Genomic DNA, 52,229 nt, shown 5'->3' with positions numbered 1-52,229 from the left:
AAGATGAGCGGCCCCGGAACCACAACCCAGGAGCCGCTCACCTATGGCTATTGACAACCAGACCTACATATCAGAGGACGTCCACGCCGTCGAGCCGCAGTTGCACAGGTCCCGAGGTGCGCTTCGCCGCACTGGCTGCTTTGACTGCCCGCATGGCCCGGGTGGCTTCGGCTGCCTGGGCGTAGGGAATGAAGAACAGCGTCCGGACGTCCGGGTCGCCGTCTTGCGCGGTTGCGCGCTGCGCTGACATGGCGAGCGAAACAGGCGCAGGGCCCGCAGTGCGCAACTGGATGTTCTTGGCCAGGCCTTCCGTGAAGTGCACGACGTCGGCCCGCTTGCCCGTGACGGACGCGATCCGTACCGCGGGCGGCAACTGAAGTTCATGCCGCAGTGCCAGTTCTCGGGAGGCGTACCCGGCCGGGTCCCAACGCAGGAGGGCACCCGTCGCGGTGGTGTCGTCGGCAGTGATGACGACGAGTCCACCTTCGCTCGCGGGGCGGACGAGCGCCGCCGCGTTGAACCAACGCCGAACGGTGTCCTCGCCAGCACGAAGATTCTCCCGGCGGAGGAGCGAATTGCCATCCAGGAGCAGCGCCGCTGCGTAGCCGCCGGAGGCGATGGGTTCAGCGCCCACGGTGGCCACCACCAGCGCACGGGCGTCGGAGACCGTGGGTTTGACCTGGTCTCCTGAAGAAGTCACGACAGCCTTGCCCGGAAAAGCCCTGCCGAGCTCTTCAGCGGTCCGGAGCACGCCGGCTGCCCCCCTGCGAAGACGGCCGCCGCCACAATTGCGGCAACGCCATTCCGGGGCCGGGGTGGAGCACCAACGGCACTGCGGCAGGGCCGATTTACCGGCGATCGCGAGGGGCCCTTGGCAACTGTTGCACCTGGCGGGCTCGCGGCAATCCTCACAGACCAAGGACGGCGCGTAGCCGGCTCTAGCCACCTGTACCAGGACAGGTCCACGTTCCAGCCCCTCCTTTGCTGCCCGCCACGCGGCGCCGGGCAGGCGTGCAATCCTGGCCAGGGGGTCCCGCTCCTGCTCGAAACTGTCCGCCGTGTTGAGAACGCGCGGCGCGCTGGCGCGGACCACCGTCCGGGAGGGTTCCACTGGCACGGCCCAGCCCCCTTCGACCAGTCGCTGGAGCTCGGTGCTGCGGCTGTGCGCGGCCATGAGGCACGCCGCAGACTCCTGTTCGGAGCGCAAAAGCAGGATTTCTCGGGTATGGGCGTAAGGAGCGCGCTGGTCGATATGGAGGTCGTCGCCGTCGTCCCAGCACACTACGAGTCCAAGGTCCTGGACTGGAGCGTACGCCGCGGACCGTGTACCGATCGCCACCTTGGCTGCGCCGCTCAGCAGCCGAAGGTAGCTCCGGTACCGCGGGGACTGACCGTCGTCGGCCGTCAGCCGCGCGATTTCCCCAACCGGCAAGACGGCGTCGAGCGCCGATTCTATTCGGTCAAGATCACGGTAGTCGGGCACAACCACAATCGCGCCCCGCCCCGAGGAACGGACTGCTGCCACAGCAGACGCCACAAGTTCGGGCCAGCCAGCGGCTCCAAAGCCCTGCACTGCGGTGAGGACGGCCCGGGGCGAGCCTCCTCCGGCCAGGTGCTGCAGGTACGGTGCGCCGTTGGTGTAGGAAGCCCAGGTTGCTTGAGCCGGGGATACGGCGCCCTCGGCAGGACTGGCAACCGCGGCTCGATCCTCCGAGAGGGACGCACCGGAAAGGAATAGCTTCTCCAGGCCTGCGACGCGCGGTGGGATGGCTGTCCGGAGAACGTCGCTCAGCGTCCCGGCGTAGCGTGCCGCGATGCTGGAGGCAAGCTCCAGCAAAGGCGGTTTCAGCACTTGGACGGGTGAAATCACCTTGAGCAGCGGACTTAATGCATGCCCTGCTTCCGACGATTCCGCACGCTCCAGCACGTAGCCGTTGAGTTCCTGGCCGCTGAAGCGCACTTTGACCCGCACGCCTGCCAACGCGGTGTCTTCGAACTCAGCCGGGACGCTGTAGTCAAAAGGCCGGTCCAAATGCGGCAGAGGCGATTCAATCAAGATCCGTGCCACGGGATTGCGTGCCGCGAGGGTTGGCCCGGCGGCGTCGCTCCCCCGAGCGGGGAAACCCTGCAACAAGGACGGCTGGCGGGCTGGCGAAGGCAACGCCATGGCAAAGGGAAGCAGCGAATCATCGCTCATGTTCTCACCTCCCTGGAGTGCCGGATGCCAGCGACGGGCTCAATGCGAGTGACGGGCTTGGCCGTGAGGACATGGCCCGCAGTTTCACTCCTGGGTCAAGCCAAGCAGATACCACCGACAATATTGCCTTGGCGGAGCAGTCCGTACCCGACACAGTCCGGATCAGGCGTTGAAATATTCCTTCAACTCGTCCACCCGGTTCAGCCGCTCCCACGTGAAATCGGGCTCGTCGCGGCCGAAGTGGCCGTGCGCTGCCGTCTTGGCGTAGATGGGACGCTTGAGGTCAAGAGCGTCGATGATGGCACGCGGACGGAGGTCAAAGATTTCCGCAATTGCTTCGCTGATCTTGGCCGGGTCAACAGTCTCGGTACCGAAGGTTTCGACGTACGTGCCGACAGGACGTGCCTGGCCGATCGCGTAGGCGATCTGGATTTCGGCGCGCTTCGCCAGCCCTGCGGCCACGACGTTCTTGGCCACCCAGCGCATTGCGTAAGCGGCCGAACGGTCCACCTTCGACGGATCCTTGCCGGAGAAAGCACCGCCGCCGTGGCGGGCCATGCCGCCATAAGTGTCAACAATGATCTTGCGGCCGGTCAGGCCGGCATCACCGACAGGACCGCCGATGACGAAGGCGCCGGCGGGGTTCAGGATGTTCGCGACGTGGGAGATATCCAGGTTGGACACTGCCAGGACAGGATCGATCACGTGCGACGCCAGATCGGCGCGCAGGCGATCGAGGTGGGTACCTTCGGCGTGCTGGCTGGAAATGACCACCGTTTCAACGGAAACCGGGCGGTCGCGGTCGTATCCGACCGTTACCTGGGTCTTGCCGTCAGGGCGCAGGTAGGCCAATTCGCCGCTCTTTCGGACTTCCGTGAGCCGCTCGGAGAGGCGGTGGGCCAGCCAAATGGGGGTTGGCATGTAGGACGGGGTTTCGTCGCTCGCGTAGCCGAACATGATGCCCTGGTCACCGGCGCCTTGGAGATCGTAGTCGTCCTCCTGGCGGCCTTCGCGGGCCTCGAGGGAGTTGAAGACGCCGCCGGCGATGTCGTTGGACTGCTGGCCGATCGAGACTGACACGCCGCAACGGGCGCCGTCGAAGCCGTTGGCGGAAGAGTCATAACCGATTCCGAGGATGGTCTCGCGGACGATCTGCGGAATTTCGACATATGCATCCGTAGTGACTTCGCCAGCCACGTGCACCAAGCCGGTGGTGGCCATGGTCTCAACAGCCACGCGGGACTCGGGGTCTGCTGCCAGAAGCGCATCAAGGATGGCGTCGCTGATCTGGTCGCAGATCTTGTCCGGGTGCCCTTCCGTAACCGACTCCGAAGTGAAGAGCCGGAGCTTGGATGGGGTTCCGTGGGATTCATGATGCAGCGGTAAAGTCACTCGACTACCTTACTCGGTTGAGGGCGGTCGGCTTCCGCCGTATGTCCCTGTGCTAAGGAATGAGCTGCTAAGGAATGAGCTGCGTCCGGGCCTAGGTGGCCGGGTGCACGCGGCTCAACTCAGTACTGATGCGGTCAATGACGGCGGCGGCGACGTCGGATTTGGAACCCGCCGCGGACTGCGGCGCCGCACCATGGCCGGAGAGAATGATCACAGAATTCTGGTCTTGGCCGAACACCCGCCCGACGCCGACCTGGTTGACCACTAAAAGATCGCAGCCTTTGCGTTTGAGCTTGGCGGTGGCGTGTTCCAGGACGTTGCCGTCTTCGTCTCCGGTCTCGGCTGCGAATCCAACGATCAACTGTGTGGTTGATCCGGCGTCGCGGCGCTGTACCAGCTCATGCAGGATGTCAGGGTTCCGCACGAGGCGCACTATGGGAGCGTCCTCGCCTTCGCCCTTCTTGATTTTGGTATCTGAAACTTCAGCGGGACGGAAATCAGCGACTGCAGCCGCCATGATCACGACGTCGGAGCCAACGGCGGCTTCCAGCGCGGCGTCGCGGAGTTCCAATGCAGATTCAACCTGGACCAGCTCAACGCCAGCGGGAGGCTGCACTTCCATGTGCGCTGCGAGGAATCTCACATTCGCGCCGGCGTCGAGGGCTGCTGCGGCAAGGGCAACGCCCTGCTTGCCGGAAGACCTGTTCCCAAGGAAACGGACCGGATCCAGGGCTTCCCTGGTGCCGCCCGCGGAAATCGTGATTGTTCGCCCGGACAGAGGTTTGGTGCCGACAAGCTGGGTGGAATGCGCAGAGACGTCCACCAAAGCGAGGGCGGCCGCGAAAATGGACTCCGGTTCGGGGAGTCTGCCCGGTCCGGAATCCGCGCCCGTCAGCCGACCCACTGCGGGTTCAAGGACGGTGATGCCGCGGCTGCGCAGAGTCTCCACATTCGCCTGGGTCGCTTGGTTCTGCCACATTTCGGTGTGCATTGCGGGAGCAAAAAGCACGGGGCCATGAGCCATGAGGAGCGTGTTGGTGAGCAGGTCCCCGGCTTGGCCGGTTGCGGCCTTGGCCAACAGGTCGGCGGTTGCCGGGGCAACCACCATGAGATCGGCCTCATGACCAAGCCGAACGTGGTTGACCTTCTCCACGTCGTCAAAGACACTGTTGCTCACGGGATTGCCCGAGAGCGCCTCCCAAGTAGCTACGCCGACGAATCGGCTGGCGGCCTCCGTGGGAATCACCGTCACGTTGTGTCCGGCTTCAGTAAAAAGCCGGAGGAGCGATGCAACCTTGTAGGCTGCGATCCCTCCCCCGACTCCGAGGACTATGCGCACGTGACCTCCGTCAACAGGCAGTCTGTTTTACTCTGCGGGCTCGATCGGGGTGGAGACCAGCAGGCCTTCATTGATCTCGCGCAGGGCGATGGAAAGCGACTTCTCGTTCAACTTCGTGTCGACCAACGGGCCAACGTACTCGAAGAGGCCCTCGTGCAACTGGGCGTAGTAGGCGTTGATCTGGCGCGCGCGCTTGGCGCCGAAAATCACCAGGCCGTACTTCGAATCGGCAGCAGCAAGCAGCGAATCGATCGGCGGGTTGATGATGCCTTCAAGGTTCGTGGACACGAAATCTCCAAATTCTAACGGGCTGACAAGTGCTAGCGCTTAGCGCTGGTGCGGGGTAAGCCCCATGAGTGAAACGAGCTCGTCCGCTGCCCGGCGTACGTCGTCATTGATGACGGTGTGGTCAAACTCCGGTTCAGCGGCAAGTTCCAGTTTAGCGGTTTCCAGCCGTCGCCGCTGTTCCTCGGGGGTTTCGGTGCCGCGTCCTACCAAGCGGCGGACCATTTCGTCCCAGCTGGGCGGAGCAAGGAAGACGAAGTTCGCGTCGGGGACAGCGGCCTTGACCTGGCGCGCGCCCTGCAAATCGATCTCCAGCAATACGGACTTGCCTTCGGCGATGGCGGCGTCGACCGTGCTGCGGAGCGTGCCGTAGCGGTTCTTGCCGTGCACGACTGCCCACTCAAGCAACTGGCCATCTTCAACAAGTGCGTCGAATTCCTCGGCGGATTTGAAGAAGTAATGGACACCGTCCGTCTCCCCCGGACGCGGCGCCCGGGTGGTGGCTGAAACTGACAGCCAGACCTCGGGGTAATTGTCGCGGATATACGTGGATACGGTTCCCTTGCCAACGGCAGTGGGGCCTGCGAGGACGGTCAGTCCCGGATTCTTGCTCACATCGTCCTTCGTGGAGATTCTATATACGCTGCATTTCTTCTTAAACGCTGTATTCGTTTAAACGCCGTATTTGTCTTCCATAAAATCTATCAGCGACCGGGACTGATGAATTCCCAGGCCCCTGAGCCTGCGTGATGCTGCGATTCCGATCTCCGCCATGATGGCCGCGGCCCGGACCGGACCGACACCCGGAACAGCCTCCAGAAGCTCGGAAACCCGCATGCGTGCGAGGGCCTCATCAGTCTGCGCCGACTTGATCAGCCGGGCGATGCTGAGTTCGCCGGTCCTGAGCTGATCCTTTGCCAAGGCCCGCCTTGCCCGGGCTCTGGCGGCCTTTTCCAAGGCATCGGAACGTTCCTCTGCAGACAGGGCTTTCAACGTCACTGACACATCCCCCTTTGGCCGGCATCGAGTGCGTAGCGGTTTGGACTGCTCCCGAAGCTACCGCGTGGCCAGTGCGGAGCGCAATGCACTGGACCTACCAAGATCTCGTCTAACCATTCAGCAAGCCGTCCCGGGTGGACTCAGTAGAAGAACGCAATCCGGCAACTGCGGGACCAGCGGCCAGGATTCCGCGGCTCGACGTCGCCAGTACCGCCGGATATGCCTCACCGAAAGTGGCACGCAGATCCGCCGGCGTGGCTCCCTGGGCTCCTAGTCCGGGAGCCAGGATGGGGCCCTGAACCGCATTGAGGTCCAAGCCAAGGTCCACCAAGGCCGTGCCGACAGTGGCACCCACCACAAGACCGACGGACCCCATGCCCACCGAACCTGGAGCGCCGGCATAGCGACGGTTCTCCTCGGCGGCCGCCTCAACGATACGTCGAGCCACCGACTCGGAACCGCCAACGTGCTGAACTGACTTGCCTTCGGGGTTGGAAGTCAGCGCAAGGACGAAAACACCCCGGCCAGACCCGGCTGCGAGGTCCAAGGCCGGCCGCAGTGACTCGAATCCGAGATATGGGCTTAGCGTGACCGAATCCGCAGCCAAGGACGAACCGTCGCGCAGCCAAGCGTCAGCATAAGCAGCCATCGTGGAGCCGATGTCTCCGCGCTTGGCATCGGCAATGCTCAAGACGCCGGCGTCGGACGCAGCCGCAAGGGTCCGTTCCAGTACGGCCATGCCCGCGGAGCCATGGCGCTCATAGAGTGCCACCTGCGGCTTCACCGCGGCAGCGAGCGTCGCCACTGCCTCCACAACAGTAAGCGAAAAACGCTCCAGCCCGGCGACGTCGTCGTTCAATCCCCAGTCCGCCAGGAGCCCCGGGTGCGGGTCAATGCCGACGCACAAAGGGCCGCGGGCGGCCATCGCGGCAGCCAGGCGGGAACCGAAGGGCTCCCGTCCCGGCTGCTGCACGGCTGCGGCAGACTCAGGCATTGACGGCCTCGGCTGCCGCGGCCTGGGAGGCTGCCAGGGCGGCGGCGTGCTCCTGCAAGCTGGTCACCGACCACTCGTAGGTGCGCAGCGCCTCGATTGCCTGCACTGCGGCGTTGAACTCGGCCACCGTGGTGATGCACGGTATGCCGATGGACGTAGCGGCCGCGCGGAGCTCGTAGCCGTCACTGCGGGCTTCGCCGCCGGAAGGCGTGTTGAAGACCATGTCGATCTCGCCCGCAATGATGAGGTCCGCGATGGTGCCTTCGCCCTCAGCGCTGCTGCCCTCCGCGACCTTGCGGACCGGGGTGGCCTGAATGCCGTTGCGGCGCAGGACATCCGCCGTGCCGCCGGTGGAGACAATCTCGAACCCGAGATCGGAGAGGCGCTTGACGCCCATGATCACCGAGCGTTTGTCGCGGTTGGCGACAGAGACGAAGATCTTGCCTTCGGTGGGCAGCGCGTTGTTGGCCGCGGCCTGGCTCTTGGCGAAAGCGGTGTCGAAGTGCTTGTCGATGCCCATGACCTCGCCCGTGGATCGCATTTCGGGGCCGAGCAGAGAGTCCACCACCTTGCCTTCAGGAGTCCGGAAGCGGCTGAAGGGCAACACGGCTTCCTTCACCGACACCGGCGCGTCGAGCGGAAGGGTTGAGCCGTCGCCCGTTTCCGGCAGCATCTTGTAGGCGCTGCGCAGCTGGTTGATGGTGACGCCGGTACCGATCAAGGCCGCAGCCTTGGCCATCTGCACGCCCGTGGCCTTGGACACGAACGGAACCGTGCGGGAAGCCCGCGGGTTGGCCTCCAACACGTAGAGCACGTCGGAAGCCAGCGCGAACTGGATGTTGATGAGGCCGCGGACTCCAACGCCTTCAGCGATGGCCCGGGTGGCCGTGCGGACGCGTTCGATCACGTTGCTGCCGAGGGTGATCGGAGGCAGGACGCACGCGGAGTCACCGGAATGGATGCCGGCTTCCTCGATGTGCTCCATGATGCCGCCGAGATACATGTCCGTGCCGTCGAAGAGCGCGTCGACGTCGATTTCGACGGCGTCCTCGAGGAAGCGGTCGATCAGCACCGGGTGGTCCGGGGTGATCTCCGTGGCGTTGGCGATGTAGCGGGAGAGGTTGGCTTCGTCGTAGACGATTTCCATGCCCCGGCCGCCAAGCACGTAGGACGGACGGACAAGGACCGGGTAGCCGATTTCGTCGGCGATCTTCTTGGCGTCCTCGAAGGAGACGGCAGTGCCGTTCTTCGGGGCGATCAGGCCGGCCCGGTCGAGCACGCGGGAGAACATGCCGCGGTGCTCAGCGAGGTCGATGGCTTCCGGCGAGGTGCCGAGGATCGGCACACCGGCGTCTGCCAGCTGCTGTGCGAGCTTGAGCGGGGTTTGGCCGCCGAGCTGGACGAATACGCCCATGACGCCACCGGTGCGTTCCTCCGCCGCGATGACTTCGAGGACGTCCTCAAGGGTCAGCGGTTCGAAGTAGAGGCGCGTGGAGACGTCGTAGTCCGTGGACACGGTTTCCGGGTTGCAGTTGACCATGACGGTCTCGTAGCCGGCCTTGCGCAGCGCCATGGAGGCGTGCACGCAGGAGTAGTCGAACTCGATGCCCTGGCCGATGCGGTTGGGGCCGGAGCCCAGGATGATGATGGAAGGCTTGGCGTGCAGGCCCACCTCGTCCTCCTCGTCGTACGAGGAGTAGTGGTACGGGGTGTAGGCGGCAAATTCGGCGGCGCAGGTGTCCACCGTCTTGTAGACCGGACGGATGCGCAAAGCCTGGCGGACGCCGCGGACAACAGCCTCCGGGTTGTGGGTCAGGGCGCCGATCTGCTCATCCGAGAAGCCGTGCCGCTTGGCGTTGCGCAGCATGTCTTCGGTCAGGGCGCCGGCCTTGCGGATCTCCAAGGAGGTCTCGTTGAGCAACTGCAGCTGGTCCAGGAACCACGGATCGATCTTGGTGGCGGCGTAGAGCTCCTCAACCGAAGCACCTCCGAGCATGGCGCGCTGGACCTGGTAGAGGCGGTCCGTCGTCGGGCGCTTGGACTTCTCGATGAGTTCCGGAATTTCCCACTCGGGCACGTGGCTGAAGTCCAGCTGCGAGCCCTTTTGCTCGAGGGAGCGAAGCGCTTTCTGCAGGGCTTCCGTGAAGTTGCGGCCCATGGCCATCGCTTCACCGACGGACTTCATGGTGGTTGTCAGCGTGTTGTCCGCGGCCGGGAACTTCTCGAACGCGAAACGCGGAACCTTGACCACGACATAGTCGAGCGTCGGCTCAAACGATGCCGGCGTCTTCTGTGTGATGTCGTTCGGGATCTCGTCCAGGGTGTAACCGAGGGAGAGCTTGGTGGCGATCTTGGCGATCGCGAAGCCCGTTGCCTTGGAGGCCAGCGCCGAGGAGCGCGAAACACGCGGGTTCATCTCGATGACGACGACGCGGCCCGTGTCCGGCTCGATCGCGAACTGGATGTTGCAGCCACCGGTGTCGACGCCGACTTCGCGGATGACGGCGATGGAGATGTCACGCAGGCGCTGGTATTCGCGGTCCGTCAAGGTCAGGGCGGGTGCCACCGTGATGGAGTCGCCGGTGTGGACGCCTACGGGATCGAAGTTCTCGATGGAGCACACAACAACGACGTTGTCGTTCTTGTCGCGCATCATCTCGAGCTCGTATTCCTTCCAGCCGAGGATGCTCTCTTCCAGGAGGACCTCGGAGGTGGGGCTGTATTGGAGGCCCTGGCCCACGATGCGGCGCAGGTCGTTCTCGTTGTACGCCAGGCCCGAGCCCAAGCCGCCCATGGTGAAGGACGGACGGACAACCATCGGGTATCCGAGGTCTTCCGCGGCTGTCAGCGCTTCATCCATGGTGTGGATGATGTGGCTGCGGGCCGACTCGGCGCCACAGCGCTCCACGACACCCTTGAACTTTTCCCGGTCCTCGCCGAGTTCGATCGCGGCAATGTTGGCACCGATGAGTTCGACGTTGTACTTCTCGAGCACGCCGTTCTTGTCCAGGGCGATGGCCGTGTTGAGGGCCGTCTGTCCACCCAGTGTGGGCAGGAGGGCGTCCGGGCGCTCCTTCGCGATGATCTTTTCGACCACCTCGGGAGTGATGGGCTCGACGTATGTGGCGTCGGCGAACTCGGGGTCGGTCATGATGGTGGCCGGGTTGGAGTTCACGAGGATGACGCGCAGGCCCTCCTCCTTCAGCACGCGCAGGGCCTGGGTGCCGGAGTAGTCGAATTCGGCTGCCTGGCCTATGACGATCGGGCCGGAACCGATAACAAGGACGCTCTTGAGATCTGTACGCTTTGGCATTACTTCGTGTCCTCGTTCTTCGCGGAGTTCGATGTCTGAGTGGCGGCGGCCTGTGCGGCGTTCCGGCCGTTCTTCGTGCTCTCCATCAGGTCGATGAAGCGGTCAAAGAGGTAGGCGGCGTCGTGCGGACCGGCCGCGGCTTCGGGGTGGTACTGGACCGAGAAGGCCGGAATGTCGAGGCAGGCGAGTCCTTCGACGACGTCGTCGTTGAGGCTTACGTGGCTGACCTCAACGCGGCCAAAGCGCTCTTCCGGAGCCAGCGTGGCGCCGTCCATGGGAGCGTCGACGGCGAAGCCGTGGTTCTGCGAGGTGATCTCCACCTTGCCCGTACGGCGGTCCATTACCGGCTGGTTGATACCGCGGTGGCCGTACTTGAGCTTGTAGGTACCGAATCCGAGCGCGCGGCCCAGGATCTGGTTGCCGAAGCAGATACCAAAGTACGGCAGCTTCTCATCGAGCACCGAGCGGAGCAGCTTCACTTGCGCGTCTGCGGTGGCGGGGTCGCCAGGGCCGTTGGACATGAAGAAGCCGTCAGGGTTGACTGCCTTGACGTCATCCAGCGTTGCGGTGGCCGGCAGGACGTGGACGCGTACGCCGCGTTCGGCGAAGCGGACCGGGGTCATCGCCTTGATGCCTAGGTCGATCGCGGCGATGCTGAATTTCGGCTCGCCGTCCCAGCCGTGGTCCGCGGGTTCGACGACGTATGCCTCGTCGATGCTCACTTCTTCGGCCAAGCGGGCGCCCTCCATGGGCGCGCTGGCGAGGACGGTGTCCAGGAGTTCCTTGTCGGTGGCCTTGGCTGCCTCGCCGGAGAAGATTCCTGCGCGCATGGTCTTGTGTTCGCGCAGGTGCCGGGTGATGGCGCGGGTGTCCACGGCCTGGATGCCGACGATGCCCTGTTCAACGAGCTCCGCGTCGAGGCTGCGCTCCGAGCGCCAGTTCGAGGGGCGTCGCGCGGCGTCGCGGACCACGTATCCGGCCACCCAGATGCGGCGGGACTCGGCGTCTTCCTTGTTCACGCCGGTGTTACCGATGTGCGGAGCCGTCTGGACCACCAGCTGGCGGGCGTAGGAGGGGTCCGTGATGGTTTCCTGGTAGCCGGTCATGCCGGTGGCGAAGACCGCCTCGCCCAGGGCCACGCCTGTGGCGCCGTAGCTGCGGCCACGGAACGTGCGGCCGTCTTCGAGGACCAGCACTGCCGCGGAGGACTCCGCTGGGTTGTTTGTGGTCACTGGGTTGGCTGTCACTGTATTGCCTGTCGCTGCGTTGGTGTCCGTCACGTTGTTACTTTCCACTATCGGCATCCGCCTGGGGGGCTGCAGAGATCAATTCTTGAAGTGCTTCGAGGAGGGGTTGCTTGTCGGCGGCGTGCCTGGTCCTGAATCCAGTATCGAGCTCACGTTCTCCGAGCATCCAGCTCAAGACCACGAGTCCGTCCTTTTCCACGAACTTTCCGGCCATGCCGCTGGCGCTGCGGCAATCGGTCACGGCTCGCGATGGAATGAACAGCGGTCCGGTTCCCTTGCGGTCAAAGAGGACTCCTTCCGGATGGACGCTGATTTCCGCGTTCCCGCGGAAGCCCAGGCCATGAACGGCGATCCGGTCAAGCCAGTCTCCCGACGTCGTCGTGGCCACGTACTGGCCATCAGCCACAATGCCTGCCGGGCTGAGTTGTTCGGGTACCTCCGGAAGCGGCCCGACGCCGGCCTGCCGCTTGAGCCTGCTGCGCCAACCCATTGCGATGAGTCCGGCGGCGACCGCGGCAAGGCCCAAGACCAGGAGCAGGGAAGCGATTTTGTCCATCAGCTGCTGCTGCCTGCGCCGGCGGTATCCGCGGCGTATCGGTAAGGCGTATTGAGCTTGCCGTCCAGTACGGTCGGGTGGCCCTTGAAGAAAGTGGCGATGACGGCGCCCGGCAACTCCCTGCCTGCAAAGGGTGAGTTCCGGCCCATGGTCGCCATCTTATGCGGATCCACTGTCCAGCGGGCGGCCGGGTCCACGAGGATCACATTGGCAGGCTCGCCGGCCTCAAGCGGGCGTCCCTGATCTGCCACCCGGCCAATGGCCGCGGGCACCGTGGACGTTACGCGGGCGAAGTCGGCCCACGTCATGAGCCCCGTCTCGATCATGGATTCCTGGACTACCGACAGGGCTGTTTCCAGGCCCGTCATGCCCATCGCTGCCTGGGCCCACTCACATTCCTTGTGTTCGCTAGGATGCGGGGCGTGGTCCGTGCCTACGACGTCGATGGTGCCGTCAGCGAGCCCGGCGCGGAGCGCCTGGACATCCGCGTCGGTACGCAGCGGCGGGTTGACCTTGTAGACGGGGTCATAGCTGCGCACCAGCTCATCGGTGAGCAACAAGTGGTGGGGCGTGACCTCAGCGGTGACGTTGATCCCACGTTCCTTGGCCCAGCGAACGATCTCCACCGAGCCGGCGGTCGATACATGGCAGACGTGCAGGCGGGAGCCGACGTGCTGGGCGAGGAGCACGTCGCGGGCGATGATGCTCTCCTCGGCGACCGCCGGCCAACCGGCAAGGCCAAGAACGGCGGAGACGGTGCCTTCGTTCATCTGGGCGCCGGCGGTAAGGCGCGGTTCCTGCGCGTGCTGGGCAACGACGCCGTCGAACGCCTTGACGTACTCCAGGGCACGGCGCATCAGCACGGGATCGTGCACGCAGAGGCCGTCGTCGGAGAAGACCCGGACCTGGGCACGGGAGTCGGCCATGGCGCCGAGTTCGGCGAGCTGTTCCCCGGCGAGTCCAACCGTGACGGCACCTACTGGACGCACATCCACCCACCCGGAGGCGCGGCCCAGGCTGTGAACCTGCTCGACGACGCCGGCGGTGTCCGCCACCGGGTTGCTGTTGGCCATGGCGTGCACAGCCGTGTAGCCGCCAAGGGCTGCGGCACGGGTTCCCGTTTCCACGGTTTCGGCGTCTTCACGACCGGGTTCGCGCAAGTGGGTGTGGATGTCGACCATGCCCGGAAGTGCCACGAGGCCGGGAGCCTCGATCACCGTGGCGCCTTCTGCGGACAGGCCGGTGCCGCGCTCAGCGATGACGCCGTCGCGGATCAACAGGTCCTCGGCGTCGCCACCGAGGATGGCCGCGCCGCGGATCAGATAGGTGCCGGTTGCTGTACCTGTTGCGGTCTCGGTCATCAGTTGCTCTCCTTGTCGGAACGGGCGGTGCCCGGTGTGGTGGCGGCTTCACGGGTGTCCCCGGAGAGCAGCAAGTACAGGGCGGCCATCCGGACCGAAACACCGTTGCGGACCTGGGCCAGCACGGTGGAGCGGGGCGAATCGGCGGCGGCGGAGGAAATTTCCAGTCCGCGGTTCATGGGGCCGGGGTGCATGATGATGGTGTCCTTGAGCCCGAGCTCGTCGAGGGCCCGGAGGCGGGCATCGTCGAAGCCCCAACGGCGCGAATACTCGCGCGTCGAAGGGAAGAAGGAAGCATTCATGCGCTCGCCCTGGACACGCAGCATCATTATCGCGTCCACGCCGGCTTCGAGTGTCTCGTCAAGGTTGTAGCTGACCTTGCACGGCCAGTGTTCGACGCCGATCGGCAGCAAGGTGGGTGGAGCCACCAGGGTCACTTCCGCACCGAGGGTGCGCAGCAGCCACACGTTGGAACGGGCGACCCGGGAGTGCAGGACGTCGCCGGCGATGGCGACGCGCATACCCGTGAGATCTGCGCCCGTGGACGCCGAGCCTTTCAGCTTGGACCAGTGGCGGCGCATTGTGAAGGCGTCCAGGAGGGCCTGGGTGGGGTGTTCGTGCGTGCCGTCTCCGGCGTTGATGACGGCAGCGTCGATCCAGTCGGTGGCAGCCAAGCGGTGCGGTGCACCGGAGGCCCAGTGGCGAATGACTACCGCGTCGGCGCCCATCGCTGCGAGGGTCTGCGCGGTGTCCTTGAGGGACTCACCCTTTGATACCGAGGAACCCTTCGCCGCGAAGTTGATGACGTCGGCGGAAAGCCGCTTAGCCGCCGCCTCGAAGGAAATACGGGTGCGGGTGGAGTCCTCGAAGAAGAGGTTGACCACCGTGCGGCCGCGTAAGGCGGGGAGCTTCTTGACTTCCCGGTCTCCCACTGCGGCCATCTCCTCGGCGGTATCCAGGATGCGGATGGCGTTCGCGGCGCTGAGGTTCTCCGTAGAGAGCAGGTGTTTCATGCGCCGGCCTCGATCACTACTTCATTGATGGGTTGACCGTCCACCGAATCGAATTCTTCCAAGTGGACCCGGACTTTTTCCGAGGAAGACGTTGGCAGGTTCTTGCCCACGTGGTCCGCGCGGATAGGCAATTCGCGATGGCCACGGTCCACGAGCACGGCGAGGCGAACGATGCGGGGCCGGCCGAGGTCGATGATGGCGTCGAGGGCTGCCCGGATGGTGCGGCCGGAGTACAGGACATCGTCGATGAGGACAACAACCTTGTTGTCGATGCCGGACAGTGGCAGCCTTGTCGGATAAGGGGGCCTGGCGGGCTGGTGGGAAAGATCGTCCCTGAACATGGTCACGTCCAATTGACCGACGATTGCCGAGGCGTTGACGGACGGATCCGCGGCGGCGATCTTCTCTGCCAGCCGCACAGCCAGCGGATAGCCGCGGCGTGGGATGCCCAAGAGAACCAGATCCCGGGAGCCCTTGTTGGCCTCGAGGATCTCGTGGGCGATACGAGTGAGCGCACGGTCGATATCCGCGTGGTTGAGGACAACCCGGGACGGCACCGGCGCAGTGACTTCAGTCATCGCTCGTCTCCCCTTTCCCCGCCTCACGGGACGGAATTAAAAAAGGAACATTTGCCCTTCAAAATTACCACAGAGATGACGGCAGTCCGACGCGCCCCGGCCCCCCGCAACGCGTTTTAGCTCACAGAAGTCAGACCTCCACCAGCCGGTATCCCGTACCCCGGACCGTGGCCAGGCGGTCCGCGCCTAGCTTCTTTCGTAAGTACAACACGTAGACGTCCACCACGTTGGACGTTCCGTCATAGTCATACCCCCAGACGCGGCTGAGCAATTGTTCCCGGGACAGTACCTGTCCGGGATGGCGCATGAAAGTCTCCGCCAACGCAAACTCGCGGGAAGACAGCTCTATTTCCTTGCCGTTCAATTTTGCATTCCGCGAGTGGAGGTCCAGTTCGAGGAGACCGCATTTCAGTATGTGATCCAACGTGCCGGGCACGGGATTGCGGAGGCGGATCCGTATCCGGGCAAGCAGTTCCTCGAATCGGAAGGGCTTGGCCAGATAGTCGTCCGCCCCGCCGTCGAGGCCCGCAACGGTGTCATGAACCGATGTCCTGGCCGTAACCATGATCACCGGAAGACGGACTTTGGTCTCGCGCAGCAATCCCAGAACGGTAAACCCGTCCAGGCGGGGCAGCCCGGCGTCGAGAATCAACAAATCAAATTGGCCCGACGTGGCGTAGTCCAAGGCCGTGATCCCGTCGGCCACCACGGAGGGTGTGTGTCCGGCGGCGCGGAGGCCCTTCTCCATGAACGTGGAGATCCGCGCTTCGTCCTCGGCTATCAAGATCCGGCTCATGATGCTGCCGCCTCGCTCATCAAGGGAATATGCAACGTAAATGTAGATCCTTGGCCTGGGGCCGAATTCACTGTGACCCGCCCCGAATGTGCCTCGGCGATTGCCGTGACAATCGCAAGCCCGAGGCCGGCCCCCGCCTCGCCCCGACCGGTCTCGACCCTGCCGAACCGCTCAAAAATCCGTTCCTGATCCCGGACCTCGATGCCTATTCCGGTATCGCGGACCCAAACGGCCAGGGTTCCGGGACCGGACGCCCCGCCTTCGCTGACCATTCCGGGTTCAACCCTGCAACCCAACGATATTGTGGCTTCATCATCGGTGTACTTGACGGCGTTTGCCGCGAGTTGGATGAGCGCTTGGGTCAGTCGCTGTGGGTCGGCATTCACCACGGCATCGCACAGTTCATCCACTTGCCATTGCCTGTTGGCGAGCACGCGGATCTTTTCCATGACCTCGTCAGTGAAACCGGCTACGTTAAGTTCTTCCCTCCTGACGAACTCCGGACGCTGCGCATTGGCCAGCAACAGAAGATCATCCACCAACCTTTGCATCCGGGAGAGTTCATCGAGCAGCAGCGCCCGCGTCTCGGCGACGTCGGACGGGTCGTCATCCGACATCAGTTCCAAGTGACCACGCAAGATGGTCAAGGGCGTGCGAAGTTCATGCCCGACGTCGTCAATGAAGCGGTGTTGTTCTTGGGCGCCCGCATCGAGCCGTTCAAGCATCAGATTAAACTTGTGAGCCAATTGGGATACGTCGTCAGCCCGCGACCGCTCGTCCACGCGCTGGCTTAAGTCGTCCTGGCTGACTACTTCGGTTGCTTCGCGCATCCGGCGCAGGGGACGGAGAAGGCGCCCAGCGAAAACGGTGCCGATCAGACCAGTCGCGAGCAACGCCCCGCCGGAAACCATCGTGTAGGTCCGGATCGAGGAAAGAATTCTCTCCTCCTGGTCTGACGTATCCCTGCCGATCAGGAAAAATGACTGACTTCCGTCAGCGCCGAGGCTCACCGGCCGGATGGTCAGCCGCATCCGGTCCCTGTCCGCGCCCAGGCTTCCGACGACGGTGCGCGCCGGATCCGCCATGTTGAGGACCGCGCCGTACAGGGACTCCGGGAGCACAGGGTCATCCGGATTGCCCTCGACTTTCCAATCCAGCTGCCCGTTGACGAATGCCGCTATCACTTCGTGCCTGCCAGGATCGATTTCGTGCGCGGCTGACCGGAACTGGGAGATAGACGGCGCGCCGGCGCCTGATGATCCGGCGCGGGCAAGTTTTTCCACATTCTGTGCTTTGTCGGAAAGACTCTGGTCAACACGGTTATTCAGTTCCGTGAAGGACACCACGAACGTCACGACTCCGGTCAGGACGAGGCTGGCAAGCATCATGAGGAGCATCATGGCCAACACAAGGAAACGGACCGACCGCACCCTCGACTGGAGGCCGATCCAAATGTTTCCGGCAGCTACCCGAAGAGTGGGACTTGACGTAGCCGCGGGGTCCGTACCGCGCCACCTCATGCCGCGCACGCGCCAAACTCGAGGCATTGGCCCACCCATTTTTCACCAACAGCGTCGATCAACACCGGCATACCGTCCTTTGGAGAAGGCGCGGGACCCGATCTGGCAAGCAGCCAGCCGCAGCACTGGCCTACCGAAGCGACGTTAGTCAAGCAAGCCTGGCGCCGCACGAGTAGTGACTACCTGTTAATTCGGCCTTCTTCGGTTGAGTCTCCGGCACGGCACGGAGGCCATGATCATCCGCGGTGAGCCGTGTTGCGGGCGTTCATGAGAAACCCCTCATGTTGGCCACATCCACTCCTCATGTCCGGTCGCGACAATAGGTATCCCACGTTCACCTAGGCCCTGGGGAAATGACTGACTACGGAGGCTCACCGTGGAACCGCTACGGATTGTCTTGTATTCGCACGACTCGCTAGGACTTGGCCACGTCCGCCGAAATCTCGCCTTGGCGCACACGCTGACCACCCACTTGCCTGCCCTCATCGGACGGGAGGTCACAGGTGTGCTGATCTCCGGCACGGCCGTCGCCCCGGGGTTTGCCGTTCCGGCGGGCTGGGACTGGGTTCTGCTGCCTGGAGTGGACAAGGGTCCGGCGGGCTACAGGCCCCGGAATTTGGCTTTGACCATGACCGAACTGGTGTCGCTGCGTGCCGCGGTGTTATCCGGCGTCTTGGCCGGCTTCAGGCCCGATCTGATCGTGGTGGATCGACACGCCACTGGAATCCACGGGGAACTCGAAAGTGCGCTCCGCGAAGCACGTTCTGCCGGGCGGGTGAGGATCGTCCTGGGATTGCGTGAAATCCTCGACGCCCCCGTCCCGGCAATGGCCGAATGGGCCCGGCTTGGAGGTCCCAGCGTGATCAAGGGCATCTTCGACGCGATTTGGATCTACGGCGATCCGTCGATACACGATCCTGTGGCGGCCGGCGAAATCCCGTTTTCACTCCGACGCCTGATTCAATTCACGGGATATCTCGCTCAAGGACGACCCACGGGATCTGCTACGACGTGCATGCGGGGGCCCTACTGTTTAACCACCGTTGGCGGCGGTTCCGACGGTCACCAATTGGCCCTTATCGCAGCGGCCACTCACCTTCCTCCGGGCTTGGGTCATCTCATCGTCACTGGCCCGCAGATGCCGGCTAAGCAGGTCCTTGATATACGTCACAAGGCTAGTCCAGGCACAAAAGTCCTCACCACGGTTGACGACCTCATCCACCACATGCGGCACGCCGCAGCCGTGATCTCGATGGGAGGGTACAACAGCGTCTGCGAAATCATGAGCACCGATGTTCCGGCCCTGATCGTCCCGCGCACTTTGGCGCGCGCCGAACAGAGGATCAGGGCGCACTCGCTAGCCCGCGCCGGGTTCGTGGACGTTCATGAGATCAGTAGCCTCACCCCGGACATTCTCCATGACTGGTTGCTCAGGAGGGCAGGGACCGCCATCGACCGGAGTGGTATCCGCTTGGACGGTTTGTCCTGCCTTCCCCGGCTTGCCGCGGCCCTTTTGGATCCGGTACCCGGGCGGATCAACCTCCGCCCGGCGAAGAAGATGAAAGCCGAGGTAGGCAATATCGCAATCTGAACCGGAAACCGCCTATGTCCTCAAGATGTATCCACGTTTCTCTGAAACGTTCATCGTCTCCGAGATTCTGGCACGGGAGGCCGCCGGAGAAAGGATCAGCATTTTTTCGTTGCGGCCACCCACGGGCCCCCGTTTCCACCCGGAACTGGCCAGGGTCCAAGCACCCGTAAGCTACATCGACCGGCCCCATAGGTCCGAGGATCTCTGGGACATTTTCCGGAGTGCCGAGAAAGCGGGGATCAGCCACGCAGTGGCCGCGGCCTTCAACGAGTTGACGTGGACGGACCCGGACGACGCGGCCCAGGCACTCCAACTCGCCATCGCGCTGCAGCAACGCAACATTGTGCATTTACACGCCCATTTCGGTTCGATTGCCGCCAATGTGGCGAGGCTTGCTTCATTGTTGACCCGGGTCCCTTACTCGTTCACCGCCCACGCGGCGGACATCTTCCGTGAATCGGACGCCGGCGAGCACCTTCGGATCAAGCTGGAACAGGCCCACCATGCAATAACGATCAGTCAATACAATCTCAGCTACTTGCGGCGCCGCTTCCCCGGGGCAACGGACCGCTTGCATCTGGTACGCAATGGCTTGGAACTGGAGAGCTTCCCTTACGAGGAACCACGTCCCGTAGGTGAGATCGTCCGGATCGCCGCGGTCGGAAGGCTCGTGGAAAAGAAAGGTTTTGAATATCTGCTGGCCGCTGCCGCAGAGCTTCTGGAACAGGGCTTCCGGCTGGATGTGAGGATTGCCGGGGACGGACAACTCGCCGACGACCTTCAACGGAGCATCGACCACCGCAATCTCCGCGCTTCGGTCCGCCTCCTGGGAGCCCAGACCCAGGATCAGGTCAGATCCCTCCTAAGATCCGCCGACGTCTTTGTAGCACCCTGCGTCATCGGCCAGGACGGGAACGTGGATGGGCTGCCCACCGTCCTCCTTGAGGCGATGGCCATCGGTGTGCCGTGCATCGGCACCGATGTGACGGGAATCCCGGAGGTCATCAGGGACCGCCACACAGGGATCCTGGTTCCCCCAGGCAATTGGCACCGGCTGGCCGAGGCCATACGCGAGATCTGTGGGCCTGGAATTGACCGTCCGGCCCTCACGCGAAACGCACGCAGGCTCATCGAACAGAACTACGATTCCAGGCAGCAAGCAGTCGAGCTTCGTGCGCTGTCCATGGCACGGAAGCAGGTTGCCTGATGCATGTGGCATACGTTTGCGCTGACGAAGGCGTGCCGGTGTTTGGCACCAAAGGATCGTCTGTCCATGTCCAGGAAATCGTGCGCGCCTGGCGCAAGAAGGGGGCGACGGTAACGCTCTACTGCACCCGGCTGGGCACCGATCGTCCAGACGATCTGGCCGATCTCGACGTCGTCGAAGTTGCCGCCGGGCGCGCCGAAGGACCCGTGCGCGAGCTCGCCCTCGAAGACGCGGCATTCGCGCTCGCCGCCAGGATCCTTCACGACGGCTGCGAATTGGTTTACGAACGCTATTCGCTATTCAGCCCGGTGGTGTCAGTGGTGGCCAGCGTCCTCGGCGTCCCGGCCGTACTCGAAGTCAATGCCCCTCTCATTGAAGAACAAGCTCGGTACCGGCAACTCTTTGACGTGGAGCGGGCCGAAAGTGCCCTTGGACGCAACGCTCGGGCGGCGGACGTCGTGGCCTGCGTTTCAGCGCCCGTGGTCCGTTGGGTCCACGGCAGGGTACCTACCGCCAGGACTGTGTTGACTCCGAACGGCGTCAACGTCGAACGAATAGCCGCCCGTACGGGCGGACGTCACCACGACGGCCACCTCACGGTTGCGTTTGTCGGGACTTTGAAACCCTGGCATGGGGTTCCCGAGCTGTTTCAGGCTGTCGCACTGGCCAACATGCGCGAGGCCCGCAGCCCGGGCGGACCGAACCGCTGGGCCGTGAAAGTCATAGGCGATGGTCCAGTCCGGACCACACTTGAAGAGTTGGCAACCTCGCTGGGCTTGGAAGCGGAGTTTACCGGGGCCGTCGCACCCGGGTCCGTGCCAGGGCTCCTTCACGAGTGCGATGTCGCCGCAGCTCCCTACCCCGTTGAGGAGCCCGGATGCGACGACTACTTTTCGCCGTTGAAAGTCTATGAATACATGGCTGCCGGAATGCCTATCGTGGCAACCTCGGTGGGACAGATCCCCTCCATTCTTGACCATGGACGCGCCGGACTGCTGGTTCCGGCCGGCGATCCCGCAGCATTCGCCGCTGCCCTCGGCGTCCTTGCCGCCGATCCTGGCTTGCGAGATCAACTGGGAACCCAGGCCCGTGAGCAGGCTGAAAGGCGTTTCAGCTGGGACGGCGTGCTCGCGCGCATCACCGCGGCGTTGCCAGCCCCGCGAAAGGTGGCATGATCATGACCACGACACCCAGGCATCGTCGTCCAAGACCTGGAATGCAGCCCGCGCGCCCCTCGCGCAACGGCAAGGCGGAATCCGGCTTGCGACGGACGTTGCGGTGCGTGCGTCCGCATCTTCACGGTCATCGGCTCCTGATGGTCGGAGGTTTCACCGCCTTGGCCGCGGACGTCCTCTTCCGCCTGATTGAACCATGGCCCGTGAAGCTGGTCATCGACGCCGTCTCCCGTTCCCTCGGCGCGACTCTGCGTAGACCGGGCCCCAGCATGGATGCCAGTCTTGAAACTCTTTTGTTGTGCGGTGGAGCGATCGTGGTCATTGCCATCGTGCGTGCCATCGCCAACTACTGGTCCGCGATATCGTTCGCCCTTGTCGGCTCAAGGATTGCCGCGGATCTTCGAGCCGAGACCTTCCGTCACGTCCAGAGCCTGTCCATGCGCCACCACACCCGTGCTTCGACCGGCGACACCGTCCAACGCCTTGTTGGAGATGTCTCCCGTCTCCAGGAAGTCGCCGTCACCGCCGGGTTGCCGCTGCTGGGCAACGTGGCCACGCTCATCTCCATGACGATCATCCTGCTATGGCTCGACCCGCCATTGGCGCTCGTCGTCTTTTTAGCGACCGGCGTCTTTGGGCTCCTTTCGCGGAAGAGCTCCGGACCCATCACTGCTGCCGCCGGCAACTCCCGAAAAGGTGAAGGAACCCTGGCCACGACGGCCGCCCAGACGCTCGGCGCGATCCGGGAAGTCCAGGCCTACGGACTTGAGGACACGATCAGCGCGGGCTTCCGGTCCAGTAACCAGGCCACGCTGGGAACAGGGGTTGCCGCGCTTAGGCTCGCCGCCAGTCTTGAGCGTCGGACCGATGTTCTGATCGGCCTGGCAACGGCAGTTGTATTGGCCGGAGGGGGTTGGCGGGCATTGGACCACTCAATAACGCCGGGAGATTTGATCGTCTTCCTCACGTATTTGAAGACAGGGATGAAACCGTTGAAGGACCTGGCCAAGCAGACGGGCAGAATTGCTCGCGCGACTGCCTCCGGCGAGAGGGTCGCGGACCTCCTCGATGCGCAAACCGATCTTCCCGAGGCGCCCAACGCCCGCGCACTGAAGAGCCGGAACCCGGACATCGCCTTCGAAAACGTCTTCGCCGGCCACGGCGAAGGCACAACGGTACTGCACGGGATCGATCTAGCGATTCCCGCCGGGGAGCACCTCGCCATCCTCGGACCATCCGGTGCTGGCAAATCCACCCTTGCCAGCCTTGTCCTTCGCATGATCGACCCGAGCACCGGCACGGTCAGGGTGGGAGGCACAGACGTCAAGGATCTGCAGATCGCGTCCGTACGCTCCCACGTGTCTATCCTGCTGCAGGACTCGGTCCTGTTCGGAACCACCGTGCGGGACAACATCCGGTTCGGTCGCCTCGACGCCACCGACGACGAAATCGAACGGGCAGCTGCCCTCGCCCAAGCCGATGGCTTCATCCGCGAGCTCCCCGATGGTTACGACACCATTCTGGGCGATGCCGCGAAGGATCTTTCCGGCGGGCAGCGCCAGCGCCTAGCGATTGCCAGGGCCATCCTCAGACAGGCACCCATCGTCATCCTGGATGAAGCGACCGCCGGACTGGACCCCGCTTCCCGCGAATCGATACTGAACGCCCTTGAAGCCCTCACCCGTGATAGGACGTCAATCACCATCACCCATGACGGGGTCGCTACAGAAAACGGATTTTATTGTGTCGTAAGGAAGAGGATTTCGGTGGTTCTGCCGCACGTTGGAGTCCGTTTTCCGCGCCCGAGGCTAACCGTTGGCGGGTTTGAGTATTCGTTGGGCTTGAGGGCGGGGCTCGCCGGTGGGTGAGACATACCGGTAGAGGGTCTGCCGGGAGACGCCGAGTTCTTTGGCGAGTTTCCCGATGTGAGTCTCGGACTGGCCCATAGCAGACATCGCGAGACGGATCTTCGCCGGCGTCATCGTGAAGGGTCGCCCGCCCTTGTGTCCCCGGGCCCGGGCTGAAGCCATGCCCGCTTTGGTGCGTTCGGAAATGAGCTCGCGTTCGAACTCGGCGAGGGCGGCAAAGATGCCGAAGACAAGCTTCCCGGCCGCAGTCGTTGTATCGACTGCGGCCCCCTGCCCGGTGAGGACCCTTAGCCCGATCCCCCTGGCTGTGAGGTCATGGACGGTGTTCACGAGGTGGTGGAGATTTCGCCCGAGTCGATCGAGTTTCCACACCAGCAGGGTGTCCCCGTCACGCATTCCCTTCAGGCACGCGGCCAATTCCGGCCGGTCGTCTTTCTTCCCCGAAGCATGATCCTCGTAGAGGTTCCCCGGCTCGACTCCCGCGGACAGGAGTGCGTCGCGTTGCAGATCGGTGCTTTGGGATCCGTCCGCTTTTGAGACCCGCATGTATCCGATCAGCATGCTTCGTTCCCCTGTCATTTATACGAACGGTTAAGTGTCACCCGGACAAGGTATTCTCCCGGGCCGATTTTTTGTCATATAACCCGTTACTTATATTAGGTCTCATCAAGGGTTCTATCGTTTGATTGTATGACAAGCGCGTGGTTGTGGCTGGGCGTTCGAAGTCGTTCATCCTGATCGGAGTCCTGTATGCCTCGTCGTTCCGTCCTCTCTGCTGCCGAACGGCTGAGTTTGCTCGCTATTCCTACTCTGGAGGCTGACCTTCACCGGTTCTACGGGCTAAGCGATGCCGATCTCGGGCTGATCCGTGAGCGCCGTGGTGACGCAAATCGGCTTGGGTTCACTGTTTTGATGGCGTATATGCGCTACCCCGGGTCGTTCTCGGAGTCGAAGAAGATCCTGCACCGCAGGTATTGACGTTCCTGGCTGATCAGATCGGTATCTCACCCGATGCATGGGAAACCTACGACCGGGGCACGGCGACCAGCCGACGGCATGTGCTTGAGCTGCAAAGGGTGCTCGGGTTCACTTCCTTTACCGTGCAGGAACAACGTCTGGGTGTTGAGGCTCTGTCCAAGTCAGCGTTGGTAAGTGATCACGGGTTCGTGCTGGCCGAGGAATTGGTGGAGTCATTGCGGCGCCGGAAGGTCTTGTTGCCGCCGCTGGCCGTGATGGAAAGGATGTGTGCCGAGGCGATCACGCGCGGCAACAGGTCCGTCTACGCGGCCCTGACAGAGGGCTTGGGAGCAGACCAGCGACGGCGTTTGGATGGCTTGCTTCGGGTGGTCCCCGGAGAGAGCGTGAGTCCTTTGGTGTGGTTGCGTGAATCGCCGGGACGTCCGAACTCAAGGCAGATGCGCGAGCACCTTGACCGTCTCCGGGCATGGCGTGATCTTGGATTGCCGGCCGATGTCCGATTCAGGGTCCACCAGAACCGCCTCCTCAAGCTTGCCAAGGAAGGCGCACACATGTCCGCAACGGACCTGGCGAAGTTCGAGCCTTCCCGCCGATACGCGACACTGGTTGCCGTAGCGGTTGAGTCCACGGCAACCGTGATCGATGAAATCGTTGATCTGCACGACCGGATCTTCACGAAAGTCTTCTCCGGCGCCCGGAACAGGCACAAGGAACAGTTCCACCAGGCAGGCAAGGAAATCAACGACAAGGTCCGCCTCCTGGGACCGCTGGGACAGCTCCTCCTTGATGCCAGGACAAACGGCACGGACCCGTTCGATGACATCGATACCGCCATGGGCTGGGACGCGTTCACCGCCAGCGTGATCGAAGCGCAGGCTCTGGCGCGTCCGAAGGACTTCGATTTCCTGGCCGGCATCGGGCAGAGCATCCACATGGTCCGCCGGTACTGGCCAGGGTTCCTGGACGAGCTGGTCTTCCACGCCGCACCATCGGCGCGCGAACTGTTTTCCGGCATCGAGTTCCTCCGGGAGCTGGCTACCAAAAGGGTGAAACTGATCCCTGATGATGCCCCGGTCGGGTTTGTTCCGAAGCGGTGGGCGCCGTTGGTGTTCACCGCGGCCGGGATCGATCCCGTGTTCTACGAACTCTGCGTGCTTTCCAGGCTCAAGGATGCGCTGCGTTCCGGCGATATCTGGGTCCACGGGTCCCGGCAATTCAAGAACTTCGATGACTACCTCCTGCCCCTGCACACCTTCCAGGAGCGCAAGAACACGGGCTTGGGGCTGCGCGCAGTGGCTGATCCTGGAACGTATCTTCAGGAACGGCTTGAGTTCCTCAATGAGCAGCTGGCGCTGGTGGACCAGATGGCTGCAGCGGATGAACTTCCGGAAGCCTCGATCACCACTCTGGGGTTGAAGACGGCACCGTTGGAGACGATCGTGCCCGAAGCGGCGAAAGCTTTGATCAACCAGGTCTCGGGCATGCTCCCACGGATCCCGATCACGAGCCTTCTTCTTGAAGTCGATTCCAAAACAGGGTTCACGAACGATTTCCCCCACCTGAAGACCGGGGCGCGGGCGAAGGACAAAACACTGCTGCTGACCGCGATCCTGGCGGACGGAATCAACCTGGGGCTGACGAAGATGGCCGAAGCGTGCAGCACGGCAACGTACTCGAAAATGCTCCGTACCCAGTCCATGCACATCCGCGATGAAACCTACGCCGCGGCCCTGTCCACACTGGTCAACGCCCAATACCAGCACCCGTTCGCCCGGCACTGGGGTGATGGCAGCACCTCCTCATCGGACGGCCAACGGTTCCGGACCAGTTCCAAAGCCGAAGCGACCGGGCACGTGAACCCGAAATACGGTGCCTCGCCAGGGAAGCTGATCTACACGCACATCAACGACCAATACGCCCCCTACCACGCGAAACTCGTCAACGTCGGCGTCAGAGACGCGACCTACGTCCTCGACGGGCTCCTCCACCACGAATCAGACCTGAAGATCCTCGAGCACTACACCGACACGGCCGGGTTCACCGATCACGTCTTCGCCCTGACCGCCCTGCTGGGCTTCCGGTTCGCGCCCCGGATCCGGGACCTGGACACCACCCGCATCTACACCCCGGACAAAACCAAGTACAACAGCTTGGAACCCATCATCGGTGGCACTATCGACGTCGAGCATCTCAAGGCGCACTGGGATGAGATCCTGCGTCTGGCCGCATCCATCAAACACGGCACGGTCACCGCGTCCTTGATGCTGCGCAAGCTCGGTGCCTACCCACGCCAAAACGGTCTCGCGAAAGCGCTCCGCGAATACGGCCGCCTCGAACGGACCCTGTTCATCCTGGAATGGGCACAAAACCCTGGCCTGCGCCAACGCGTCACCGCCGGGTTGAACAAGGGCGAGGCCCGCAACGCCCTTGCCCGTGCCGTGTTCTTCAACCGCCTCGGTGAAATCCGGGACCGGTCCTTCGAACAGCAAAACTACCGGGCTTCCGGCTTGACGCTGCTCACCGCCGCCATCGTGTACTGGAACACCATCTACCTTGACCACGCGACCAGTTCGTTGACCGGAGCCGACAGACCAGATCCCGGGCTGCTACGCCACCTCTCGCCCCTGGGCTGGGAACACCTCAACCTCACCGGCAACTACAGCTGGCGCGACACCACAAAACCCGGGAAACTCAGGACTCTGCGTCACCCGGGGCAGCTGACCATACCGCCTCCCACCATGTCCCAGCAGCGCCTTACGACAGAATAAAATCCGTTTTCTGCAGCGCCCCCAAAAAGGCAGGGCGGGGGGTAGGCGAGATCTCACCTAACCCCGCAAATCAACGGCCCGGCTGCTGGTTCTAGAGCCAGAGGCTGGTCACGTCGGTGAGGCCGCGCTCAAGGAGGCCCATCTGTGAAAGGTCGAAGCCAGCTTCACCTAACCGGCCGTGAGTCCGAGTGTCTATTTGCCGCGTTGGCAAGTACTGGCTTGGTTGAATCTGAGAGTACTGGCTTGGGATCGTGTGGGTAAATCAGGTATGGGCTACTCGTGACGCTACGTCCGGTTGGTCTTACTCTCAAATGCACCGGGCACAGCAGAGACAAGCGTGGTCGGGTTGCGGGCGCACAATTGTGTCTCCATCTGCCCTTTATTGGTTGCAGCTATAGCGGGTTGAATGGGAGGCCCGAAATTTCATGAAGTGGCGAGGTTACGCACGAAGCGGCGAGCTCTGGCAGTTATTTGGTCACCCCTGCCCACCGGGGCTGTGAATGGCGAAACTGGCGTGTCCTCACTCGAAAATAGGAAGTAGGGCGTCTCATGAAGGTTCGATGGTCGGTTGCTGTTCTGGTGTCCTTCGTGGCGGCCATGCTCGGTTCTGTCGCTTTTCCCGGAATGGCTAGTGCTGCCACGAGCAGTCCGTTCACGTTTCTGGAGACTCCATTCACCCAGAACCTCTTCGCAAGTGGGAGCACGGCTGGCCTGTTCGGTGGCGTAGCGTTCGCTCCGAATGGGGATGTGTGGGCCGATGATTGCGTCTTCAGCGGCGGTTCGCTGCATCGCTTCTCTCAGACCTCGACCTACCAGCAAGACGGCGCAACCCTCGCAAGCGAGACAACCGTTGCCTCCGGTGCTGGGTGTGGCCTGACGAATAACCCGGACGGCTTCTTGTACTCCAACACCTCCAACGGAGTTGTCCAGATCAATGCGACAACCGGCGCAGCAACAGGACTGGTGTTCGGACAACCAGGCAATGCACTTGGCATCACAACCGATCCTCAAACCCACGATCTCGTATACGTAGGAGGCATTAGCCCGAACTATGGCGCGATCTTTACCGCGGCACCCGGGGGTGCCTCCCACATCTTCTCGGGCGCGACGGTAGGCAGCTTCATCGATGGCATCGCTTTCGACCCGAGCGGCAACTACCTGTTCCTTTCGAACCGGAGCAACAACACCGTCACCATCCTCAACCGTAATGGAAGCCTTGTCCAATCATCTCCGACCATCTCAGGCGTTCCTGATGGGATCTCTTTCCACTCAACAACGCCGCCCTTCGTTGTGACCAACAACAACGACGGGACGATGACCCGCCTGGACTTCCCAAATGGCGACTTCACCCAGACGCCTACTCTTTCGACTTTCGCCAGCGGCGGCTATCGAGGCGACCTCACTCAAGTAGGTCCCGATGGCTGCATTTATGTCACCCAACAGGGAACCAACTTTCCCGATGGGACCATGTCCGGGGCCAACAGCATCGTCAAGATATGTCCAGGATTCGCACCGCCATCCGGTGTTGGTTCAGGGGGCGCACCCCGGTTCGCTGCCATCGGAGACAGCTACATGTCAGGCGAAGGAACCTACAGCAAGAACGATCCGTTATCGATCGACTACTACGGCGGCGAGCAGGGCGGCGCTGCCCATCCCCAATCCACTATCAACCCCGCCTGGTTCAACCCTGACAGCGCAAGCGCCTCGGACAGGTGCCATCGTTCGCCTGGTGCCTTTGCACCACTTGCCCTGGTTCAAGAACAGGACTTCGTGGCCTGCAGCGGGGCGACCATCTCCCAAATCGAAAATGGAAGAAGCGACGACCACGAGAAATCCCAGCTCTTGGCACTCAACGCCCAGGACACGGTGGTAATGGTGAGCGCCGGAGGCGACGACCTCGGATTCTCCACCGTCTTGGGCAGTTGCGTGGATGGACCGGGTGTCCACGCCTTTCTCGGCACCAACGTCGGACCTGGGATAGGTGCCCATCAAGAGAGTGATAAAGGCTGTAAGAAAGCTGTCCAGAACGCGATCGACAAGATACCGACGATGCAGAAGAACCTTTCCCGCTTGTTGGGCGAGATCCGGTCCGCCGCACCCAACGCGCAGATCGTGCAGATAGGCTATCCGCGCCTCTTCCCCGCAGGAGGGACGGGCTCCACCTGCAGCGGCCTCAACAAACCACGGCAGAATTGGCTTAACACGGCCGCGGACGCTGCCGACTCGGCCATCGCCGCCACCGACGCGTCCGTAAACGTCAGTTTCCTCGACACCCGGCCGACATTCGCAGACCACGAGCTCTGCAGCGATTCCCCGTACATTAACGACGCGCAGTACCTAAACCCGATAGGTCCGGTCGGCCCGAACAACTGCCCCGCCGACTACACTTCAAGATCCTTCCCGAACGTATGTGCCCAGTCATTCCACCCCAACACAGCCGGGTACGAGGCGGAAAGCGTACTCGTCATCGGCTGGCTGTTAAGCCATTAGCTGAATGCGGTCGGCTTGATGGCTGGATGACTTTTGCCAGGCGACCGGTCGTGAGTCAGGCGGCGAAGGAGGACGAGATGAGGTAAGGGATTGAGCCCGGACCATGACCCCCAAGGTAGAAATCTTGGGGGGGGAATTGGCAGGGGATTTGGTGGCTCCACGGAAATTCAGCCCAGCAGCGCAATTCTTCACCCGCGGCACCCACCATAGAACACCTTCGAAATGCGAATACCCTCCCCTGCAGGCGACTCCCCAATTGTGGACAAGCTCGGCCCGCACCTCGGGATGAAGACCATGGCCCTGGAAGATCACGCCCCCCTTGCCGTCAACAATGTGGGTTGGGTACTTTACCCGGCTCACAGGCCAGCCTCCTGGTCAAAGTTGTAAAAGCAGTGATTCAAATAGAGCTAAAGTCTGGGCTCTGCATCCCCTGCCCTGCGGCTTCAAGGGCTGCTGCCTTGGTCCGGGCGCGAGTCTCGCGATGGTGGTCTTGTCGTAGTGCAGGTGGCAACTGTTGCACATTGCTTTCAGGTTCTCGTCACCGCAATCTTCCGGAAGATGGTTCAGGTGCGCCGTCGTGAGGATCACCCGGGAGCCCGTTCCGTGGGCCGCCTGCAGGTGGCGATTAGAGCAGCGACCCTCGTGCGTTCCTCGACCGCATTCGCCCTCGCATTCGCGGGTACCGCATCCCGGTCGTAATATCTGAAGTCTTTTTTGAGAGGCCTACCGGACCTTCGAGTTCGCATTATCTGAAGTTGTCGCCGCACTGGGCTTCAGATACTGATGCTTATCTGAAGCCTCCACGGCCCACGTATCGCTGGAACCGCACTGGCCGTGGCAGCTTTCAGGCGTACTTGGGTCCGACCCGCAGGAGGTCGGCCACGCCTGGGTGACGGGGATGGCTGCCATGCGGTGGACGATTGCCGGGTCGAACATGACGGTGCCGTGCCCGGGGGCTGCCAGATGGTCCAGGCCAGCCCGGAAGGTGAACGGCGCAATGACCCCGTCGACGTCGAACAGGATCGCCGATTCGGTGTCCCAACCTGCCAATCACATCCACGCCCGAAGAGATCGACCCGCGCGGGCGACCTCAGTCTCAACCGACCCCGAAGACCCGTAGCCAGCGATCACGACCACACGCTTAATTAGCGCCAACCGCTGTACCGATGGCCCAAGGCCGTCTCCCGGCAGACCCTCTACCGGTATGTCTCACCCACCGGCGAGCCCCGCCCTCAAGCCCAACGAATACTCAAACCCGCCAACGGTTAGCCTCGGGCGCGGAAAACGGACTCCAACGTGCGGCAGAACCACCGAAATCCTCTTCCTTACGACACAATAAAATCCGTTTTCTGTAGCGACCCCATGACGCGCACTCGGCGCGCAACTGCGACCGGATCATCTGGCTCGAGGACGGTCGCATCATCGAAGAAGGCCAGCCGGCCGATCTGCTGAAGGACCCGGCGAGCCGTTTCGCAACATGGGTTGAACAGCAACGAAACACGCGGCCGGAAAAGTTGGAGGTGACGGCATGAGCATGACAGCGCTAAATCGGCCAAGCGCCGACCAATCCCTCGCACTGCGTGACAGCGCCCTTCCTTGCCTGGCTGATCTGCTCGACAACCAACGGCTGTCAGAGTTGCTGGGAGAGCCGGCACGGATCACCAGGGTCCGATACAAGCCGGGGACGTCCGTGCTCGCCGCCTTCCGCCTTACCCGCAACGGCCACCCCGACTACGGCTGGGCGATGACCCGGACCGCGGCCGGCAATTCCAAACTCCGGCGGCGGGAAAGCTATTCCAGCACGCACGGCGGCGATATCCGGCTCCTGCAGCCGGACGGTGGAAAACCGAACGCACTTGTCGCCGTCGGCGGGTTCGAAGACGACTGGGCACTCACCGGAAACCTGCTCTGGCTCCGCGACCACGGCCTGGAACGGCTTGGGGCCTTCCCCCGAACCGCAGGCAGGCTGGTGGGCGGTGCGGCAAGCATAGTTCGATACAAGCCCGAACGGCGCCTGGTCCTCATAGATCACTCCCCCGCTGGCTCCATCGTCATCAAAGCCGCCGCCGAGTCATTCAACTACGCAAGGCAGCAGCATTTCTGGCAATGGCTGCACCGGCACGGGGTGCCCGTACTTCCGTTGCTCGGAGACGCAGGGTGTGCAGATCACGGCATCAGCGCCAGCCCCTTCTGGGGCGCCGGGGATCTCGATGCAATCGACGCCGCCGATGGGGCCCGCCACGCGGGCGAAGCCCTGGCCAGGCTCCACAACGCCCCGGGATACGCGGGCAGCCACCCCGCCGATTCGCACCCAAGCCTCCTCGGTCAGCTCACGGCCACCAAGTCGATGATCACCGCGCTCCTGCCCATACTCGAAGAACCCGCCATGAAACTCGCTGCCAGGCTCAGCTATCAGCTCGGAGCTCAAACAAGCCACCGACACCACACCCTGCTTCACGGCGATTTCTCTCCGGACCAGGTCCTCGTCGCCGATCAGGACGTCCGGATCATCGATTTTGACCGGGCTCACTCCGGCGTGCCGGAAGCGGAGACCGGTTCGTTCGCCTCCGTCGAAGAAATCAATACCCGGGCGCCGGGTTCACAGACGGCGGGCGGTCCGAAAACGGCGCACCTCATCGAAGGATACCTCCAGGCCGGCGGCAGGTTCTCCCGGGCAAATATCAACGCGTGGGCGGCATTCAGGCTGTTCACCGGCAGCGTCGATCCGTTCCGGGACCGAGCCGCTGACGCGGCGTGGCAGATCGACCGGGCATTGGAGTTGACCAAATGAATTGGCAGCTTCCCGTCCCGACGGACGCAGTGGACGATTCCGGTACGCCTTGGCACACCGTCCGGGCCTGGCCGGATAAAGCCCCTGGAGACTATCTCCTTGAAGTCCTGACGCCGGGACGCAAGGGCGTCAGAGCCGCCCACGTGCGGCGCGGCCACTTTGAACTGGTGCCCCGGGACGATCCTGGACTGCCGGCTTTGCTGGTGGAGGCTAGCCGAGGGGAAGTCATCTCCCATCGACCCCACAAGCGGGCGGTCATCCGGGCCAAGGGGCGATACATCAAGGTACTCCGGCCCGGCCGGGCCGTCGTGTCGGCCGAACGGTGTGAACAAATGGGTCCCCTTCTGCTCACTGATAGTTTCATCGCGCCCAGGATGATCCACAGTTCCGCGGACGTGCTGGTTTTCGGTTCAATCCCCGGACGGACCCTCCGCGAACTTGGCGAGGACCCCAAGGTCAACGACGAAACGTTCGCGGGCATATGGGCGCAATGGTCGCGGGCATGGGTCGAGCAAATCGTCGGGCTGCATGGTGGGGCGAGGCATGACCTCATTGCCGCCTTGCCGCTCCATCCGCCGGAGAAGGAAACGTCCGATCTCTGGATGTGGGTGAACCGCTGGGTGCATCACAACCAAAACTCCCCTGAGACCTGGCCCGAACGTGACGTTCTACTCGCCAGGGCCAATCAGGTGACCGAAGACCTCCTGCGGCCAACACCGGATCCGTTGGTCTGGGCACATGGAGACCTTCACGACAAGCAAGTCATCTACACCGACGAAGAGTCCCCGCTCGGATTGCTGGACTTCGACGCAGCGGCCCAGGCTGAGGCGGCCCGTGATCTGGCCAATCTTGACGTCCACCTGAAGCTTCGGCTCCAACTGCACTTGCTGACTCGTGAACGCTACCTGGTAGCTCACACACAGGTACTGGCCTCCTCGAAAGACCTCCACGTGAGTCCAGCCCGGTTTCACGCCTATGCGCAGGCCACTCGCATCCGGCTAGCCTGCCTTTACTCCTTCCGCCCGGGGCTTGGATCCGTGGCGTCCGGACTTCTCGAAGCGCAGGCAGCGCAAAGGCCGTTCTCCGAATTCAACACCCCGGGCAGTTCCGGGGCGGCACCGGAGCAGGCCCGGGAGCTGATCATATGAACTGGCACCCTCCCGTGCCGGCCCGGGTCAGCGACGGCGCAGGCGTTACGTGGCAGGTCCGCCGGGCATGGCCCGGATCCGTGGCAGGAGAGTTCGTCCTCGAAATACGGGACCCAGTTGGGCCCGGGGTACGGGCCGCCCACTTCCGGCAGGGGAATTTCGATCCTGTGCCCCGCGATGATCCGCTGATTCCATCCCTCGCGCGGGAAGCGGCGAAGGGCACTGTCATCGTCCACCGTGCCCACAAGCGTGCCGTCATCCACACCGCCAACCAGTACGTCAAAGTATTCAGGCTCGGCCGGGCTGTGGATGCGGCGAGCAAGCATCGCATCGCAGCCTCCCTTCTGGCCTGCAGCTCTTTCACCGCCCCCCGCGTCCTCGGGGCCGGGCCCGATGTCATGGTCTTCAGCAGCCTTGGCGGACGCCCTTACTACGAACTCGGACAGGACCACGCCACGGTCACCGACGCATCTTTTGATGCCACCTGGTCGCAATGGTCACAGGCCTGGGCCACAACCGCATCCATCGCCAAAAGCGCCGACTTCCGGGACAGCCTCGACAGCCTGCCGGCCCACCCGCCAGTGACAGAGGTGGCCAATCTCCAGCGCTGGATCAATCATTGGGTACGGCACAGCCAGGGGGTCCCGGAAGCCGCCACGACACGATCTGCCTTGCTTGCTCGCGCGGAGGCGGCCATCAACAGGCTCAACGGCTCCCCGGCCGATCCACTCGGATGGGCGCATGGTGACCTGCATGACAAACAGATATTCGGGGCCGACGGAACCGGCGGCCCGGGGCTCTTGGACTTCGACGAAAACTGCCGGGCCGAGGCCGCCCTGGATCTCGCGAACCTCGACGTCCACGTGGAACTGCGGCTCCGACAAAAGCTCCTGACAACGCGCCGGTATGTCATCGCCCACCGCCGCATTGTGACCACGGCAGAGAGACTGCGCGTCAGCCCGGAACGATTCGCCGCTTACGCGGCGTGCACCAGGCTTCGTCTCGCGTGCCTGTATTCCTTCCGCCCTCCCTGGGGAACCGAGGCCACGAAATACCTGAGCGAACCGACCACGCTGGAAAGAGCGCCCTAGGACGGGGACGCCTCAGCCAGCTTCACTGCCACCACACCGAATCAGACCTCAAGCCGCAGACACGAAGGAAAGACTTATGGAAACCATCGGCACCCAACCGAAGGCTGGCGTTCTCGTGCCGCCGACGCGGGCCTCGAACCTTACCGTGTCCGTCATCGGCACCGGCTATCTGGGTGCAACCCACGCAGTCTACATGGCCATCCTTGGCCATGACGTCATCGGCATAGACGTGGACGAGGGCAAGATCGACGCTCTCTCCCGAGGTCTGCTACCGTTCTTCGAACCCGGGCTGCGCGAACTCCTCTGCCAGGCCTTGGCAACTGGACGGCTGAAGTTCAGCACCGATTTCTCCGCGGCGGGGCCAGCTGATCTTCATTTCATCTGTGTCGGCACACCACAGGCGCCTGACTCAGACGCCGCTGATCTGCACTTCGTGCACGCCGCTGTTCGCCGGCTTGCCCAACATCTGCACCGCAGGTGCTTGATCGTCGGGAAGTCCACTGTGCCCATCGGCACGGCGGCGCGACTGGCGTCCCTGGTACGTTCGTTGTCGCCCGGAGGAAGCGCGGTGGAACTCGCTTGGAACCCGGAATTCCTGCGGGAGGGGCACGCCGTCGAAGACACGCTCAGACCCAACCGCCTTGTCTTCGGAACTGCCAGTGACTGGGCCCTCGCGCAGCTGTCCAAATGCTACCTGCCGCTGATTGAAGCCGGCACTCCCGTGGTTGCCACCGACCTGGCAACCGCCGAACTCGTCAAAGCCGCTGCGAATTCATTTCTCGCCACAAAAATCTCCTACATCAACGCAATGGCGGAAATCTGCGAGGCCACCGGCGCCGACGTCAATCATCTGGCGGACGCGCTTGCCTACGACACCCGGATCGGCGGGCAGTTCCTCAAGCCCGGATTGGGTTTCGGCGGAGGGTGCCTGCCCAAGGACATCAGGGCTTTCGCCTACCGGGCGCGTGAATTGGGCGTGGGACAGGCCGTGAGCTTCTTGCACGAAGTGGACCACATCAATCGACGCCGCAGGCAGCGGACCGTCGACCTCATATCCGATCTCGCTTACGGAAACCTCGACGACGTCAAAGTCACCGTGCTCGGCGCGGCGTTCAAACCGGACTCCGACGACATCCGGGACGCCCCTGCCCTGGACGTCGCACGGATGCTCTACGCGGCCGGCGCCAAGGTCACTGTCTTCGACCCCCAGGCAATGGACAACGCCCGGAAGAAGTACCCCGAACTAAGCTACGCAGCCGGCCTCGAAGAAGCGGTGACCGGCGCGGAGGTCGTGGCGCTCCTCACCGAATGGGCGATCTTCCAAGAAGCCGACCCTGTCAGGCTCGGCCAACTCGTCGCTCGGCGAAATATCGTCGATGGAAGGCACGTCCTTGACCCAAGTGCCTACCGGGCGGCCGGCTGGGACTACCGTGCGCTGGGCGTCCCTTCTCCCTTGAACTCCCTTACCCTCCTGCCGGCCACAATCCCCGGCCTCGTCGATGACACCGCATCAGTTCAATAGATCGTCCATGACAGGTGCGCCCTTGTCGTTATCGGTCAACGGCGCGAGTCCCCAGGAAGCTTCGATTGTGCGCAAGAGGGAGTAGTGGCTATACGGGGCCCCGGACTGGTAGCCCTTCTTTGCGGCCGGTCCAGCGAAAATCGTCCCCACGGCGTTGCTTTCGTCGCTGCCCTCATCCCACGTGATCACCAAGAGGGACTTCTGCGTCACGAATGCGGGTGAAGCAAGGATCTGGGGAACCTGCTGCGCAAGCCACGCATCGCCGGTCTCCACCGGGCAGTCGTGCATGTCATTGCATAGATTCGGACTGATGAAGACATAGTTCGGAAGGGTGGAAGCGGAGGCCAGATCTGCGTTGAACCGCGTGAAGGGCACCACGTGCGACCCGCAATTATTCCTGTCGCCGGTTACGCCTGGGTAGTACATGAAAGGATTGTGCCTCACTGCGTATTTGCCCGAGTTACTGGCCACACAAGGGGCCGGCATGCCCTCGGCGTACATCTTCCAGCTCCGGCCCGATTGCTCAATCCGGTCAACGATGCTGGGGACTGCCGCCGTACAGTTAACACCCGGACTGCAGTCGTCCGTTATTCCGGCGGTGGTGCCACTCGTGAGGGCAAGGTAATTGGGCAGGCTCGGATGGGTGAGGGCCTGATAGTTGTTGGCCAGGGCCGATTCGGCGGCAAGCTTGTTGATGTACGGAGCGGCAGCCTTGCCGAGGACGTCCGCGGCGGGTTTGTTCTCCTCAACAATAATGACGACGTGATCGAAACCACCGGCGCCGGGAGCGACGGTGCCGGTCGATTGCGAGGGAACTGGCCCTAACGGCGAGACTGATCGACCGACGTCGGGAACTGACGGCGAGACTGAGTCCGAACCCGAGGGGCCGGCTGAGGGACCTTGGGGCTGGCATCCGGTCGTCAGCACCAGCGTGAGAAGACCAACGACCACAAGACGGTGCCTGCTCTTGGCTCGCATCCCCTGATGATATGCGCGGTGTGCGGATCCGGCTATACCCGAGATACCGGTTCGATCGATGTCGCTGGGCGTGCCCCGACCCGAATCCTTCCAAATGGTTACCCGATTGGAGGGGACCGGAACGGATCTGCGCAGCGTCGGCCATTCCGAATCGGCGCGAAGCGGGATCAGCCCGGCCTGGGCTTCAAAGGCGCAGCGACCGGTGAATACAGCGGTTCCGACATTCAGATCGCCGGCGGCGTCATCTGGAAGAAGATCTACAACGACACGCTCTGTAAGTCGGGGACAACAGGTGAGCAGCCGAAAGTCGACCAGTACTGAGAATCCGGAGCATCGTGAATCTCCCTGGCCCGGCAATACAAAACCCCGGCTGGAATCCCAGCCAGGGTTTTGGCGACTACTTACGTCCCTGCCTAGGCGAGCAGGGAAGGCTTCAGCTTCTGCAAACGTCCCAGGAGGCCATTGATGAACGCAGGCGATTCATCGGTGGACATGACCTTGGCCAGGGCCACTGCCTCGCTGACCGCCACGCCGTCCGGGACGTCGTCGTTGTAGAGGAGTTCCCAGGCGCCGATACGCAGAATGATGCGGTCAACCGCGGGCATGCGCTCAAGGGTCCAGCCCTGGGCGTAGGTCTGAAGGAATTCGTCGATGGTCGGCTGCATGGCAACCACGCCCTCGACGATGTCGGTCGTGTACGGGTTGACTACGAGGTCAGTCATTTCCCGGCGGGCCTTCAAGACCTCGAAAGCGGAGGCGGAACGCTGCTCTGCCTCGAACAGTACTTCGAGGGCCCTGTTACGGGCCTTACCACGAGCACTCACTAGTCGTTGACCCGGCCCAGGTAGCTGCCGTCGCGGGTGTCGACCTTGACCTTGGTGTTGTTCTCAACGAACAGGGGCACCTGGATCTCATAGCCGGTTTCGAGGGTGGCTGGCTTGGTTCCAGCGGAGGAGCGGTCGCCCTGTAGGCCCGGCTCGGTGTAGGTGATTTCGAGGACGACGCTCGGCGGCAGCTCGATGTAGAGCGGGGTGCCCTCGTGGATGGCGATGTTGACCATCTGGTTTTCCAACATGAAGTTGGTGGCGTCGCCTACCGTAGCACCGGACACCGTGATCTGGTCGAAGTCCTGGGTGTCCATGAACACGAAGTCCGCGCCGTCCTGGTACAGGTACTGGTAGTCGCGGCGGTCAACGGTGGCGGTTTCGATCTTGAGGCCGGCGTTGAAGGTCTTGTCCACCACCTTGCCAGACATGACGTTGCGCATCTTGGTGCGCACGAACGCGCCGCCCTTGCCCGGCTTGACGTGCTGGAACTCAATGATGTTCCAGAGCTGGCCCTCGAGCTTCAGCACGGTACCGTTCTTGATGTCATTTGTGGTTGCCACTAGTATCCTCTGGTTTCTCTCACTGGTTCTAGCTACGCCTTCTGGCTTCCAGCCGACTATGCCAAGCAGGCATGCCTTGACGGCCGCCAGCGCGTATTTATCAAAAATCCAAAGACCATTCTACCGGCAAATTGCGCCGCGCCTGCCGCGCCCGCTGTTCAACAGGCGAACGGGTCCAGGAGGCGCCCCCGTTCAGGAGGCAAGCTCGAGGACGTTACGGGCACGCTGCAAGGCGACAGCGGAGGAGTAAATCAGGGAAGCATCGGCTGCCAAGGCAACGCGCAGGTCCAGGTCCTTGGTGAACGATTCCGCTGCGGCAACGGGATTTCCGGCCACAAAATAGGCCCTCCCCAAATATTGGTGGACGATCGGTTCCTTGGTTGTTCCCTGGACTTCTCCGAGCAATTGGCGGAAGAGCTCCACAGCGCGGTCGAAGCGGTTGGTGGCACGGTGCAGTTCAGCCTCGAAGATCCTGAGTTTGAAGGACTCGGGATCCTTGTAGCGGGCCTCGGCCAGCAGCTCGGCGGCCGCGCCGGGGTGGCCTTCGAGCATGAGCGCCATGATGCGGTCAGCAGGATCGGTGGACTCAGCCAACGCGGACTGCAGGGCTTCCTCGTTGACGATGTGCGGCAGGAGCGTGTCCGGGTTGGTGCGCACTCCAGGGAACCCGCCGGTAGGCCAATCACTGACGCTGCTGAACGTTTCAGTCGTCATGATGCAATCTCCTGGTAGGCGGCGAAAAGCAGCGAGGTGTCGGGGACGTCGAGGATTCCGGGCTTCGCGACGCCGTCGAGCACCACAAACCGCAAGAGGTCGCCGCGGGACTTCTTGTCGCGGCGCATGCCATCAAGCAGGCCCTGCCAGCGGTCCCGGCGATAGGTGACGGGCAGCCCGAGTCCCTCAAGGATCGTGCGGTGCCGGTCGGCGTCGACGTCGGAAAGCCGGCCGACGCTGCGGGAGAGCTCGGCGGCGAACATCATGCCGACGGAAACTGCCGCGCCATGACGCCACGAGTAGCGTTCCACGAGTTCGATCGCGTGGCCCAGGGTGTGGCCGTAGTTGAGGATCTCGCGCAGGCCGGATTCCTTCAGGTCTTCGGAAACCACTTTCGCTTTGACCGCGATGGCACGCTCGATGAGCTCGCGGAGCACCGCCGAGCCCGGGTCTGTGACTTCCTCAGGCTTGTTTTCGACAAGGTCCAGGATGGCGGGATCTGCAATGAAGCCACACTTGATGACCTCGGCCATTCCGGAAATCAGCTCGTTCTTCGGCAGCGTCTGGAGCGTGTCCAGGTCAGCCAGGACGGCAGCGGGCGGGTGGAAGGACCCCACCAAGTTCTTGCCCTCCGCTGTGTTGATGCCGGTCTTGCCGCCCACAGACGCGTCCACCATGCCGAGGAGGCTCGTGGGCATGTGGATGACCTTGACGCCGCGCAACCAAGTTGCCGCGACAAATCCGGCGAGGTCGGTGACAGCGCCGCCGCCCACCGCAACGATCGCGTCGGAACGGGTGAAGTCGTTCTGGCCAAGTACCTGCCAGCAGAAGGCCGCAACCTGGATGTGCTTGCCCTCTTCGGCGTCGGGGATCTCAGCCGTGACGGCGGTGAATCCCGCCGCCTCGAGCTCCGCGCGCACCGTGTCGCCCGTAAGTCGCAGGGCGCGCGGGTGAACCACGAGCACACGCTTCACGCGCTCCCCCAGCTTCGCGGGAAGGGTCTCCAAGAGGCCGCGTCCGACGACGACGTCGTAGTTTTCGTTCGCGGACTGGCCGGTGACCTTGATGACAGTTGCTTCGTTGCTCACTTTTGCACTTCCTCTTTCAAGGCCGCGTATTCACGCAGTCTTTCCTCCACGTGGAGGGCGATTTCCGCCACGGTTCCAGACCGCACATCGACGGTGACGTTTGCCAATCGTTCGTAGACGGGACGCCTGGCGGCAAACAGGGCTTCCCAACGCGCCATGGCGTCTCCCGCCAGGAGCGGCCGGCCAGTGTTGCGGGCGATGCGCTCGGCGACCGTCTCCGCATCGCATTCGAGATAGACCACAGTGCAATCGCCCAGGAGCTGTTGGGTGCCGGAATCCAGCACGGCGCCGCCTCCAAGTGAAACAATCCCGCCGCTGATGTTCGCGGCTTCGACAGCACGCGCGACGGTCCTGGCCTCGATCTCCCGGAAGGCATGCTCTCCGCGACCGGCGAAAATATCCGCGATGGTCCCGTGGTGCTCAACAATGACGACGTCCGTGTCCACAAACGGCACGCCCAATTGCTGGGCGAGCTGGTGGCCAATGACTGACTTGCCGACGGCCATCGGTCCCACCAAAGCAATCGCAGGCCCGTGACCGGCGCCCGAGGTACCGCGGACCACTAGTGGCCGACCGAGTCCAGGTTTGCCGGAATGCTGTCCAGGTAACCCCGAAGGTTTCGTGCGGTTTCAGCGACCGAGTCACCGCCGAACTTCTCAGCGACAGCTTCGGCCAGAACCAGGGCGACCATGGCCTCGGCGACAACACCTGCAGCCGGGACGGCACAGACATCGGAGCGCTGATGGTGGGCCTTGGCGGCTTCGCCGGTGCTGACGTCAATGGTCTTCAGTGCGCGGGGGACGGTAGCGATGGGCTTCATGGCGGCGCGGACTCGCAGGACTTCGCCGATGCTCATGCCGCCTTCAATGCCACCTGCCCGGTTGGTCTTCCGCACGATGCGGCCGGCCTCGTCCTTGACGATTTCGTCATGCGCAGCGGAGCCCCGGCGGGCAGCCGTGAGGAAGCCATCGCCGACTTCAACGCCCTTGATGGCCTGGATGCCCATCAGGGCCGCAGCCAGGCGGGAGTCGAGGCGACGGTCCCAATGCACGTAGCTGCCGAGTCCCGGCGGAAGGCCGTAGGCCAGAACCTCGACAACACCGCCGAGAGTCTCGCCTTCCTTATGTGCTGCGTCGACCTCGGCCACCATGGCGTCCGAGGTCTCACGGTCGAAACAACGCAAGGGGTCGGCGTCGAGGGCCAGGACATCGGACGGCACAGGCAACGGCCGACCCTCCGGAACAGTGACGCTCGCGATGGAAACCGTGTGGCTGACGAGTTCGATGCCGAGCTGCTTCAGGAATTGGGAAGCGACTGTGCCAAGGGCAACGCGGGTGGCGGTTTCCCGGGCGCTGGCGCGTTCAAGGACAGGGCGCGCTTCGGGGAAGCCGTACTTCTGCATGCCCGTGAAGTCTGCGTGGCCGGGCCGGGGACGGGTCAGGGGTGCATTGCGGGCTTGGTCGGCAAGAAGGGCGGGATCCACCGGGTCTGCAGACATGATCTGCTCCCATTTGGGCCATTCGGTATTGCCGATCTGGATGGCGACGGGTCCGCCCTGCGTGACGCCGTGCCTGACGCCGCCGAGGATGTTCACTTCGTCCTGCTCGAACTTCATCCGGGCACCCCGACCATAGCCGAGGCGGCGGCGCGCCAAGGCGTCGCGGATTTCCCCGCTGGTGAGTTCCACACCGGCGGGGACGCCTTCAACAATTCCGAGCAATGCCGGGCCATGGGATTCACCGGCAGTCAACCAACGCAACATATAACCAATCCTGCCATGTAAGGCCCCTAGTAGACCCGCCGGGGCAGCCCGACTGAGTCGCACATCACATCTATGACATCGGCGGTGACGTCGGCGCCGGAAAACAAGCGGATTTGCCCCACAGCTTGGTAGAGCAGCATTTCCAGCCCGGGTACCACGACGCCACCGCGTGAATGCCATACTTCGGCAATCCGGCTGGGCCATGGATCGTAGGCGACATCGAGCAGCACGCCCCAGACGCCGTCAGGAAGCTTGCCGGGGAGCCCGTCAAGCTGCGTGGCAATGCTGTCCGCCGCCCGCGGCGGAAGTGTGGAAATCACCAGGTCGGCTCCGGCCATGCCTTCAGCCGCCTCGGCCATCGGCCGGAGTTGAACGGCGAGTCCGACGGCGGCAGCGGAGGCTTTCGCTTCGACTGCCCGTCCGGCGTCGCGCACGTAGACGTCAACGTGTGTTGAACCCAGTTCGTGGAGCGCCGCGATGGCCGCGGCGGACGTTCCGCCACCGCCAAGAATCGCGGAATTCGGCCGCTCCCTGACCCCGGCATTCTTGACGGCGTCAACGATGCCGGCCACATCCGTGTTGTGGCCAATCCGCCGCACACCGTGCTCGGTGGCTTCAAACGCGACCGTGTTGATGACGCCCAAGTGCGCACCGGCCCCACGGACCTCGTCGACTTCGTCCACCATGGCCGTCTTGAGGGGCATGGTCACGGACAAGCCGCACCAATTGTCCTTGGCTTCAAGGGCCGCCATGAAGGCCGGCAGCCGCTCAACGGTCACGTCGATGGCTGAGTAGTCGATATCGAGCCCAAGCTTCGCATAGGCCGCGCGGTGGAGTGCTGGTGACTTCGAGTGGCCGATGGGGTGCCCCAGGACGGCGGCACGTCTACTCACACGCACCGTCCCGCGTTGGCGGCACACCATGCGTTGTACTGCTCAACGTACTTGCTGTGTTCCGCCAACGTGCTGGAGAACTTCGTCTCCTTGGTATCGAGGTTGATCGTCACCCAATAGAGGTAATTGTTGGCTGTTGGCTTCGCAGCAGCGTCGATCGCCGTCTTGCCGGGCGAGCCGATCGGGCCAACCGGCAGGCCCACGTTGGCATAGGTGTTGTACGGGTTGCTCTTGTCGGCCTTCTGGGCATCGGTCAAATGGAAGGTCTTGGTACCGAGGCCGTAGGTGACGGTTGCGTCCGACTGGATGAGCCCATTCGTCTCCGTATTGCCTGGCTTGAGCCTGTTGTAGATGGCACCCGCCACGTTTCCGTAGTCGGCCTGGCCACCTTCAGCCTGCACAATGCTGGCGACAGTGATGGCCTGGTACTGCTTAGTCGGATCCGTGACGCCCTGCGCCTTGAGCTCATCGGTGGTCCCAGTGACGAGCTTCTGGAGGATGTCCTTGGCTGGGGTCCCAAGTGGGAAACGGTACTCCCCCGGTGCCAGGAACCCTTCCAGGTTCTTTGCGGGGGCCGGGACGCCGAACTGCGCAGGCGAGTCGCTGAGGGCCTTCAACTCGGACACAGGGATACCTGACCCCTTGGAGATCGCATCGAGCGACTCCCCGATTCGAAGTCCCGCACTCAGCGCGAAGTACATCACCTTGGAGGCGTCCTTGTTAAGGAGGACATTCACGGCATCGGAGTTCTTCATTTCGGTGCGGAACGTGAAATCGCCCGGTGAGAGTTCACCCCCGGCCGCCGTGAATGCGGCCAGGAACGTGTCTGCGTTGGCAATGACGTGCTGGTTCTGGAGGCTGGTGGCGACCAGTTTGGGGCCGGATCCCGGGGCAACCGTGACGGTGACGGAACCTGTGCCCGGGCCGGGGTAGTCACTGACCTTGTCCATGCCGAGCAACGGCTTCAGGAACTGGGCTCCGACCGCAACAGCGGCGACGAACACCGTGAGGGTCAGCAGGAGTGCGAGGAGGCGACGACGGCGCCGGACTTTCTTCGACGGAACCTTTGCCACCGGAGTCGCTGCCGGGATGAGTTCATGTGCATCGTGCTCGTCATGGACTTCGTAGTCGAAGTGGGGATCGTGGTGCTCATAACCTTCGTCATGTGGATGCACTTCGTGGAACTCGTCGCCGTGTGCGGCGTCGTAGATCGGAACGGCGTCGTAGTTCTCGGCATCGTGAGGAACCGCGGAGTCAGGGTGCACAGCGATAGGGTGCACGGTGTCAAGGTGCGCGGTGTCCTGGTGAGGGACGCCAGGGAGCACAGCATCTTCGTGGACGGCGTCTTGGAGCTCTGCGTCTTCAGGTGAAGCCTCGTGTTGTTGCACGTTTTCCTCCGGTTGAACCACATCGGACTGCGGAGGAAAGTCCCCGGACGGCCCGGCTTCGCCGCGAATGCCGTCATCGTGGAGTTCCGGGGCGTGGGACGGCGTTTCAGGGGCCGCCGGCGCGTAGTGCGGAACATACGCGGCCTGAGGCTGCGGTACGGCGGCAGGTTCAAAGTGGACAGGCACCGGCGGTGGCAACACCTCCTGGTTCTGAGTCTCCAGGAACCGTTCCCTGGCGCGGATTTCACGACGAGTCAGCGGCCGGGTGCGGCCTTCTGATGCGTCGTTGGAGGGGTCGTTGTTGACCGGGCTCACAGTTGTCTTCCCCTCGTTGGAGAGTGTGGATCAATGCCGGAGGCCGGCAGCGGCGCATTGGCACCGTCAATGTGTTGGGGTGGCGCCGGCGCTTGCACGCGCCTGCCCACATCTGCACCTCTGGTTTTTTGCATGTCGATCGCGTGCTGCAGAATTCCGGCAGCGGCAACCTGATCCACTACTTTACGATGATCCTTGCTGCTCATGCCAGCCTCACGGAGATTGCGGTGGGCCGTCACGGTACTGAGCCGCTCGTCCACCATGTTGACCGGAACGTCGAGTCCACTGCGCAGCAAGTGGGCTGTGAGCAACTCCGCGTAGTCGTTGGCCATAATCGCGGATGCGTGTTCCTCGCCCTTCATCGTGCGCGGTAGCCCGACGAAGATCTGGACTACACCGAGCTCCGCGACCTGCCGGACGATCACACCGATGTCGGAATTCTTCTTGGCGTCCCGGCTCACCGTCTTGAACGGCGTGGCCAGGATCCCGTCCGGATCGCAGATCGCAACTCCCACACGGACGGTGCCGACGTCTACCCCCAGTTTGATTCCCCGGGGGTAGTCGTCGTTGTTCGCAATGGCCTCCAAGATCAGTGCTTGGCGATCGCGTCCACAACGGCCGCTAGGGCCGGTGCGATCTTCGCGGCGTCTGTTCCTCCGCCTTGGGCGACATCGTCCTTGCCGCCGCCACCGCCGCCGAGGATTCCTGCTGCCACCCGGACCAGGGCGCCTGCCTTCACGCCCGCGTCACGGGCGGCTTCGTTTGTGGCCACGATGATGACGGGACGGTCGTTGCTGACACCTGCCACAGCCACGGTGGAAGCGTCGGAGCCGAGCCGGTTGCGCAGATCCATGGCGAGGCTGCGGAGGTCGTCCGCTCCCCCGACCTGGCCCGCGTCGTGCGCCACTACCCGGACGCCTCCGGCGTCCTGTGCCGTGGCAACGAGGTTGGCCGCGGCCGCGGTCAGCTGCTCCTTGCGGAGGCGGTCGAGTTCCTTTTCGGTGGCCCTGAGCTTGGCCAAGGTGCTGGAGATCCTGTCTGCCAGCTGGCCCGAAGGCACCTTGAGCATCTCGGTGAGCTCAGTGACCAAGGCGCGCTCGGCAGCGAGGTGCCGGAAGGCGTCAAGGCCGACGAAGGCCTCCACGCGGCGGTTTCCCGAACCGACGGACTGTTCGCCGAGCAGCGACAGGCTGCCGATGAGGGAGGTGTTGGCCACATGGGTGCCACCGCAAAGCTCACGGGACCACGCGCCGTCGATCTCCACGACGCGGACTTCGCTGCCGTAGTTCTCGCCGAAAAGGGCCATGGCGCCGAGGGTCTTCGCCTCCGCGAGGCCCATGACCTTGGTGTCCACGTGGAAGTTGTTGCGGATGGCGATGTTCGAGACCTCTTCGATTTCGGACTTCGTGGCCGCGCTCAATCCCTCGCCCCAGGCGAAGTCGAAGCGCAGGTATCCGGCTTTGTTAAAGGAGCCACGCTGGGTGGCTTCCGGGCCGAGGATTTGATGCAGGGCAGCGTGCACGATGTGCGTGCCCGTGTGGGCCTGCTCCGCTGCATGGCGGCGTTCGCGGTCGACGGCGGCGCGCACCAAGGCGTCCGAGGCGATCTCGCCTTCGCGGACGATCGCCTTGTGGACGCTCAGGCCCTTCACGGGGCGCTGGACGTCGAGGACCTCGACGACGAAGCCGTCGCCGGTGATGAGGCCCTTGTCGGCGGACTGGCCGCCGGCTTCGGCGTAGAACGGCGTCTCGTTGAGCACGAGCTCGATCTCGTCGCCCGTGGAAGCATGGGCGACACGCCGTCCGGCGCTGACGATGCCGCGGACACGGGCTTCGCCTTCCAACTCGGTGTAGCCGGTAAAGACGGTCTCCCCTTCGGCCAAGAGCTCCTGGAAGGCTGAGACATCGGCGTGTCCACCCTTCTTGGCCTTGGCATCTGCCTGGGCGCGCTGGCGCTGTTCCAGCATGAGGCTACGGAATTCGGCTTCGTCAACCTTCAATCCGGCTTCCTCAGCCATTTCGAGTGTGAGATCGATCGGGAACCCGTAGGTGTCGTGCAGGGCGAAGGCATCTTCGCCGGACAGCGGCTTGCCGGCAGCCTTGGAGAGCACCACGGCTTCTTCGAGGCGGGCGGTTCCGGAGGCGATGGTGCGCAGGAAGGCTTTTTCTTCGGCATAGGCGATGCGGCTGATGCGGTCGAAGTCGGTCTCCACCACCGGGTAGACGCCCTTCATGGCGTCGCGGGATGCCGGAAGCAATTGCGGGAGGCAAGCCTCTTCGACTCCGAGGAGGCGCATGGCACGGACGGCCCGGCGGATGAGCCGACGCAAGACGTAGCCGCGCCCTTCGTTGGACGGCGACACGCCGTCGGAGATCAGCATGAGGGCCGAACGGATGTGGTCGGCAACAACGCGCATCCGGACATCGTCCGTGTGGTGCGGGTCGTCAGCGGACTCGGCAGAGGTGTATTCCTTGCCGGACAGCGCCGCGGCCCGGTCGATGACCGGACGGACCTGGTCCGTCTCGTACATGTTCTCGACGCCTTGCAGGATCATCGCGAGGCGCTCCATGCCGAGGCCGGTGTCGATGTTCTTCTTGGGGAGCTCGCCAGCGATGTCGAAGTCCACTTTCGAGCGGACATTCTCGATCTGGTACTGCATGAAAACGAGGTTCCAGATTTCGACATAGCGGTTTTCGTCCGCGATGGGACCGCCTTCGACGCCGTAGGCCGGGCCGCGGTCGTAGTAGATTTCCGAGCACGGACCAGCGGGACCAGGCTGCCCGGTGGACCAGTAGTTGTCAGCCTTCCCCATCCTCTGGATGCGTGAGGCAGGGATGCCGGTGTTCTTGAGCCAGAGATCCTGGGCTTCGTCGTCTTCCTCGTAGACGGTCACCCAGAGACGCTCTACGTCGAGCCCGTAGCCGCCGTCGTCGACGCTCTTGGTGAGCAGTTCGAAAGCGAACTTGATGGCGTCTTCCTTGAAGTAGTCCCCGAAGGAGAAGTTTCCGCACATCTGGAAGAACGTGCCGTGGCGGGCGGTCTTGCCCACTTCCTCGATGTCACCGGTACGGATGCACTTCTGGACGCTCGTGGCGCGGTCGAAGGGCGGCTCCTCACGGGCGGTCAGGTAAGGAATGAAGGGAACCATGCCGGCCACAGTGAAGAGCAGGGAAGGGTCGCTGGATACGAGCGACGCTGAGGGGACGGCGGTATGACCCTTGCTGACAAAAAAGTCCACCCAGCGTTTGGTGATCTCCTGCGACTTCATTAGCTGATTACTTACCCTTCTCAATTCACTGCACATGAGTTTGTGCGCGGCCCTGGCAGTTGCCATTGCCGCAGCTTCTAATTCTGCCTTGTTGACGGCCGCTTGGGCGAACCGCGGTGGCTATCGGGTGACGGCGTCGGGCTCGTTGATGCCGAGCGCGGACCGGAGGTCGGCTTCCCGCTCATTCATTCCGGCGCGCACTGCGTCGGCGAAGTCATACACGCCATCAGCCAGCCGGGCTACGGCGCGGTTCAGGCCGTCGGGACCGATATTGGCCTTCGCTTCGGTGATCTTGCGGAAGGCAATGATTCCGATTGCCACGCCGATCCCCATCCAGACGATTCTTTTCACTGTTTTCCTGACGTACGAGGGTCGTGACTTACGAACGGGTTCAGCGGCTGCGGCGGCCGCTGCTCGATTTGCGGCGGTTGGAAAAAGCCGTACGCACTCCGTAGCTGAATGCGGCCACCTTGATGAGCGGTGAACCGACAGTTGCGGCCACCAGTGAGGACAACGCGGAGATGTTGGCTGAGGCATCGGAAACGTTGGAGGTGATGCCGTCCACCTTCTTCAGCTGCTGGTTGGTCGTGGAGACCGTCGCCGTGACTTCATCCATCAGGGGCGTCGCTCCGTCGCTCAGCGAGCGGATGGAGGTGCGGACTTCGTCAAAGACCCGCCCAAGTTTGAGGATCGGGACAGCCAGCAGCAGCACAAGGAGCGCAAAGACTCCGGCCGCGATCAGGCCTGCAATATCGCCACCAGTCATGGACACTCATCTCCTAGCATTTGTTGCGTTGCGGTGGGCGCGCCGTGCGGCTCCGCACTGACGGCCCCCGGCATGGCTCCACCAAGTACCTTACATACAAAGAAGCCCGCGGCGCGTGCCACGGGCTTCTTTGTATGCGCTTGCTGGAATTTAGCGAGCGTAGAATTCGACGACGAGCTGCTCTTCGCAGGTCACGGGGACCTCGGAGCGCTTCGGGCGGCGAACCAGGCGTGCCTGCAGGGCGTCAATCTTGACGTCCAGGTAGGCCGGAACGACGGTCAGGACGTGTGCGCCGGCTGCTGCAACCTGGAACGGAGCCATGACTTCGCTGCGGCTGTGAACGTGGATGAGCTGACCTTCCGCGACGCGGAACGACGGACGGTCCACGCGAATGCCGTCAACCAGGATGTGGCGGTGCACAACCAGCTGGCGGGCCTGGGCGATGGTGCGGGCGAAGCCTGCACGCAGCACGAGTGCGTCAAGACGCATTTCGAGCAGTTCGATCAGGTTTTCACCGGTCAGGCCCTTGGTGCGACGTGCTTCTTCGAAGGCACGGGTCATCTGGGCTTCGCGGATGCCGTACTGGGCGCGCAGACGCTGCTTTTCGCGCAGACGTACGGCGTAGTCGGAGTCCTGCTTCTTGCGGGCACGGCCGTGCTCACCGGGGCCGTACGGGCGGCGCTCCATGTACTTGGCGGCCTTGGGGGTCAGAGCGATGCCGAGTGCACGCGAGAGGCGTGCAGTACGGCGAGCACGAGTGTTGTTAGCCACTTGTGTCCTTCCAATATCTGCGGTGTGTCAGTGTTACTGGCCTCCATGAGGGAGAGCATCGGCCAACCGCTGCCTTTTGCTACGGGGCGCAGGGCACAGCGTCAAAACGTGAATTTTGATGGAATGTGCGTCCGTGCCTTGCCAGACAAGCATCCATCCTACCATGAGGACTACTTGCCCCGGATGATCCTGCGTAGCCGCTCAAGGCGGGGGGCAATGTCCCGTTCCGCTCCGTTTCCAGTGGGTTCGTAGTAGTCCTTGCCCACCAGGTCATCCGGCGCGTATTGCTGGGTGGCCACGCCGTGCGGCGCGTCGTGGGCGTAGGTGTAGCCCTGGCCGTGGCCAAGCCCCTTCGCTCCTTGGTAATGGGCGTCCCGCAGGTGCGCCGGAATTCCGGTTCCCATCCCCGCGCGTACATCGGCAATGGCTTTGTTGATGCCCATATAGGCGGCATTGGACTTTGGCGCAGTGGCCAGGTGCACCACGGCTTCGGCAAGGATGATCCGGCCCTCGGGCATGCCGATCAGCTGGACTGCCTGGGCAGCGGCGACGGCGGTCTGAAGCGCGGTGGGATCCGCCATGCCGATGTCCTCGGCAGCGGAAATGACGATCCGGCGGGCCACGAAGCGAGGGTCTTCGCCGGCTTCGAGCATGCGCGCCAGGTAGTGGAGGGCCGCATCGACGTCCGAGCCGCGGATCGATTTGATGAACGCGCTGGCGACGTCGTAGTGCTGGTCCCCTGCCCGGTCGTACCGGACGGCGGCCACGTCCAGGGCCCGCTCCGTGTGGCGGAGTTCGACGACGACCGGAGCCTCCGGTGCGCCATCACCCGCGAGCCCCTCCTCTTCGGAGGCGTCGCCGTCGTCGTTCCGGTCCCCGTAGGCGACGCCGGCGGCGGCCTCGAGCGCCGTCAGCGCGCGGCGGGCATCCCCGCCGGACAAGCGGACCAAGTGCTCAAGGGCTTCCGGACTGAGCTCCACCTTCCCTGCCAGGCCGCGGGCGTCGGCAACTGCCCGCTGCAGGAGACCTTCGATATCGGGGTCCGTGAGAGGTTTCAGGGTGAGCAACAATGACCGGGACAGCAGCGGCGAGACAACCGAGAAGGACGGGTTTTCAGTTGTAGCCGCGACCAGGACCACCCAGCGGTTCTCGACGCCGGGAAGCAGGGCGTCCTGTTGGGCTTTGTTGAAGCGGTGGATCTCATCAAGGAACAGCACGGTTGTTGTCCGGTAAAGATCGCGGGCGGTCAGGGCATTCTCCATGACAAGCCGGACATCCTTGACGCCAGCGGTGATCGCCGACAACTCAACGAACTTCCTGCCGGGTCCGCGGGCGATGACGTGGGCAAGCGTCGTCTTGCCCGTACCCGGCGGTCCCCACAAGATGACCGAGCTTGGACCTGCGGGACCGGCGGCGTCCGCTCCCGCGGCAAGCTGCCGCAACGGAGACCCCTGGCCCAGCAAGTGCTGCTGTCCCACGACGTCGTCCAGTGTCCGGGGCCGCATGCGGACGGCCAGCGGACTCCGCGGCGACGCCGGACGCCCTGTGCCCGCACGTCCATCACCGGAACGGTTCGAATCCGCCGCCTGGCTGCCGGCGTCATCGTCGCTGTCCGCGCCGGCACCAAAGAGATCTTCCACATGGATAGGCTACTCATGATTCCAGCGAAGGAGACATCGACGTGGAGACCCGGCCGTCCGGCCCCAACGAAAAGCAACCCCCTCGGGCGGGGCGTACCGCATTCATCCCTGGTCCTCGGTTGCCCGGTTGGGTGGAGCGCTTCGCCGCGAGCCATGGCGCGCTTCAGGAAGAACCCGACGACGGCGGCACGCTTTTGCGGGCGGCGGACGGCGCCACAGCGCTTTTGAGAGCCCCCTGGCCTGTTGATGGAAGGCCCGGCAAGGGCATCAACGCGGTGGAGCGTTTGGCATCGCTCGCTTCACAGGAAAGGCGGCTCGGAGTCATTCTGGTCCGCCGGGGCGGCTACGCGGTGGGCGTAGTGAGCGGCGGCAAAGTGTCCGCGTCCAAATCGGGTTCGCGCTATGTGCAGTCGCGGTCCGCGGCGGGGGGATCCTCGCAGCAGCGGTTCGCCCGGCGTCGCGAGAACCAGGCCAACGCGCTGGCTAATGCAGTGGCCGGACATGCCGCCCATGTCTTCGCCGGCCAGGCTATTGAATACCTCGTCCTCGGTGGAGACTCCGCGCTTTCCGCAGCGGTCCTGGAAGATGCGGCGTTGAAGGAGTACGCGTCGCGGAAACAGTTGCCGTTTCTGGCAGTAGCCGACCCCAACGCCACCGTCCTTCGCAGGGCTGCGGCAGATGCGTGCGCCGTGCGGATCGAGGTCACGGATCCGCTTTAGTGGCGCGCAGCGCCAACACTAAATTGTCGGTGCCTGCTGCGATGCTGTGGGTATGGATCGAAGGACAGCCTGGACTGCGGAAAGCAGCGCGGCCGTGGAGGCCGTTGCCGCGTCCGTTGCCGTGCTTACCGCCTTCAGCGGCGGCGGCTCGGTGCGCGCCGAGACGGCCGGCCTCGATTCCCCGCGGGAAGCTGATTTCCCGCGGGACGCCGATCCACCACGTGACGCCGATCCGCTCCGGCGCCTGGCCGATGATTGCCTGGACGGCCTCGCCGAAGTGGCCCGGCTGGAAGCCCGGACCGCCGCGCTGAAAGCGAAACT

The 52,229-nt window shown here is 63.4% G+C and carries 42 protein-coding genes and 2 pseudogenes; 12 read left to right on the top strand and 32 right to left on the bottom strand.

Going from position 1 to position 52,229, the window contains the following annotated elements:
* Positions 1 to 70: 70 nt before the first annotated feature.
* The 15 genes from OOZ51_RS18205 to OOZ51_RS18135 form a co-directional block, all read right to left on the bottom strand.
* Positions 71 to 2,197, bottom strand: coding sequence for a primosomal protein N' (locus OOZ51_RS18205; RefSeq protein WP_265981178.1), 2,127 nt, complete (start codon positions 2,195 to 2,197; stop codon positions 71 to 73).
* Between the two features lie 162 nt (positions 2,198 to 2,359).
* Positions 2,360 to 3,589, bottom strand: a complete 1,230-nt coding sequence (metK, locus tag OOZ51_RS18200) for a methionine adenosyltransferase (protein ID WP_265981177.1) — start codon at positions 3,587 to 3,589, stop codon at positions 2,360 to 2,362.
* 91 nt (positions 3,590 to 3,680) lie between these two features.
* Complete coding sequence (coaBC, locus tag OOZ51_RS18195; protein WP_265981176.1) at positions 3,681 to 4,928, bottom strand: bifunctional phosphopantothenoylcysteine decarboxylase/phosphopantothenate--cysteine ligase CoaBC; 1,248 nt, start codon at positions 4,926 to 4,928, stop codon at positions 3,681 to 3,683.
* 27 nt (positions 4,929 to 4,955) lie between these two features.
* Positions 4,956 to 5,216, bottom strand: coding sequence for a DNA-directed RNA polymerase subunit omega (gene rpoZ, locus OOZ51_RS18190; RefSeq protein WP_078109003.1), 261 nt, complete (start codon positions 5,214 to 5,216; stop codon positions 4,956 to 4,958).
* Between the two features lie 39 nt (positions 5,217 to 5,255).
* A complete protein-coding gene (gene gmk / locus OOZ51_RS18185; protein WP_028267126.1) occupies positions 5,256 to 5,828 on the bottom strand; it encodes a guanylate kinase in 573 nt (190 codons plus the stop codon).
* Between the two features lie 57 nt (positions 5,829 to 5,885).
* The gene (gene mihF, locus OOZ51_RS18180; RefSeq protein WP_265981175.1) at positions 5,886 to 6,212 is read right to left on the bottom strand and encodes an integration host factor, actinobacterial type; all 327 of its coding nucleotides are present in this window, start codon (positions 6,210 to 6,212) and stop codon (positions 5,886 to 5,888) included.
* A gap of 109 nt (positions 6,213 to 6,321) precedes the next feature.
* Positions 6,322 to 7,206, bottom strand: coding sequence for an orotidine-5'-phosphate decarboxylase (pyrF, locus tag OOZ51_RS18175; protein WP_265981174.1), 885 nt, complete (start codon positions 7,204 to 7,206; stop codon positions 6,322 to 6,324).
* The gene (gene carB / locus OOZ51_RS18170) at positions 7,199 to 10,519 is read right to left on the bottom strand and encodes a carbamoyl-phosphate synthase large subunit (protein WP_265981173.1); all 3,321 of its coding nucleotides are present in this window, start codon (positions 10,517 to 10,519) and stop codon (positions 7,199 to 7,201) included. Before carB ends, pyrF begins: the two co-directional genes overlap by 8 nt.
* Positions 10,519 to 11,823, bottom strand: coding sequence for a glutamine-hydrolyzing carbamoyl-phosphate synthase small subunit (carA, locus tag OOZ51_RS18165; RefSeq protein WP_265981172.1), 1,305 nt, complete (start codon positions 11,821 to 11,823; stop codon positions 10,519 to 10,521). The genes carB and carA overlap by 1 nt, the downstream gene beginning before the upstream one ends.
* Complete coding sequence (locus OOZ51_RS18160; RefSeq protein WP_265981171.1) at positions 11,804 to 12,322, bottom strand: PH-like domain-containing protein; 519 nt, start codon at positions 12,320 to 12,322, stop codon at positions 11,804 to 11,806. Before OOZ51_RS18160 ends, carA begins: the two co-directional genes overlap by 20 nt.
* Positions 12,322 to 13,683 (bottom strand): dihydroorotase, encoded by a 1,362-nt coding sequence (locus tag OOZ51_RS18155; protein WP_265981170.1) that lies wholly within the window; start codon positions 13,681 to 13,683, stop codon positions 12,322 to 12,324. The genes OOZ51_RS18160 and OOZ51_RS18155 overlap by 1 nt, the downstream gene beginning before the upstream one ends.
* Positions 13,683 to 14,696, bottom strand: a complete 1,014-nt coding sequence (locus OOZ51_RS18150) for an aspartate carbamoyltransferase catalytic subunit (protein WP_265981169.1) — start codon at positions 14,694 to 14,696, stop codon at positions 13,683 to 13,685. The genes OOZ51_RS18155 and OOZ51_RS18150 overlap by 1 nt, the downstream gene beginning before the upstream one ends.
* A complete protein-coding gene (gene pyrR / locus OOZ51_RS18145) occupies positions 14,693 to 15,274 on the bottom strand; it encodes a bifunctional pyr operon transcriptional regulator/uracil phosphoribosyltransferase PyrR (RefSeq protein ID WP_265981168.1) in 582 nt (193 codons plus the stop codon). Before pyrR ends, OOZ51_RS18150 begins: the two co-directional genes overlap by 4 nt.
* A gap of 130 nt (positions 15,275 to 15,404) precedes the next feature.
* Positions 15,405 to 16,070: a response regulator transcription factor gene (locus OOZ51_RS18140; RefSeq protein ID WP_265981167.1), complete on the bottom strand. Its 666-nt coding sequence runs from the start codon at positions 16,068 to 16,070 to the stop codon at positions 15,405 to 15,407.
* Complete coding sequence (locus tag OOZ51_RS18135; protein ID WP_265981166.1) at positions 16,067 to 17,617, bottom strand: sensor histidine kinase; 1,551 nt, start codon at positions 17,615 to 17,617, stop codon at positions 16,067 to 16,069. The genes OOZ51_RS18140 and OOZ51_RS18135 overlap by 4 nt, the downstream gene beginning before the upstream one ends.
* A gap of 349 nt (positions 17,618 to 17,966) precedes the next feature.
* Here OOZ51_RS18135 and OOZ51_RS18130 point away from each other — a divergent pair, with 349 nt between their 5' ends.
* From OOZ51_RS18130 to OOZ51_RS18115, 4 genes are read left to right on the top strand one after another with little or no spacing between them, the layout of a single operon-like run.
* Entirely contained in the window at positions 17,967 to 19,181 is a 1,215-nt protein-coding gene (locus OOZ51_RS18130) for a glycosyltransferase family protein (RefSeq protein ID WP_265981165.1), read from the top strand.
* Between the two features lie 25 nt (positions 19,182 to 19,206).
* Complete coding sequence (locus tag OOZ51_RS18125; RefSeq protein ID WP_265981164.1) at positions 19,207 to 20,388, top strand: glycosyltransferase; 1,182 nt, start codon at positions 19,207 to 19,209, stop codon at positions 20,386 to 20,388.
* A complete protein-coding gene (locus OOZ51_RS18120) occupies positions 20,388 to 21,563 on the top strand; it encodes a glycosyltransferase family 4 protein (RefSeq protein ID WP_265981163.1) in 1,176 nt (391 codons plus the stop codon). Before OOZ51_RS18125 ends, OOZ51_RS18120 begins: the two co-directional genes overlap by 1 nt.
* Before the next feature lie 2 nt (positions 21,564 to 21,565).
* Positions 21,566 to 23,431 carry an ABC transporter ATP-binding protein gene (locus OOZ51_RS18115; RefSeq protein ID WP_265981162.1) on the top strand — a complete coding sequence of 622 codons (1,866 nt, stop codon included), beginning with the start codon at positions 21,566 to 21,568 and terminating at the stop codon, positions 23,429 to 23,431.
* Here OOZ51_RS18115 and OOZ51_RS18110 read toward each other — a convergent pair.
* Complete coding sequence (locus tag OOZ51_RS18110) at positions 23,372 to 23,992, bottom strand: recombinase family protein (protein ID WP_265981161.1); 621 nt, start codon at positions 23,990 to 23,992, stop codon at positions 23,372 to 23,374. The genes OOZ51_RS18115 and OOZ51_RS18110 overlap by 60 nt on opposite strands.
* A gap of 189 nt (positions 23,993 to 24,181) precedes the next feature.
* On the opposite strand from OOZ51_RS18110, the pseudogene OOZ51_RS18105 reads away from it, so the two are divergent.
* Together OOZ51_RS18105 and OOZ51_RS18100 are read left to right on the top strand one after the other, a co-directional pair.
* Positions 24,182 to 27,177: pseudogene (locus OOZ51_RS18105) on the top strand (Tn3 family transposase).
* Positions 27,178 to 27,726: 549 nt separating this feature from the next.
* Positions 27,727 to 29,667: a GDSL-type esterase/lipase family protein gene (locus tag OOZ51_RS18100; protein ID WP_265981160.1), complete on the top strand. Its 1,941-nt coding sequence runs from the start codon at positions 27,727 to 27,729 to the stop codon at positions 29,665 to 29,667.
* Positions 29,668 to 30,390: 723 nt separating this feature from the next.
* On the opposite strand, the gene OOZ51_RS18095 is transcribed toward OOZ51_RS18100, so the two are convergent.
* Positions 30,391 to 30,717: a hypothetical protein gene (locus OOZ51_RS18095; RefSeq protein WP_265981159.1), complete on the bottom strand. Its 327-nt coding sequence runs from the start codon at positions 30,715 to 30,717 to the stop codon at positions 30,391 to 30,393.
* Positions 30,718 to 31,195: 478 nt separating this feature from the next.
* Here OOZ51_RS18095 and OOZ51_RS18090 point away from each other — a divergent pair, with 478 nt between their 5' ends.
* The 4 genes from OOZ51_RS18090 to OOZ51_RS18075 all read left to right on the top strand — a co-directional run bounded on the left by OOZ51_RS18090 (position 31,196) and on the right by OOZ51_RS18075 (position 36,219).
* On the top strand, positions 31,196 to 32,458 hold the full coding sequence (locus OOZ51_RS18090; RefSeq protein ID WP_265981158.1) for a phosphotransferase family protein: 1,263 nt from the start codon (positions 31,196 to 31,198) through the stop codon (positions 32,456 to 32,458).
* A complete protein-coding gene (locus tag OOZ51_RS18085; protein WP_265981157.1) occupies positions 32,455 to 33,606 on the top strand; it encodes a phosphotransferase in 1,152 nt (383 codons plus the stop codon). Before OOZ51_RS18090 ends, OOZ51_RS18085 begins: the two co-directional genes overlap by 4 nt.
* Entirely contained in the window at positions 33,603 to 34,697 is a 1,095-nt protein-coding gene (locus OOZ51_RS18080) for a phosphotransferase (RefSeq protein WP_265981156.1), read from the top strand. The genes OOZ51_RS18085 and OOZ51_RS18080 overlap by 4 nt, the downstream gene beginning before the upstream one ends.
* 76 nt (positions 34,698 to 34,773) lie before the next feature.
* A complete protein-coding gene (locus OOZ51_RS18075) occupies positions 34,774 to 36,219 on the top strand; it encodes a UDP-glucose dehydrogenase family protein (protein WP_265981155.1) in 1,446 nt (481 codons plus the stop codon).
* On the opposite strand, the gene OOZ51_RS18070 is transcribed toward OOZ51_RS18075, so the two are convergent.
* From OOZ51_RS18070 to OOZ51_RS18000, 15 genes are all read right to left on the bottom strand, one after another.
* Positions 36,208 to 37,170, bottom strand: coding sequence for an alkaline phosphatase family protein (locus OOZ51_RS18070; RefSeq protein ID WP_265981154.1), 963 nt, complete (start codon positions 37,168 to 37,170; stop codon positions 36,208 to 36,210). The two genes, OOZ51_RS18075 and OOZ51_RS18070, sit on opposite strands and share 12 nt — an antisense overlap.
* Before the next feature lie 440 nt (positions 37,171 to 37,610).
* Positions 37,611 to 38,021, bottom strand: a complete 411-nt coding sequence (gene nusB, locus OOZ51_RS18065) for a transcription antitermination factor NusB (RefSeq protein WP_184735037.1) — start codon at positions 38,019 to 38,021, stop codon at positions 37,611 to 37,613.
* Entirely contained in the window at positions 38,021 to 38,584 is a 564-nt protein-coding gene (gene efp, locus OOZ51_RS18060; RefSeq protein ID WP_028267136.1) for an elongation factor P, read from the bottom strand. Before efp ends, nusB begins: the two co-directional genes overlap by 1 nt.
* Before the next feature lie 192 nt (positions 38,585 to 38,776).
* The gene (locus OOZ51_RS18055) at positions 38,777 to 39,298 is read right to left on the bottom strand and encodes a tetratricopeptide repeat protein (protein ID WP_265981153.1); all 522 of its coding nucleotides are present in this window, start codon (positions 39,296 to 39,298) and stop codon (positions 38,777 to 38,779) included.
* The gene (aroB, locus tag OOZ51_RS18050) at positions 39,295 to 40,386 is read right to left on the bottom strand and encodes a 3-dehydroquinate synthase (RefSeq protein ID WP_265981152.1); all 1,092 of its coding nucleotides are present in this window, start codon (positions 40,384 to 40,386) and stop codon (positions 39,295 to 39,297) included. Before aroB ends, OOZ51_RS18055 begins: the two co-directional genes overlap by 4 nt.
* Entirely contained in the window at positions 40,383 to 40,949 is a 567-nt protein-coding gene (locus OOZ51_RS18045) for a shikimate kinase (RefSeq protein WP_265981151.1), read from the bottom strand. Before OOZ51_RS18045 ends, aroB begins: the two co-directional genes overlap by 4 nt.
* Positions 40,949 to 42,148, bottom strand: a complete 1,200-nt coding sequence (aroC, locus tag OOZ51_RS18040) for a chorismate synthase (RefSeq protein ID WP_265981150.1) — start codon at positions 42,146 to 42,148, stop codon at positions 40,949 to 40,951. The genes OOZ51_RS18045 and aroC overlap by 1 nt, the downstream gene beginning before the upstream one ends.
* A 26-nt stretch (positions 42,149 to 42,174) precedes the next feature.
* On the bottom strand, positions 42,175 to 43,041 hold the full coding sequence (locus tag OOZ51_RS18035; protein ID WP_265981149.1) for a shikimate dehydrogenase: 867 nt from the start codon (positions 43,039 to 43,041) through the stop codon (positions 42,175 to 42,177).
* Entirely contained in the window at positions 43,038 to 44,744 is a 1,707-nt protein-coding gene (gene mltG, locus OOZ51_RS18030; protein WP_265981148.1) for an endolytic transglycosylase MltG, read from the bottom strand. Before mltG ends, OOZ51_RS18035 begins: the two co-directional genes overlap by 4 nt.
* Positions 44,741 to 45,331, bottom strand: coding sequence for a Holliday junction resolvase RuvX (ruvX, locus tag OOZ51_RS18025; protein ID WP_265981147.1), 591 nt, complete (start codon positions 45,329 to 45,331; stop codon positions 44,741 to 44,743). The genes mltG and ruvX overlap by 4 nt, the downstream gene beginning before the upstream one ends.
* Before the next feature lie 2 nt (positions 45,332 to 45,333).
* Entirely contained in the window at positions 45,334 to 48,012 is a 2,679-nt protein-coding gene (gene alaS, locus OOZ51_RS18020) for an alanine--tRNA ligase (RefSeq protein WP_265981146.1), read from the bottom strand.
* Between the two features lie 120 nt (positions 48,013 to 48,132).
* On the bottom strand, positions 48,133 to 48,345 hold the full coding sequence (locus OOZ51_RS18015) for a hypothetical protein (protein ID WP_265981179.1): 213 nt from the start codon (positions 48,343 to 48,345) through the stop codon (positions 48,133 to 48,135).
* A gap of 58 nt (positions 48,346 to 48,403) precedes the next feature.
* The gene (locus tag OOZ51_RS18010) at positions 48,404 to 48,778 is read right to left on the bottom strand and encodes a DUF948 domain-containing protein (protein WP_265981145.1); all 375 of its coding nucleotides are present in this window, start codon (positions 48,776 to 48,778) and stop codon (positions 48,404 to 48,406) included.
* A 150-nt stretch (positions 48,779 to 48,928) separates the two neighbouring features.
* Positions 48,929 to 49,549, bottom strand: a complete 621-nt coding sequence (rpsD, locus tag OOZ51_RS18005) for a 30S ribosomal protein S4 (RefSeq protein WP_265981144.1) — start codon at positions 49,547 to 49,549, stop codon at positions 48,929 to 48,931.
* A gap of 170 nt (positions 49,550 to 49,719) precedes the next feature.
* Positions 49,720 to 51,189, bottom strand: coding sequence for a replication-associated recombination protein A (locus tag OOZ51_RS18000; protein WP_265981143.1), 1,470 nt, complete (start codon positions 51,187 to 51,189; stop codon positions 49,720 to 49,722).
* A gap of 41 nt (positions 51,190 to 51,230) precedes the next feature.
* On the opposite strand from OOZ51_RS18000, the gene OOZ51_RS17995 reads away from it, so the two are divergent.
* Together OOZ51_RS17995 and OOZ51_RS17990 are read left to right on the top strand one after the other, a co-directional pair.
* Entirely contained in the window at positions 51,231 to 51,908 is a 678-nt protein-coding gene (locus OOZ51_RS17995) for an acVLRF1 family peptidyl-tRNA hydrolase (RefSeq protein ID WP_265981142.1), read from the top strand.
* A gap of 52 nt (positions 51,909 to 51,960) precedes the next feature.
* Positions 51,961 to 52,229: pseudogene (locus OOZ51_RS17990) on the top strand (hypothetical protein); the annotation flags it as partial.

Source organism: Arthrobacter rhizophilus (assembly GCF_026241105.1).
GTDB lineage: Bacteria > Actinomycetota > Actinomycetes > Actinomycetales > Micrococcaceae > Arthrobacter.
The sequence above is the reverse complement of the archived record's forward strand: the minus strand, read 5'-3'. Positions and strand labels throughout refer to the sequence as shown.

What these genes read in the sequence shown, in the direction of transcription:
- aroC (WP_265981150.1), bottom strand. Translation starts at nt 42,148, where the DNA reads ATGTTGCGTTGGTTGACTGCCGGTGAATCCCATGGCCCGGCATTGCTC.
- OOZ51_RS18115 (WP_265981162.1), top strand. Translation starts at nt 21,566, where the DNA reads ATGACCACGACACCCAGGCATCGTCGTCCAAGACCTGGAATGCAGCCC.
- OOZ51_RS18010 (WP_265981145.1), bottom strand. Translation starts at nt 48,778, where the DNA reads ATGACTGGTGGCGATATTGCAGGCCTGATCGCGGCCGGAGTCTTTGCG.
- OOZ51_RS18100 (WP_265981160.1), top strand. Translation starts at nt 27,727, where the DNA reads ATGAAGGTTCGATGGTCGGTTGCTGTTCTGGTGTCCTTCGTGGCGGCC.
- carB (WP_265981173.1), bottom strand. Translation starts at nt 10,519, where the DNA reads ATGCCAAAGCGTACAGATCTCAAGAGCGTCCTTGTTATCGGTTCCGGC.
- OOZ51_RS18015 (WP_265981179.1), bottom strand. Translation starts at nt 48,345, where the DNA reads ATGGGGATCGGCGTGGCAATCGGAATCATTGCCTTCCGCAAGATCACC.
- OOZ51_RS18085 (WP_265981157.1), top strand. Translation starts at nt 32,455, where the DNA reads ATGAATTGGCAGCTTCCCGTCCCGACGGACGCAGTGGACGATTCCGGT.
- OOZ51_RS18150 (WP_265981169.1), bottom strand. Translation starts at nt 14,696, where the DNA reads ATGAAACACCTGCTCTCTACGGAGAACCTCAGCGCCGCGAACGCCATC.
- OOZ51_RS18135 (WP_265981166.1), bottom strand. Translation starts at nt 17,617, where the DNA reads ATGCCTCGAGTTTGGCGCGTGCGCGGCATGAGGTGGCGCGGTACGGAC.
- OOZ51_RS18160 (WP_265981171.1), bottom strand. Translation starts at nt 12,322, where the DNA reads ATGGACAAAATCGCTTCCCTGCTCCTGGTCTTGGGCCTTGCCGCGGTC.
- OOZ51_RS18140 (WP_265981167.1), bottom strand. Translation starts at nt 16,070, where the DNA reads ATGAGCCGGATCTTGATAGCCGAGGACGAAGCGCGGATCTCCACGTTC.
- carA (WP_265981172.1), bottom strand. Translation starts at nt 11,823, where the DNA reads ATGCCGATAGTGGAAAGTAACAACGTGACGGACACCAACGCAGCGACA.
- OOZ51_RS18055 (WP_265981153.1), bottom strand. Translation starts at nt 39,298, where the DNA reads ATGACGACTGAAACGTTCAGCAGCGTCAGTGATTGGCCTACCGGCGGG.
- OOZ51_RS18125 (WP_265981164.1), top strand. Translation starts at nt 19,207, where the DNA reads ATGTATCCACGTTTCTCTGAAACGTTCATCGTCTCCGAGATTCTGGCA.
- OOZ51_RS18110 (WP_265981161.1), bottom strand. Translation starts at nt 23,992, where the DNA reads ATGCTGATCGGATACATGCGGGTCTCAAAAGCGGACGGATCCCAAAGC.
- pyrF (WP_265981174.1), bottom strand. Translation starts at nt 7,206, where the DNA reads ATGCCTGAGTCTGCCGCAGCCGTGCAGCAGCCGGGACGGGAGCCCTTC.
- OOZ51_RS18075 (WP_265981155.1), top strand. Translation starts at nt 34,774, where the DNA reads ATGGAAACCATCGGCACCCAACCGAAGGCTGGCGTTCTCGTGCCGCCG.
- OOZ51_RS18120 (WP_265981163.1), top strand. Translation starts at nt 20,388, where the DNA reads ATGCATGTGGCATACGTTTGCGCTGACGAAGGCGTGCCGGTGTTTGGC.
- alaS (WP_265981146.1), bottom strand. Translation starts at nt 48,012, where the DNA reads ATGAAGTCGCAGGAGATCACCAAACGCTGGGTGGACTTTTTTGTCAGC.
- pyrR (WP_265981168.1), bottom strand. Translation starts at nt 15,274, where the DNA reads ATGACTGAAGTCACTGCGCCGGTGCCGTCCCGGGTTGTCCTCAACCAC.
- OOZ51_RS18155 (WP_265981170.1), bottom strand. Translation starts at nt 13,683, where the DNA reads ATGACCGAGACCGCAACAGGTACAGCAACCGGCACCTATCTGATCCGC.
- OOZ51_RS18205 (WP_265981178.1), bottom strand. Translation starts at nt 2,197, where the DNA reads ATGAGCGATGATTCGCTGCTTCCCTTTGCCATGGCGTTGCCTTCGCCA.
- OOZ51_RS18080 (WP_265981156.1), top strand. Translation starts at nt 33,603, where the DNA reads ATGAACTGGCACCCTCCCGTGCCGGCCCGGGTCAGCGACGGCGCAGGC.
- OOZ51_RS18090 (WP_265981158.1), top strand. Translation starts at nt 31,196, where the DNA reads ATGAGCATGACAGCGCTAAATCGGCCAAGCGCCGACCAATCCCTCGCA.